Source organism: Streptomyces neyagawaensis, from assembly GCF_023516595.1.
GTDB classification, from domain to species: domain Bacteria; phylum Actinomycetota; class Actinomycetes; order Streptomycetales; family Streptomycetaceae; genus Streptomyces; species Streptomyces neyagawaensis.
Map to the genome: position 1 here is coordinate 1 of NZ_JAMGBG010000125.1, position 57,671 is coordinate 57,671.

General features: G+C 71.2%; 37 protein-coding genes, 1 tRNA gene and 2 pseudogenes (1 of these 40 running past the window's edge). 16 read left to right on the plus strand and 24 right to left on the minus strand.

The annotated features are described in order from the left end of the window. Positions 1-658: sensor histidine kinase (locus M8J73_RS36020; protein ID WP_249829554.1), on the plus strand; the 658-nt coding region annotated here is incomplete at its 5' end. 17 nt (positions 659-675) lie between these two features. On the opposite strand, the pseudogene M8J73_RS36025 reads toward M8J73_RS36020, so the two are convergent. Next, positions 676-945: pseudogene (locus M8J73_RS36025) on the minus strand (MMPL family transporter); the annotation flags it as partial. A 138-nt stretch (positions 946-1,083) separates the two neighbouring features. Between M8J73_RS36025 and M8J73_RS36030 the strand changes: the two are divergent. Then, complete coding sequence (locus M8J73_RS36030; RefSeq protein WP_055541978.1) at positions 1,084-1,662, plus strand: GNAT family N-acetyltransferase; 579 nt, start codon at positions 1,084-1,086, stop codon at positions 1,660-1,662. Here M8J73_RS36030 and M8J73_RS36035 read toward each other — a convergent pair. After that, positions 1,640-2,977 (minus strand): cytochrome P450, encoded by a 1,338-nt coding sequence (locus M8J73_RS36035; protein WP_249829555.1) that lies wholly within the window; start codon positions 2,975-2,977, stop codon positions 1,640-1,642. The two genes, M8J73_RS36030 and M8J73_RS36035, sit on opposite strands and share 23 nt — an antisense overlap. A gap of 232 nt (positions 2,978-3,209) precedes the next feature. Here M8J73_RS36035 and M8J73_RS36040 point away from each other — a divergent pair, with 232 nt between their 5' ends. The 4 genes and pseudogenes from M8J73_RS36040 to M8J73_RS45335 form a co-directional block, all read left to right on the plus strand. Continuing rightward, positions 3,210-3,857, plus strand: a complete 648-nt coding sequence (locus M8J73_RS36040; protein ID WP_055541980.1) for a nucleotidyltransferase family protein — start codon at positions 3,210-3,212, stop codon at positions 3,855-3,857. Further along, complete coding sequence (locus tag M8J73_RS36045) at positions 3,841-4,185, plus strand: hypothetical protein (protein ID WP_240501673.1); 345 nt, start codon at positions 3,841-3,843, stop codon at positions 4,183-4,185. Before M8J73_RS36040 ends, M8J73_RS36045 begins: the two co-directional genes overlap by 17 nt. After that, a complete protein-coding gene (locus M8J73_RS36050; RefSeq protein ID WP_055541981.1) occupies positions 4,182-4,937 on the plus strand; it encodes a metallophosphoesterase family protein in 756 nt (251 codons plus the stop codon). The genes M8J73_RS36045 and M8J73_RS36050 overlap by 4 nt, the downstream gene beginning before the upstream one ends. A gap of 378 nt (positions 4,938-5,315) precedes the next feature. After that, positions 5,316-5,471 (plus strand): annotated as a pseudogene (locus M8J73_RS45335) (DUF6766 family protein); the annotation flags it as partial. Positions 5,472-5,514: 43 nt separating this feature from the next. Here the strand turns inward: M8J73_RS45335 and M8J73_RS36060 are convergent. Continuing rightward, positions 5,515-7,392: an ABC transporter ATP-binding protein gene (locus tag M8J73_RS36060; protein ID WP_107424109.1), complete on the minus strand. Its 1,878-nt coding sequence runs from the start codon at positions 7,390-7,392 to the stop codon at positions 5,515-5,517. A 177-nt stretch (positions 7,393-7,569) separates the two neighbouring features. On the opposite strand from M8J73_RS36060, the gene M8J73_RS36065 reads away from it, so the two are divergent. From M8J73_RS36065 to M8J73_RS36075, 3 genes are all read left to right on the plus strand, one after another. Next, a complete protein-coding gene (locus tag M8J73_RS36065; RefSeq protein WP_055541984.1) occupies positions 7,570-8,550 on the plus strand; it encodes a lysylphosphatidylglycerol synthase transmembrane domain-containing protein in 981 nt (326 codons plus the stop codon). Between the two features lie 363 nt (positions 8,551-8,913). Continuing rightward, a complete protein-coding gene (locus tag M8J73_RS36070; protein WP_055541985.1) occupies positions 8,914-10,011 on the plus strand; it encodes a mechanosensitive ion channel family protein in 1,098 nt (365 codons plus the stop codon). A gap of 278 nt (positions 10,012-10,289) precedes the next feature. Continuing rightward, positions 10,290-12,509: an NADP-dependent isocitrate dehydrogenase gene (locus tag M8J73_RS36075; RefSeq protein ID WP_055543132.1), complete on the plus strand. Its 2,220-nt coding sequence runs from the start codon at positions 10,290-10,292 to the stop codon at positions 12,507-12,509. A gap of 254 nt (positions 12,510-12,763) precedes the next feature. On the opposite strand, the gene M8J73_RS36080 is transcribed toward M8J73_RS36075, so the two are convergent. Then, positions 12,764-13,732 carry an alpha/beta hydrolase gene (locus M8J73_RS36080; protein ID WP_055543133.1) on the minus strand — a complete coding sequence of 323 codons (969 nt, stop codon included), beginning with the start codon at positions 13,730-13,732 and terminating at the stop codon, positions 12,764-12,766. A 244-nt stretch (positions 13,733-13,976) separates the two neighbouring features. On the opposite strand from M8J73_RS36080, the gene M8J73_RS36085 reads away from it, so the two are divergent. Continuing rightward, positions 13,977-14,456: a MarR family winged helix-turn-helix transcriptional regulator gene (locus M8J73_RS36085; protein WP_274757699.1), complete on the plus strand. Its 480-nt coding sequence runs from the start codon at positions 13,977-13,979 to the stop codon at positions 14,454-14,456. Positions 14,457-14,540: 84 nt separating this feature from the next. On the opposite strand, the gene M8J73_RS36090 is transcribed toward M8J73_RS36085, so the two are convergent. After that, complete coding sequence (locus tag M8J73_RS36090) at positions 14,541-15,524, minus strand: aldo/keto reductase (protein ID WP_249829556.1); 984 nt, start codon at positions 15,522-15,524, stop codon at positions 14,541-14,543. A gap of 232 nt (positions 15,525-15,756) precedes the next feature. Then, the gene (locus tag M8J73_RS36095) at positions 15,757-16,884 is read right to left on the minus strand and encodes a hypothetical protein (RefSeq protein ID WP_249829557.1); all 1,128 of its coding nucleotides are present in this window, start codon (positions 16,882-16,884) and stop codon (positions 15,757-15,759) included. A 165-nt stretch (positions 16,885-17,049) separates the two neighbouring features. Between M8J73_RS36095 and M8J73_RS36100 the strand changes: the two genes are divergently transcribed. From M8J73_RS36100 to M8J73_RS36120, 5 genes are all read left to right on the plus strand, one after another. Continuing rightward, positions 17,050-17,952 (plus strand): sterol desaturase family protein, encoded by a 903-nt coding sequence (locus M8J73_RS36100; RefSeq protein WP_055542897.1) that lies wholly within the window; start codon positions 17,050-17,052, stop codon positions 17,950-17,952. Between the two features lie 256 nt (positions 17,953-18,208). Beyond that, positions 18,209-28,084, plus strand: coding sequence for a non-ribosomal peptide synthetase/type I polyketide synthase (locus M8J73_RS36105; protein ID WP_249829558.1), 9,876 nt, complete (start codon positions 18,209-18,211; stop codon positions 28,082-28,084). 109 nt (positions 28,085-28,193) lie between these two features. Continuing rightward, entirely contained in the window at positions 28,194-29,384 is a 1,191-nt protein-coding gene (locus tag M8J73_RS36110) for a cytochrome P450 (protein ID WP_249829559.1), read from the plus strand. 29 nt (positions 29,385-29,413) lie between these two features. Beyond that, a complete protein-coding gene (locus M8J73_RS36115; protein ID WP_055540555.1) occupies positions 29,414-31,129 on the plus strand; it encodes a phytoene desaturase family protein in 1,716 nt (571 codons plus the stop codon). Further along, positions 31,126-32,184 carry an MDR family NADP-dependent oxidoreductase gene (locus tag M8J73_RS36120; RefSeq protein ID WP_055540554.1) on the plus strand — a complete coding sequence of 353 codons (1,059 nt, stop codon included), beginning with the start codon at positions 31,126-31,128 and terminating at the stop codon, positions 32,182-32,184. The genes M8J73_RS36115 and M8J73_RS36120 overlap by 4 nt, the downstream gene beginning before the upstream one ends. A 100-nt stretch (positions 32,185-32,284) precedes the next feature. Here M8J73_RS36120 and M8J73_RS36125 read toward each other — a convergent pair whose 3' ends face one another. The 14 genes from M8J73_RS36125 to M8J73_RS36190 form a co-directional block, all read right to left on the minus strand. Beyond that, positions 32,285-33,472 carry an ABC transporter ATP-binding protein gene (locus M8J73_RS36125; protein WP_055540553.1) on the minus strand — a complete coding sequence of 396 codons (1,188 nt, stop codon included), beginning with the start codon at positions 33,470-33,472 and terminating at the stop codon, positions 32,285-32,287. 54 nt (positions 33,473-33,526) lie between these two features. Further along, positions 33,527-34,360: a carbohydrate ABC transporter permease gene (locus M8J73_RS36130; protein WP_055540552.1), complete on the minus strand. Its 834-nt coding sequence runs from the start codon at positions 34,358-34,360 to the stop codon at positions 33,527-33,529. After that, on the minus strand, positions 34,360-35,319 hold the full coding sequence (locus tag M8J73_RS36135; protein ID WP_055540551.1) for a carbohydrate ABC transporter permease: 960 nt from the start codon (positions 35,317-35,319) through the stop codon (positions 34,360-34,362). The genes M8J73_RS36130 and M8J73_RS36135 overlap by 1 nt, the downstream gene beginning before the upstream one ends. A 70-nt stretch (positions 35,320-35,389) precedes the next feature. After that, entirely contained in the window at positions 35,390-36,652 is a 1,263-nt protein-coding gene (locus M8J73_RS36140) for an ABC transporter substrate-binding protein (protein ID WP_055540557.1), read from the minus strand. Between the two features lie 220 nt (positions 36,653-36,872). Then, positions 36,873-36,946, minus strand: a tRNA-Pro gene (locus M8J73_RS36145). A 190-nt stretch (positions 36,947-37,136) separates the two neighbouring features. Beyond that, positions 37,137-41,162 (minus strand): FxSxx-COOH system tetratricopeptide repeat protein, encoded by a 4,026-nt coding sequence (gene fxsT / locus M8J73_RS36150; protein ID WP_249829560.1) that lies wholly within the window; start codon positions 41,160-41,162, stop codon positions 37,137-37,139. After that, the gene (locus M8J73_RS36155; protein ID WP_372504080.1) at positions 41,159-42,724 is read right to left on the minus strand and encodes a TIR-like protein FxsC; all 1,566 of its coding nucleotides are present in this window, start codon (positions 42,722-42,724) and stop codon (positions 41,159-41,161) included. The genes fxsT and M8J73_RS36155 overlap by 4 nt, the downstream gene beginning before the upstream one ends. A 94-nt stretch (positions 42,725-42,818) precedes the next feature. Continuing rightward, positions 42,819-44,066: an FxsB family cyclophane-forming radical SAM/SPASM peptide maturase gene (locus M8J73_RS36160; protein WP_274757700.1), complete on the minus strand. Its 1,248-nt coding sequence runs from the start codon at positions 44,064-44,066 to the stop codon at positions 42,819-42,821. Further along, positions 44,063-44,245: a hypothetical protein gene (locus tag M8J73_RS36165; RefSeq protein WP_055541864.1), complete on the minus strand. Its 183-nt coding sequence runs from the start codon at positions 44,243-44,245 to the stop codon at positions 44,063-44,065. Before M8J73_RS36165 ends, M8J73_RS36160 begins: the two co-directional genes overlap by 4 nt. A gap of 341 nt (positions 44,246-44,586) precedes the next feature. After that, the gene (locus tag M8J73_RS36170; RefSeq protein ID WP_240501655.1) at positions 44,587-44,955 is read right to left on the minus strand and encodes a hypothetical protein; all 369 of its coding nucleotides are present in this window, start codon (positions 44,953-44,955) and stop codon (positions 44,587-44,589) included. A 60-nt stretch (positions 44,956-45,015) separates the two neighbouring features. After that, a complete protein-coding gene (locus M8J73_RS36175) occupies positions 45,016-45,927 on the minus strand; it encodes a YceI family protein (RefSeq protein WP_055541865.1) in 912 nt (303 codons plus the stop codon). 39 nt (positions 45,928-45,966) lie between these two features. Beyond that, positions 45,967-47,004 carry a maleylacetate reductase gene (locus M8J73_RS36180; RefSeq protein ID WP_055541868.1) on the minus strand — a complete coding sequence of 346 codons (1,038 nt, stop codon included), beginning with the start codon at positions 47,002-47,004 and terminating at the stop codon, positions 45,967-45,969. A 26-nt stretch (positions 47,005-47,030) separates the two neighbouring features. Then, positions 47,031-47,969, minus strand: a complete 939-nt coding sequence (locus M8J73_RS36185) for a dioxygenase family protein (protein ID WP_055541869.1) — start codon at positions 47,967-47,969, stop codon at positions 47,031-47,033. 90 nt (positions 47,970-48,059) lie between these two features. After that, the gene (locus tag M8J73_RS36190) at positions 48,060-49,817 is read right to left on the minus strand and encodes an FAD-dependent monooxygenase (RefSeq protein WP_055541866.1); all 1,758 of its coding nucleotides are present in this window, start codon (positions 49,815-49,817) and stop codon (positions 48,060-48,062) included. Positions 49,818-50,015: 198 nt separating this feature from the next. Between M8J73_RS36190 and M8J73_RS36195 the strand changes: the two genes are divergently transcribed. Beyond that, on the plus strand, positions 50,016-51,890 hold the full coding sequence (locus M8J73_RS36195; protein ID WP_249829561.1) for a helix-turn-helix domain-containing protein: 1,875 nt from the start codon (positions 50,016-50,018) through the stop codon (positions 51,888-51,890). On the opposite strand, the gene M8J73_RS36200 is transcribed toward M8J73_RS36195, so the two are convergent. From M8J73_RS36200 to M8J73_RS36215, 4 genes are all read right to left on the minus strand, one after another. Next, positions 51,878-53,839 carry an ABC transporter ATP-binding protein gene (locus tag M8J73_RS36200; RefSeq protein ID WP_372504081.1) on the minus strand — a complete coding sequence of 654 codons (1,962 nt, stop codon included), beginning with the start codon at positions 53,837-53,839 and terminating at the stop codon, positions 51,878-51,880. The genes M8J73_RS36195 and M8J73_RS36200 overlap by 13 nt on opposite strands. Before the next feature lie 251 nt (positions 53,840-54,090). Then, entirely contained in the window at positions 54,091-55,803 is a 1,713-nt protein-coding gene (locus M8J73_RS36205) for a glycerol-3-phosphate dehydrogenase/oxidase (RefSeq protein WP_055542707.1), read from the minus strand. A gap of 82 nt (positions 55,804-55,885) precedes the next feature. Continuing rightward, positions 55,886-57,403, minus strand: a complete 1,518-nt coding sequence (glpK, locus tag M8J73_RS36210; RefSeq protein ID WP_055542706.1) for a glycerol kinase GlpK — start codon at positions 57,401-57,403, stop codon at positions 55,886-55,888. 74 nt (positions 57,404-57,477) lie between these two features. Next, positions 57,478-57,671 carry the final stretch of an MIP/aquaporin family protein gene (locus M8J73_RS36215; RefSeq protein ID WP_055542705.1) on the minus strand. The gene runs 655 nt beyond the window's last position, so only the last 194 of its 849 coding nucleotides appear in the window; the start codon falls outside the window, past its right edge — the gene reads right to left on this strand; it ends in the stop codon at positions 57,478-57,480.

Here is a 57,671-nt window from a genome sequence, read left to right on the forward strand (position 1 = left end):
CTTCAAGCTGGACCACCTGGCCACCCGTATGCGCCGCAACGGCGAGAACCTCCTGGTCCTCGCCGGCGAGGAACCCGGCCGCCGCTGGGACCAGCCCGTCCCCCTCATCGACGTGCTGCGCGCCGCCTCCTCCGAGGTGGAGCAGTACGAGCGCATCGAGTTGTCCGGTGTCCCCGAGGCCGAGATCCACGGCCGCGCCGTCACCGACCTCGTACGCCTGCTGGCGGAACTCCTGGAGAACGCCACCACGTTCTCCTCGCCCCGGACCAAGGTCCGTGTCACCGCGACCCGTCTGCCCGACGGCCGCGTGATGATCGAGATCCACGACCAGGGAATCGGCCTCACCGCCGAGGACTTCGCCGACGTGAACCACAGGCTGGCCGAGCCGCCTACCGTGGACGCCGCGATCTCCCAGCGCATGGGCCTGTTCGTGGTCGGCCGCCTCTCCGACCGCCACGGCATCCGCGTCCAGCTCCGCCCCTCCGGCGAGCAGGCCGGCACGACCTCCCTGGTGATGCTCCCGAGCGACCTCACCGACGGAGAAGACACACCCGAGCCCCCGGACGCCCTCACTCCCACCCCGACCGGCCCCGCCGCCCCTGAACCGCCCTTCCCCGGCGAGGACTTCACCTCCCCGTACGCCGGGTGGCGGGGCTGAGCCACCCGGTCCTCGTTCTTTGTCGCGTGACGGAGCACGTGGCGCTGGATGCGCCGGCCGAAGAAGGCCGGCAGTGCGGGCAGCAGGACCAGCGAGGCGCCCATGGTGGTCAGCACGGTCAGGGCCAGGGCGAGGGCCACGCCCCGGAGTGAGCCGAGGCCGAGCGCGACCAGCCCCAGCAGGGCGATGATCACGGTGCAGCCGGCGAAGAAGACCGTGCGCCCGGCAGCGTCCAGGGCCTTGCGGCCGGCCTCGCCGGGTTCCGCGCCCGCGGTGAGTTCCTGCCGGGGCCAACGAAGCATCGGCACGGACACCTCGGGGACCCCGCCAACGGACTTGCGCGAAGGAGGACATGGCCCCGTCTTCCGCGATCGCCCACGGGAAGACGGACACCCCGTCGAGCCGGACCCCATACGGTCGGAGCCATGGAGACAAGGGCAGATGACACAACCGCGGCCGGCACGACGGGCACCGTCGTCTACCGACCGGCCCGGCCGGAGGACGACGAGGCCTTGGCCGGGCTGGACGGGTCGTTCACCACGGACTCGGTGTTCGAAGTGACCGTGACGGACGAAGGCTTCACCATCCGGGAGACACCGCTGGACTCTCCTCTCCGCAAGGTCTTCCCCGCCGAGGACGACGACGTCGACGACGCCGAGTCCGGGCCGTGCCGGACGGTGGTCGCCCACGACGGGGACGAGTTGTGCGGGTTCGTGGAGGCGTCCTACGAGGGCTGGAACGGTCGGCTGACCATCCGCGACATCGAGGTCGCACCCGCCTGGCGCGGCAAGGGCATCGGTCGAACCTTGATGCGCCACGCCCTCGACTTCGCCGGGGAGTGCGGGGCAGGGCACGTATGGCTGGAGGTCAGCAACATCAACGCTCCCGCCATTCGCGCCTATCTCCGGCTGGGCTTCGTCTTCTGCGGCCTGGACACCTCTCTCTACGACGGCACCGAGTCGGCCGGCGAGCAGGCGCTCTTCATGGTCCGGTGGTTGCGTTGAGCGAAGCCGGGGTGGGCCCGTCGGGGCGGATCGTGATGCCGTACGCCGTTCTCGTGGGGGTGGAGGAGAACGTCAACGTGTGGGCGGGCAGGAGGTGTTCGAGGAGGACGGTGGACTCCCGGAGGGCGAATTGGAGGCCGAGGCAGGCTCGGGGGCCGACACCGAAGGGGTAGTAGGCGCCGGGATGGGTGGGGCGGCCGTCCGGGGCGGTGAAGCGGCGGGGGTCGAACTCCTCCGGGTCGCGCCAGAGTTCGGGATCGCGGTGGGTGAGGTACGGGCAGACCAGGATGTCGGTGCCCGCCTCGACTGTGTGGCCTGCCAGGGTGTCGGCCTCGGCGGCGTGGCGGGGCAGGATCCACGCGGACGGATAGAGCCGGAGCGTCTCGTGCACCAGGGCCTGGAGGGCCTGGCGACGCTGCGGTGAGCCGTCGCCGCCGGCGGCGAGCGCCTGTTCACGGGCACCGGGACAGCGGTCGAGGAGCAGGTACAGCCAGGTCAGGGTCGTGGCGGTGGTCTCGTGCCCGGCGGCGAGCAGGGTCACCAGCTCGTCACGGATCAACTGGTCGGTGTATTCCGGGCGTTCGCGGGCCGCGTCGAGCAAGAAGTGCAGTACTCCGGGACCGTCGGGACCGGCCTCTCCCTTCCGGGCGGCCTCGATGGCATGCCGGGCGACCGCGTCGATCCGGGCCAGATCGGCGGCGACGGCGTCCCGAGCGGCGGCGACATCGGTGGGCAGCGTGGGAAGGGCGGCCCCGATGCCGGCGACAGCGGCCAGTTCCCGCTCGGTCTCGTCGTCGAGGGGGTGTCCGGTGAGCGTGCGCCAGATGGCGTCCAGGGCGTAGCGGCGCATCTCACGCCCGACGTCCAGGGTCCGGCCGTCACGGGCGTACGCGTCCCAGCGTGCGGCGGTGGTCCGCGCGGCGGCGGTGATCCGGTGCTCGTGTCGGCGCATGCCGGTGCCGGTGAACTGGGACTGCAGCAGACGGCGCTGGCTCTTCCAGGCCGCGCCGGTGGCGGCGAGGACACCGTCCCCGACCAGCAGACGTGCGCGGTGAGAGCGTTTGACGTACCGCTCGGGGTGCAGGGCGAGAACGTGCTGGACCGCCTGCGGGTCGGTGACGAGGACGGTGGGCGACGGTCCGAGACGGAAGGCCGCGACACCGCCGAGCCGTGCGCGCACCTCGGTCAACAGCTCGACGAGCCCGCCTCCCTCGGACCGCCACCGCTCGACGACCTCGGGCTCGACTTCGGGAACGGGGCGAACGCCCGCTCCGGGGGCGTACGGCAGTGGGTCCGAACCGGTTGCGGTGTCCATGTCTCCTCCCCTGGCCGACCGCCGGACACGGCCGCCACACGGAACAGCACGGACTGTACGGGAGTGGCGACGTGCCGTGACAGTCCGCCGGGGGCGGGCGGCCGGCGGGCCCTCCGCAGTCGCCCTTCGTCCGCCTCGCCATCGGCCCGACCCGCACTATGGTGGAAGGCATGGAGAACCCGTACGTGCTCCAGCGGTGCGCCGTACTCTTCGTGGCGCCCGGAGGGCGCACGTGAAGACGCGGGACGACGGTATCCGGTCGGCGGGCCATCTCGCCGACCCGAACGACGACGGGCTCCCACCGGACCGCACCCAGGCGATTCTCGAAGCGGCCAAGGAGGTCGCTTCACTGCTCAAGGCGGGCGGGCACCCCTTCGCGTTGACGGGCGGTGTCGCCGTGTACGCCCACGGCGGACCGGGCACCCTCCAGCACGACGTGGACTTCTGTGTCCTGCCCGAGGACATCGACGCCGTCACCGTCACCCTGGAATCGGCGGGCCTCGCCGTGGTCCAGCCCCCCGAGGACTGGCTGCTGAAGACCCGGAGTCACGGCCAGGAGGTCGATCTGATCTTCCGGCCGGCCCGGGTGCCGGTGAGCCGTGAGCTGCTGGACCGGGCGGAGGTGCTGTCGGTCCAGTCCGTGTGGATGCCGGTGCTGTCGGCGACGGACCTGCTCATCGGGCGGCTGATGTCGTTCTCGGAGCACTACTGCGACTTCGGTTCCGCGCTGCCGATCGCCCGGACCCTGCGGGAGAAGATCGACTGGGCCCGGGTCCGGCAGGAGTGCGGTGCCGTACCGATGCCCGCGGCCTTCCTGTATCTGCTGGAGCGCCTCCATGTGATCGAGCCGGAGGAGACCGGCCATGGCGACACAACCTGACGACGGCACGGACCCCGACACCACCCCCGCGCAGTCCGGGCAGTCCGGGCAGTCCAGGCAGTCCAGGCAGTCCAGGCACCCCACCACGAACACCGAGTACCTCATCGCCCACCTGGGCGAACGGCTCGCCGGCGGTGATCTCGCCGAGCTGGGGATGCGGATCGAGTCGCGGGGCGACTCCGTGCACATCACCGGCACCGCGTCCACCGCCCATGACCGCGAGGCGATCCTGCGTCTGGCGGCGGAGGAACTGCCCGGTATCGCCGTCCGGGCCGACATCGCGCTGGCCGACGTGACCGCGCCCGACCATCCGGAGGACCTGTCGTGATCCGGGTCGCCGCCGTCGGGGACATCCATCTGGGGCCCGACAGCCGGGGTCTGCTCCGGCCCGCGTTCGAGACGCTCCACCGGCAGGCCGACCTGCTGCTGCTGGCCGGTGACCTCACCCGGCACGGCACTCCCGAGGAGGCCCGGGTCGTCGCCGACGAGGTGGCGGGCCTGCCGGTGCCCGTGATCGCCGTCCTCGGCAATCACGACCATCACGCCGAGCGGCCCGACGACGTCACGGACGTCCTCCGTTCGGCGGGCGTGACGGTGCTGGAGGGCGAGGGGACCGTCGTCGAGGTCGACGGGGTCCGGGTGGGCGTCGCCGGGACGAAGGGGTTCGGCGGTGGCTTCGCCGGGCGCAGCGGCAGCGAGTTCGGCGAACCCGAGATGAAGGCCTTCGTCCGGCACACCCGGGGGCTCGCGGACGGTCTGCGCGGGGCCCTCGACGGCCTGGCGGCGGACGGCTGCGCGGTGCGTATCGCGCTCACCCACTTCTCGCCCGTGCCGGACACGCTGGTCGGTGAGCCGCTGGAGATCTATCCGTTCCTCGGCAGCTACCTGCTGGCGGAGGCGGTGGACGAGTCGGGCGCCGACCTCGCCGTCCACGGCCACGCCCATCTGGGCACCGAGCACGGCATCACCAGCGGCGGGGTACGGGTACGCAATGTCGCCCAGCCGGTCATCCGGCGCGCCTTCGCCGTGTACGGGCTGCCGGTGGACGGCTCCCCCACCACGGCGACCAGCGCGGCGTAGCGTCGGCTTGCCCCAGCCGGGGGACGACGGGCCCGTGCCCGTCACGCGGCGCCCGTGTCGGACGGCGGGGCGGGGTTGTTTTCCCTCGACACGTCCCTGGACGGTCGAACGGGAGGCGGCAATGCCCTGGCGGCGGTGGCGGACGGTCGTGGTGACGGGGCCGTGCTGGTGCCCCTCGCGGTGGCCACCGGCTGCGGCTCGGTGGACGAGCGGCGTACGGCCGCCCTGGACGCGGCCCTCGACTTCGAACGCGCCGTGAGCGCGCGTGACGGCGCGGCCGTGTGCGGGGTGCTGGCGCCGGCTGTCCGCGAGGAGGTCGAGCAGTCCGCCGGTACGGCGTGCGAGGAGGGCGTCCTGGAGGAGGACGTGCCGTCCGTCGCGGCCGACTTCTGGAACCGTACGCTGCAGAACTGGCAGTCGGAGTTCCTCGCCATCGCCTCGATGGCGATCCTCTCGATCTATCTGCGCCAGCGCGGTTCCCCGGAGTCGAAGCCGGTCGGTTCCGCCCACACCTCGACCGGCGTGGAGGGCTGAACCCGGACCGGTCGGGAGACCGGCCCGGGGGTCCACGGGGCCCTCAGGCGACCGTCACCGGCGGCTTGTCCTTCGTGAACTGCGTGCGGTACAGCTGCGCGTACCGGCCGCCCGCCGCGAGGAGTTCCTCGTGGGTGCCGCGTTCCACGATCCGGCCGGCCTCGACGACGAGGATCTGGTCGGCGGCCCGTACGGTCGACAGGCGGTGGGCGATGACCACGGCGGTGCGGCCCTCCAATGCCTCCGTGAGGGCCTCCTGGACGGCGGCCTCGGAGGTGTTGTCCAGGTGGGCGGTGGCCTCGTCGAGGATGACGACGCGCTGGCGGGCCAGCAGCAGCCGGGCGATGGTCATGCGCTGGCGTTCGCCGCCGGAGAGCCGGTAGCCGCGTTCGCCGACCACGGTGTCGAGGCCGTCGGGCAGCGACCGTACGAGGTCGTCGAGGCGGGAGCGGCGCAGGACCTCCCAGAGGTCGTCGTCGGTGGCGCCGGGGCGGGCGAGCAGCAGGTTGGCGCGGACGGTGTCGTGGAAGAGGTGCCCGTCCTGGGTGACCATGCCGACCGTGCCGCGCAGCGACTCGGCGCTCAGGTCCCGTACGTCGACGCCGCCGATGCGGACGCTGCCGGCGTCGGTGTCGTAGAGGCGGGGCAGGAGCTGGGCGACGGTCGACTTGCCGGCGCCGGAGGAGCCGACGAGGGCGATCGTGCGGCCGGGTTCGGCGCGGAAGGAGATCCCGTGCAGGACCTCGCTGCCGCCCCGGGTGTCGAGCGCGGCCACCTCCTCCAGGGAGGCGAGGGAGACCTTGTCGGCGGACGGGTAGCCGAAGCGGACGTCCTCGAACTCCACGGACACGGGGCCGTCGGGCACCTCGCGGGCATCCGGTTTCTCGTCGATCAGCGGTTTCAGGTCGAGCACCTCGAAGACCCGCTCGAAGCTGACGAGAGCGCTCATGATCTCGACGCGGGCGCCGGCGAGGGCGGTCAGCGGGGCGTAGAGGCGGGTCAGCAGGAGGGCCAGGGAGACGATCGCGCCCGCTTCGAGGGTGCCGCGCAGCGCGAACCAGCCGCCGAGGCCGTAGACCAGGGCGAGCGCCAGGGCGGAGACGAGGGTGAGGGCGGTGATGAACACCGACTGCGCCATCGCCGTGCGCACGCCGATGTCGCGCACCCTGCGGGCCCGTTCGGCGAACTCCGCGGACTCGTCCGCCGGGCGTCCGAAGAGTTTGACGAGGGTGGCGCCGGGCGCCGAGAAGCGTTCGGTCATCCGTGTGCCCATGGCCGCGTTGAGGTCGGCGGCCTCCCGCTGGAGCCGGGCCATCCGGGTGCCCGTCCGGCGGGCGGGGATCACGAACACGGGCAGCAGGACCAGCGACAGCAGGGTGATCTGCCAGGACAGAGTGAGCATCACGGTGAGGGTGAGGACCAGGGTGACCAGGTTGCCGACCACTCCGGACAGGGTGTTGCTGAACGCCCGTTGGGCGCCGATGACGTCGTTGTTGAGACGACTGACGAGCGCTCCCGTACGAGTACGTGTGAAGAACGCGACCGGCATGCGCTGCACATGATCGAAGACGGCGGTCCGCAGATCGAGGATGAGTCCCTCGCCGAGCTTCGCCGACAGCCATCGGCCCAGCAGCCCGAGGGCCGCCTCGGCGACCGCGATGAGGGCGATGAGCACGGCAAGGCGGACGACGAGCGCCTCGTCCCCGTCCGACACGATCACGTCTACGACGTTCCCCGCGAGCACCGGCGTCGCGACGGCGAGAAGGGCGGTCACCACACTGACCGCGACGAACCACGCGATACGGCGACGATGTGGACGGGCGAAGGCCCCAACGCGCCGTAGCGTCGTCCGGGCGAAGGGGCGGCTCGGCCGCCGGGCGTTCGACATGCCCTGCAGCTGGCTCCAGGCGGTCATCTCCATACTCATGGGAAGGACGCTAGAACCTCAACCAATCTTGAGGTCAACTGGTTTTCCGGAGTACCCCGCGTAACGGTGAAGTCCCGCGCCGGTCACCGTGCAGTGAAGTCCCGCGCCGGTCACCGCCCGTCCGCGCGTCCGCAACCCGCCGTTGGGGCGTGGCGGAAAACCTCTCCCGGTGTGACAGCGATACGGCTCCCCGAGGGGCTCCCCAGGCGCGTCCCGGTCCGCCGGCTCCTCCCGGTCCGCCGGATCCTGTGCCTGCTCCCCCTCGCCCTGGTCCTCGCCCTCGCCGTACGCCATCGTTCCGTCCTCGTCGAGGGGTTCGGGCAGTTGGCGACCGCGCGGTGGCCCTGGCTGGCGGCGGCGGTCTGCGCGACCTGCCTGACCTGGGTGGCGGCGGCCGTGACCCGGCAGGGCGCCCTCGTCGAACGGCTGCCCGCCCGGCGGTTGCTGGCCACCCAGTTCGCGGCCGGCGCGGCGAACCATCTGCTGCCCAGCGGCCTCGGGGCGAGCGCGGTGAACCTGCGGTTCATGACGGTGTGCGGGGTGCCGCCGGCCCGTTCGTCGGCGGCGCTCGCCCTGTATCTGCTCGCCGAGTCCGTCGCCCGGCTGGGTCTGCTGCTGGCCCTGCTGCTGGCGTTCCCCGGCGCGCTGCGCCTCGGCCCGCTCCTCCCGGACGGGTCGACCGCTCCCCTGTTGGCCGCCGTCGCCGGGGTGGTCTGCGCGGCCGCGCTCGCCCTGCTGCTCGTACGGCGGCTGCGCACAGCCGTGTCCGGTTTCGTGCGCACCGCGTTGAGCGAGGCCCGGTCGGTGCACACACGGCCGGTCCGGGTGCTCGCCCTGTGGGGCGGTTCGCTGGCCTTCCCCGCGCTCCAGGCGGCCGGACTGGCCGCCGTCGGGCTGGCGTTGGGCCTGCGGATACCCGTGCTCCACATGGCGGTCGCGTACCTCGCGGCCACCGTCGCGGTCGCCCTGGTCCCGACACCGGGCGGCCTCGGGTCCGTGGACGCGGCGCTCGTGGTCGCCCTGATCGCGGCGGGCGCCCCGGCCACCGTGGCCACAGCGGTGGTGCTGGCGTACCGGGTCATCACGCTCTGGCTGCCGCTGCTGCCGGGGGCATTGACGCTGGGGGCGCTGGTGCGGCTGAAGGTGCTCTGAGCGAGCGGCCGCCGCAGTTGACTCTGCCGCACTGTGACTCTGCGGCCCTGAGGCCCTGCGGCCCTGCGGCCCTGTGGCCCTGTGGCCCTGTGGCTCTGCGGCGCTGTGACTCTGTGGCGCGTATCAGACATTCCGTCACGTTCGACGGGTCGTCAATGGCCGATCCACGCAGGTCCGGTGCCGATCAGCAGGTCGCGTGCGGCAGGATGAGCGGTCGCGCCCGACGTCGTACACGCGTCCGGGCAAGCGTGATCGTGCATTCCGGATTCGAGCAGGTGGCAAGGTGACGACACATCACATACGGTCTGCGGGACATGACATACGGCCCGTCGACCGCTCCCCCCGCCCCTCGGGAGGCGACCGATGACCCGGGCCCTCACCGTCGACGACTGCCTCGTGGCCGGAATCATCCTGGTCGCGGGCCTGGCCGCCGCGTTCCTGCTGCGCCTGCTGCTGCGCTGGCTCGGCGGACACGCGACGAAGACCCGCTGGAGCGGTGACGACGTCATCGTCGACGCGCTGCGCTCCCTCGTCCCCTGGGGCGCGTTCGTCGGCGGCGCGGCGGCCGCGGCGGCGGCGCTGCCGCTCACGAGGACGGTCCACCACAATGTGAACCAGTCGCTGACCGTGCTGCTGATCCTGGTCGCGACGATCACCGCGGCCCGGGTGATCGCCGGTCTGGTCCGTACAGTGACCCAGTCGCGGGCCGGGGTCGCCGGCTCGGTGACCATCTTCGTGAACATCACCCGGGTCGCGGTCCTCGCGCTCGGCTGCCTGGTGATCCTGCAGACCCTGGGCATCCCGGTCGCGCCGCTGGTCACCGCCCTCGGTGTCGGCGGTCTCGCGGTGGCGCTGGCCCTCCAGGACACGCTCGCCAACCTCTTCGCGGGCATCCACATCCTCGCGTCGAAGACGGTCCAGCCGGGCGACTACATCCGGCTGAGCAGCGGCGAGGAGGGCTATGTCGTCGACATCAACTGGCGGCAGACGACGATCAAGTCGCTCTCCAACAACCTGGTGATCATCCCGAACGGGCAGCTCGCCGGCACGAACATGACCAACTTCAACCAGCCCGAGCAGGACATGACCCTGCTCGTGCAGGTGGGCGTCGGTTACGACAGCGACCTGGAGCACGTTGAGCGGGTCACCAACGAGGTCATCGCCGAGACCATGAAGGACGTCGAGGGCGCCAAACCGGACCATGAGCCCGCCGTGCGCTTCCACACGTTCGGCGACTCGCGGATCGGCATGACCGTGATCCTCGGGGTCGGGGAGTTCAGCGACCAGTACCGGATCAAGCACGAGTTCATCAAGCGCCTGCACCGGCGCTACCGGACCGAGGGCATCCACATCCCGGCCCCCCGCCGGACGGTCACGCTCCAGCCGGGTGCGGGTGCGAGTGCGGGTCTCGAGATCCCGCACCAGCGCGAGACGTCGATCGACTCCGTCGAGGCGCGGTAGGGATTGCCGCGGGGTGCGTACGTGCGGGTGAGTGGGGGTTTCTCGCGCGGTTCCCCGCGCCCGCCCGGGGCTGCGCCCCGTGCTTTTCATGAAGGGGCGGGCCGCAGGCCCGCTCCCTTCAGGGGCGCGGGGAACTGCGCGAACAACCACAACGAACCCGCACCCGCCGACGTAGGCGCACCCCCGAGTCACTGGGCGCCCGGCCCCATGCGTCGCCGCGTCCCGGCACGAGATATCTTGATGTCGAGCAATGTTGCAGACGTGGAGCGGAGCACCCGGTGACTGACTCGACCATCATCTACACACACACTGACGAGGCCCCGGCCCTGGCGACGTATTCGTTCCTGCCGGTGGTCAAGGCGTACGCCTCGCAGGCCGGTGTCTCCGTCGAGACCCGTGACATCTCGCTGGCCGGGCGCATCATCGCCGTCTTCCCGGAGTACCTCCAGGAGGGTCAGCGCATCCCGGACGCCCTCTCCGAGCTGGGCGAGCTGGCCAAGACCCCCGCGGCGAACATCATCAAGCTGCCGAACATCTCGGCGTCGATCCCGCAGCTGAAGGCCGCCGTCGCCGAGCTGCAGAGCCAGGGCTACGCGCTTCCGGACTACCCGGACGACCCGAAGACCGACGAGGAGCGCGAGATCCGCGCCCGCTACGACAAGATCAAGGGTTCCGCCGTGAACCCGGTCCTGCGTGAGGGCAACTCCGACCGCCGCGCCCCCGCCTCCGTCAAGAACTACGCCAAGACCCACCCGCACCGCATGGGCGCCTGGACCTCCGAGTCCAAGACCAACGTGGCGACGATGGGCGAGAACGACTTCCGCTCCACCGAGAAGTCCGTGGTGATCGCCGAGGACGGCGCGCTGAGGATCGAGCTGGTCGGCGACGACGGCACCACCACCGTGCTGCGCGAGTCCGTACCGGTCCTCGCGGGCGAGGTCGTCGACGCCTCCGTGATGCGGGTCGCCGCGCTGCGCGAGTTCCTCACCGCCCAGGTCGCCAAGGCCAAGGCGGAGGGCGTGCTGTTCTCCGTGCACCTCAAGGCCACGATGATGAAGGTCTCCGACCCGATCGTCTTCGGTCACGTGGTGCGTGCCTTCTTCCCGAAGACGTTCGCGCGGTACGGTGCGACGCTGGCCGCCGCCGGTCTGTCCCCGAACGACGGTCTGGGCGGCATCTACAAGGGCCTGGAGGCCCTGCCGGAGGGCGCCGAGATCAAGGCGTCCTTCGACGCCGAGCTCGCCGAGGGCCCGGAGCTGGCGATGGTCGACTCCGACAAGGGCATCACCAACCTGCACGTGCCGTCCGACGTCATCGTCGACGCCTCGATGCCGGCCATGATCCGCACCTCCGGCCACATGTGGGGCCCGGACGGCCAGGAGGCCGACACCCTCGCGGTGCTCCCGGACTCCTCGTACGCCGGTGTCTACCAGGCCGTGATCGACGACTGCCGCGCGCATGGCGCCTACGACCCGTCGACGATGGGCTCCGTCCCGAACGTCGGTCTGATGGCGCAGAAGGCCGAGGAGTACGGCTCCCACGACAAGACCTTCGAGATCGCGACCACGGGCACGGTCCGTCTGGTCGACGGCAACGGCGTCGCCGTCATCGAGCAGACCGTCTCCGCCGGTGACATCTTCCGCGCCTGCCAGACCAAGGACGCCCCGATCAAGGACTGGGTGAAGCTGGCCGTCACCCGCGCCCGTGCCACCGGTGACCCGGCGGTGTTCTGGCTGGACGAGACCCGCGCCCACGACGCCAACCTGATCGCCAAGGTCAACACGTACCTGGCGGACCACGACACCGAGGGCCTGGACATCCGGATCCTCGCCCCGGTCGAGGCGACGAAGCTGTCCGTGGAGCGCATCCGCCGCGGCGAGAACACCATCTCCGTCACCGGCAACGTCCTGCGTGACTACCTCACCGACCTGTTCCCGATCCTGGAGCTGGGCACCAGCGCCAAGATGCTGTCGGTCGTCCCGCTGATGGCGGGCGGCGGCCTGTTCGAGACGGGCGCCGGCGGCTCCGCCCCGAAGCACGTCCAGCAGCTGGTCAAGGAGAACTACCTGCGCTGGGACTCCCTCGGCGAGTTCTTCGCCCTGGTCCCGTCGCTGGAGCAGTACGCCGAGGCCACCGGCAACACCCGCGCCAAGGTGCTGGCCGACACCCTGGACCGCGCGACGGCGACCTTCCTCAACGAGGACAAGTCCCCCTCGCGTCGTCTCGGCGGCATCGACAACCGCGGCAGCCACTTCTTCCTGTCCCTGTACTGGGCGCAGGAGCTGGCCGCGCAGACCGACGACGCCGACCTGGCTAAGGCGTTCGCCCCGCTCGCCGAGACGCTCTCCGCGAACGAGCAGAAGATCGTCGACGAGCTGATCGCCGTCCAGGGCCGGCCTGCCGAGATCGGCGGCTACTACCAGCCCGACCCGGCCAAGGCCGCCGCGGTCATGCGCCCCTCGGCCACGTGGAACGAGGCGCTGGCGAACTTCGCCTGACGCTCCGCTCGGTCCGGCCCACCTGACGGCACCGCGGCTCGCCCGCGGTCCCCAGGTCGGCCAACCCCGTGAGGCCACACACCGCCGCCCCGGCCGGGTTCCTTCCCGGCCGGGGCGGCGTGCTGTCGGGGGCCTCGCGGGGCAGGTACTGCCGGTGCCGCGTCCCGTCGGTGCCGCGTGCCGGTCAGCGCTGCGCGGTCGTGAGGGCGGCTGGGTCGGCGCTGCCTGGTGATGCCGAGAGCGACCGGTGCGGGTCAGGCGGTGCCGAGGGCCGTGCGCAGGGTGACGATCGCCTGGGTGATCGCGGCCTCGGCGGCCCGCGTCTCCCGCAGGGCGTTCAGCATCACGAAGTCATGGATGACTCCCTGGTAGCGCACGGCGGTCACCGGGACACCGGCCTCGCGCAGCTTGTTCGCGTACGCCTCGCCCTCGTCGCGCAGCACATCGGCCTCGGCGGTGATCACGAGCGCCGGCGGCAGACCCGCCAGCTGGTCGGCGGAGGCGCGCAGCGGTGACGCCGTGATCTGCGCGCGCTCCCGCTCGCTCGTCGTGTACTGGTCCCAGAACCACCGCATCGCGTCGCGCCGCAGGAAGTAGCCCTCGGCGAACTGCCGATAGGAGCCGGTGTCGAACGCGGCGTCGGTGACCGGGTAGAAGAGGACCTGGTGGACCAGCGGGACGTCGCCGCGTTCCTTCGCCATCAGGGTCAGCGCGGCGCTCATGTTGCCGCCGACGGAGTCGCCGGCCACCGCGATACGGGCCCCGTCGAGGCCGTGCCGGGCGCCCTCCGCGACGATCCAGCGGGCCACCGCGTAGTTCTGCTCGACGGCGACCGGGTAGCGGGCCTCGGGCGACAGGTCGTACTCGGGGAACACGACCGCGGCCCCCGCACCCACCGCCAGCTCCCGCACCAGCCGGTCGTGGGTGTGGGCGTTGCCGAAGACCCACCCGGCGCCGTGGATGTAGAGGATCACCGGCAGCACCCCCTCGGCCCCGGCGGGCCGGACGATCCTGGCCCTCACCTCGCCGGTGGGGCCGCCCGGCACAGTCACCCACTCGTCGTCGACGTCCGGCTTCGCGATGTCGCCCGACTGCACCTCGTCGACGACCTTGCGCCCCTCGACCGGGCCGAGGTCGAAGAGGTACGGCGGGTTCGCGGTGGCCTCGGCGAAGGCCGCGGCGGCGGGTTCGAGGACGGGGCGGAGGGCGGTGCTCTCGGACATCGTGATCTCCTCGGGTGGGGTGCCGCGGGCAGGGTCCGCCCGCATGGTTCGCCGGGGGCGGCGGCACACCAGAAAGATAGCGTGCGATTAAATCGCACACAACTAATTCGTAGGCGATTTCTTGCCCTGCGATTCCTTACCCCACGATCCCTTACCTCACGATTCCTTAGGGCTCGATGCGCCCGTGTGACTGCCGGTAGGGTGGGAGATCGTCAGGGAGAGCACGGGACGGAGGAGCGACACCGTGAGCACAGTCGGCGAACTCGTGGGCACCGCCGGAGCGGAACCGGCGCAGGGGCACACCCTGCTCCTGGACGACCAGCTCTGTTTCGCGCTGTACGCCGCCTCGCGCGCCGTCACGGCCCGCTACCGGCCCCTGCTGGAGGAGCTGGGCCTGACCTATCCGCAGTACCTGGTCATGCTGGTCCTCTGGGAGCAGGACTCGATATCCGTCCGCGATCTGGGAGCCGCGCTCCAGTTGGAGTCCAGCACGCTCTCCCCGCTCCTGAAGCGCCTGGAGGCCGGCGGCCTGCTCCGCCGCGAACGTCGCCCGGACGACGAGCGTTCCGTCGCCATCCGCCTCACCGAGGCCGGGGCCCGGCTGAAGGAGCGGGCCCGGACCGTACCGGTGGACATCGGCGCCGCGATGGGCCTGACCCCCGAGCAGCACACGCTCACCCAGCAACTGCTGCGCCTGCTCACCGCGAACGTCAGCCAGGGCTGAGCGGGGCCCGGCCCCGGGGTCCCGGCGCGCCCGGTCAACGTGCGTCCCGGTGCGTCGGTTCCGTGCGCGACCCGGCGCGCCGGTTCAGTGCGCCGCGTCGAGCCGGTGCCGCTGTTCGGCGGTCAGCTCCAGGTCCACGGCGGCGAGGTTCTCCTCCAGCTGCGCCACCGAGGAGACCCCCGCGAGCGGCACGATCGGGAGCGGGCCGCCCAACTGCCAGGCCAGCACGACCTGGTTGACGGTCGCCCCGGTCTCCCGTGCCACCTCCCGCAGCACCTTCATCCGGGCCGGCGTGCCCGGGTGGTCGTACTCGCGCTGAAGCTTCTCGGGGCGTACGTAGCCGCCGGTGAGCAGCGGCGAGTAGGCGACGAGGGTGAGGTCCGGCTCGGCCTCCAGGTAGCCCAGCAGTTCGGCGGTGGCCGCGCCGAGCGTGCCGTGCGCCCAGAGGGCGTTGGGCACGTCGGTCCGCGGCCGCAGATAGCTGTGGTGGTATTGGAGCACCTCATAGCCGGGCAGTCCCGCCGCGGCGGCGAGGGCGCGGGCCCGCTCCACGCGCCACATGGCGTGGTTGCTCACGCCGAGCAGCCCGACCGTGCCCCCGGTGACGAGTTCCCCGAACGCCTCGACCGTCTCCCCCGGCGGGACCGTACGGTCCTCGATGTGCGCGTAGAGCAGGTCGAGCCGCTCCACGCCGAGGCGCTCCCTGCTGCGTTCCGCCGACTCCCTGATCACCTTCGCAGACAGGCCCTCGGCGTTGTCGACGTAACTGGTGCCGGGGGCGAGGGGCCGGGCGCCGAGCTTGGTGGCGATGACGATCTCGGTGCCTGTCCCCCGGCTGCGGCGCCACCGTCCGAGCAGTTCCTCGCTCTGGCCGCCCTGGCTGCCGTCGATCCAGAAGGCGTAGTTGTCGGACGTGTCGATGAAGTTGCCACCGGCTTCGACGTAGCGGTCGAGCACGGCGAACGACGTCTTCTCGTCCGTCCGTGAACCGAACAGCATCGCGCCGAGCGACAGCACGCTCACCTCACGACGGGTCTTCGGGTCGCTGCCGATCGTGCGGTATTTCATAACTATGCCTCCCGTTCAGCCCGTTCGGCCCGTTCGGCGGGCCTCGGCAGGGAGTCTTCAGGTTGGAGCGCGCGCGAAGTCAAGCGTGCGCGAAGCCGAGAGTTCGGGCGGGGGCGGGCCGGAAGCGGGGCGGGGGGAAGCGGAGCACTCCGCTGGGGTCGGGGCCGCGCTGAGGGGCGCGGCCGACCGGGACTTGCCCGGCCGATCCTGTCGGCCGGACACGGGGCACGTCCTAATCGCCGTGCGAGCGGCTCAGGCGGTGGACGGCTCGGGCGGCGTCGCGGGCCTCCCGCTCGGCCTCGGTCAGGGCGGCGGTGGCCGTCCGTCGCCTCTCCTCGGCCTGTCGCTGTTCCTGTTCGGCACGGTCGAGGTCCTCTTCGGCATGGCCCGCCTGCCCCTCGGCGCGACCGACCTGCCCCTCGGCGCGGCTGACCTGCTCCTGAGCGCGTTCGAGGGCTTCCCGCGCCTTGCGGAGCTGCTGCTCGGCGGCGGATACCTGGCGCCGTGCCCGGTCACGGTGGTCGCGGGTCCGCCGCAGCGACGCGTCGGCGTCCTCCGCTTCCGCGCGCCGGTCGTCGAGCCGCCGTTCTGCGGCCTCGGCCGCCTCCCGAGCCTGCGTGAGCCGCTGTTCCCGCTCCAGCCGCAGTTGCCGTTCACGGCGGCGCTCGGCGAGTTCGTCCTTCCCCTCACGGCCGCGCGTCGATGCCGCCGGCGCCTCTGCGGGGCCGGACCGCTTGCCCTTCGCGGGGGCCGATGGCTTCGCCGTCGCACGGGTGGGCCGCTTCGCCGTCGCGGGGGCCACGGCGGACGCTTCGGTGTCGGAGGAGAAGGTCGACGGCGGGGCAAGGGCTGTTTCCAGCCGACCTCCGGACCATCGCCGGGCGGCGTCCGCGTCGGCCAGCACGGCACGCAGCGTGGACTCGACCTCCTGCAGCACCGGGCCGGACAGCGGCTGCCCGGCCGTCCGGGCGAGCCCCGCGGCCTCCCGGGACAGGGCGGCGACGACACGGCGCCGCTGGTCGGACAGCTCCTTGAGGCCTCCGGGGTCCAGCGTGCGGTACGCCTCGCGCAGCGACTCCCCCAGCTGGAGGAACTGCCGGCTCTCCTCCGGGCGGGAGCGCAGCAGCAGATTGGCCGCCCATGCCGCCAGGGTGGGGCGACGCGCACCCCGGATGGCGCGCGCGTCGTCGCCGCGGCCGGACGTCCTGGCGGCGGCCGCCCACACCTCCCGACGGCCGACGAAGTCGGACGGCGGGGTCACGTACAGCTCGTCGAGCACCGTCTCGACGTCGGGTCCGTCCGGCCGGTCGGGCCCGTCCGACCCTTCGGTCTCCCGGCGTCTCACCCGCTTGCCTGGCATGATCCCCAGCCTGCACCGGACCGTACAACCTCGCACATCGCCGCATGATTATCGGATAACACCACCCTTTCCGATTCTCGTCGGAAGCCCCTCGCGCCGAGTGTTGACCACCCTTAGTATCGGAACGAACACTGTCGGTGATTATCCGCGGGCCAGGGGGGCTACATGCGCGGGCATTTCCGCACACTGCTGCGCCATGTCGCGTACCCGGCCCTGTTGGCCGCCCTGGTGGCCACGGCGATCACCGCACTGCACCTGCGCTGGGACCTCGGCCGGGTGAGCCAGCTCTTCCTCGTCGGCACCATCGCCTACTTCACCCTGCTCGAACGGTTGATCCCGTACGAGCGGGAATGGGCGCCGAGCGCCCGCGAATGGGGCTGGTACGGCGTCTACTTCGTCCTCACGACGACCGGCGGGGCCCTGGCACAGCTACCGGTGGCGGCCATCGTCGCCTGGGCCGCGCCACGGCATCCGGCCCTGCCGCTCTGGGCGGAGATCCCGCTGGCGCTGCTCCTCGGCTCACTGGTCAACTACCTGATCCACCGGTGGTGCCACACCAGCCCCCGGCTCTGGCGGCTGCACGGTGTGCACCATGTGCCCGACAAGGTGACCGTCGGGAACAACGGGGTCAACCACCTGCTGGACGTCGTGCTCACGCAGGGTGTGGTGCAGTGCTCACTCGCCCTGACCGGATTCTCGACCGCGACGGTCTTCGTGATCGGCCTGTTCGTGGTCACCCAGGGCTACTTCGTGCACGCCAACATCGACGTCCGGATCGGCCCGCTCAATCACGTCCTCGCGGGGCCCGAGCAGCACCGGCTGCATCACAGCGTCGACCTGTCGGAAGCCGGTCACTACGGCTCCGAACTCTCGGTCTGGGACCACGCGTTCGGCAGTTTCACCTGGCGCCCCGGCCGACGGCCGGTCGCCGTGGGCCTGCGGAACCCGGCGGACTTCCCCCGGACCGGTGAGGTGGTCGCGAGCCACCTCCAGGCTTGGCGCCGGCCCACGCGCCCCGACCGCTCCGCCACCGGCCCGGCCGCCGGGCTGCGCCGACCAGCCCCGTAGCACCTCGACCAGCATCGCACCACCTCGACCAGCCCCGTAGCACCCCGGCCCGTTCGGCGCACCTGCCCGGCGCGCCCGGCCGGACCACCAGCTCGTCGTCCGACTGTCCGCTCGACCTCCACCTCCGCGCTCCGCCCCTACGGCTGCCCCTGCCTCCGGCCGGTGCGGCTCGGCGGCGCGGTCACTGTCCCCTGCGCGTGCGAACGCTCCCTGATCGCGGCGCCCGCGCGAACGAAGCTGTCCGAAGGACTCGCCCATGACGGATTCATGCCTCGTCCCCTCCCCGGACCCCACCCCCACTTCCACCACTGCGGCTCCCGACGCCGAGCGCGAGAAGATCGCGATCATCGGGATCGGATGCCGGCTGCCCGGCGGTGCCAACGACCACCGCGCGTACTGGCGGAACCTCGTCGACGGCAAGGACTGCATCACCCCGACCCCGCGCAACCGGTACGACGTCACCACCCTGGGCAGCCGCGACAAGGCCAAGCCGGGCCGACTGGTCGGCGGTCGGGGCGGATACATCGACGGCTTCGACGAGTTCGACCCCTCCTTCTTCGGCATCAGCGGCCGCGAGGCCGACCACATGGACCCGCAGCAGCGGAAGCTGCTGGAAGTGGCCTGGGAGGCCCTGGAGGACGGCGGCCAGAAACCGGCCGAGCTCGCCGGCCGTGACGTGGGCGTCTACGTCGGCGCGTTCACCCTGGACTACAAGATCGTCCAGTTCTCCGACCTCTCCTTCGACACGCTCGCCGCGCACACCGCCACCGGCACGATGATGACGATGGTGTCGAACCGCATCTCGCACTGCTTCGACTTCCGCGGCCCCAGCGTCTCCCTCGACACCGCCTGCTCCTCCTCCCTGGTCGCCGTCCACCTGGCCGGCCAGAGCCTGCTTCGCGGCGAGACCGACCTCGCGCTGGCCGGCGGCACCCTGCTCCACATCGCGCCGCAGTACACCATCGCCGAGACCAAGGGCGGATTCCTCTCCCCACACGGCCGTTCCCGCACCTTCGACGCCGCCGCCGATGGCTATGTCCGCGCCGAGGGAGTCGCGATCGTCGCCCTCAAGCGGCTCTCCGACGCGGTCCGCGACGGCGACCCCGTGCACGCCGTCATCATCGGCAGCGGCGTCAACCAGGACGGCCGTACCAACGGCATCACCGTGCCCAACCCGGACGCCCAGGTCGCCCTCATCGAACGGGTCTGCGCCGAGGCCGGGATCGTCCCCGGCAGCCTCCAGTACGTCGAGGCGCACGGCACGTCCACCCCCGTCGGCGACCCGATCGAGGCGACAGCACTGGCCCGTGCACTGGCGGTGGGCCGCCGGCCCGGTGACCGCTGCTACGTCGGCTCGGTGAAGACCAACATCGGACACACCGAGTCGGCGGCCGGCCTCGCCGGGCTGATCAAGTCGGCGCTGGCGCTGAAGCACCGACTGATCCCCCCGCACATCAACCTGGAGCGGCTCAACCCCGCGATCGACCCGGCCGCCCTCCCGTACGAGATCCCCACCGAGCCCACCCCGTGGCCCGCGCACCGGGGACCGGCCAGAGCCGGTGTCAACTCCTTCGGCTTCGGCGGCACCAACGCACACGTCCTGCTGGAGGCCGCGCCCGAGCCGGAACCGGAGCTGGAGCCGAAGCCAGAGCGGGAGCCGGGGCTGGAGTCGGTCGGTGCCGGGACCGCGGAAGGTGCCGCAGCTCCACGAACTGCCGGGACCGAAGCGGGCGTCGAGGCCGACGAGGCTGTCGGAGGTGGGGACGGCAGCGAGGCTCAGGCGCCTGTGCCGGAAGGGCCGGGGGACGGTGTCGTCGAGGTCGGCGCGGCTGCCGGGCCGCCTGTCTGGACGGTTCTGCCGCTGAGCGCACGGGAGACCGCCGCTCTGCCCGAGGTGGCCGCCGGGATCCAGGGCGAGTTGGCCGGTGTGCGGGGCGGTGCCCCGGCCCGTCCGGCCGACGTCGGTCACACCCTGGCCCATCGACGCCAACACCACGACACCCGGCTCTCGGTCGTGTACGACTCCCGCGATGCCGCCGCCCGCGCCTCGCTGGACGAGGCGCTCTCCGCCTATCTCCGCGGCGAACCGCACCCCCGGGTGCTCACCGACCACTGCCGCGAACCCCGGCACCGGCGGCTGGCCTGGGTCTTCACCGGCATGGGCCCCCAATGGTGGGCGATGGGCCGCCAACTCTTCGCCACCGAGCCGGTGTACCGGGAGGCCGTCGAGCGCTGCGGCGAGCACATCGCCGAGCTGACCGGCTGGTCGCTGACCGAGGAGCTCGCCGCCGACGAGGCGGACTCCCGGATGGCCGAGACCTGGCTCGCCCAGCCCGCCAACTTCGCCGTGCAGGTGGGACTGGCCGCCCTCTGGCGCAGCCGAGGGGTCCACCCCGACACCGTCGTCGGCCACTCCACCGGCGAGGTCGCCGCCTTCCACGAGGCCGGCGTCTACGACCTGGCCGACGCGGTCAAGGTCGTGGTGCACCGCAGCCGACTCCAGCAGCGGCTGGCCGGCACCGGCGGCATGCTCGCCGTCGCCCTCGGCGAAGCGGAGGCCGTTCGTCGGCTCCGCCCGTACGGTGACGCGATCTCGGTGGCCGCCGTCAACAGCCCGACATCGCTCACCCTCGCCGGGGACGAGACCGCACTGGCCGAACTGGCCACCGCGCTCACCGCCGAGCAGGTCTTCGTCCGCCCGCTGGCCGTCGAAGTGCCGTACCACAGCGCCCGCATGGAGCTGATCAAGGACGAGCTGCTGGAGTCGCTCGCCGACATCAAGCCGCGTCCGGCGAGGGTTCCGCTCCACCTCACCGGGCGCGAGGGCACCGCACGCGGCACCGAACTGGACGCCGCCTACTGGTGGCACAACGTCCGTGACCGCGTCCGCTTCCGGCAGGCGATCGAGCGGCTGACCGACGACGGGTACCAGCTGTTCCTGGAAGTGGGGCCCCACCCGGTGCTCGGCCGGTCGATCGCCGAGACGGTCGCGCACCGGACGGCCGGCGGGAGCGGTGAGGGTCGTTCCCCCGCAGCCGATGCCTCCGCAGCCGATGCCCCCGACGTACGCACGCTGCCGTCGATCCGCCGCCAGGAGGACGAACAGGTCACGTTCACCGCGTCGTTGGCCGCCCTGCACAACGTCGGTGTCGAGGTCGACTGGTCCGTGCTCCAGCCCGCCGGGCGGACGGTCCCGCTGCCGCGCTACCCGTTCCGGCGGGACCGGCACTGGGTCGAGCCCCGGCCGGTCGCCGTGGTACGGCAGGGCCGGGTGGACCACCCCCTGCTCGGCCGTCGGCTGCCGGGCGCCGAACCGGCCTGGGAGGCCCGGCTGGACACCGAGGCGCTGCCGTACCTGGAGGACCACCGCATCCAGGGCAGCGTGCTCTTTCCCGCCGCCGGATACCTGGAGATGGCGGTCCAGGCGGTGCGCGCCCTGACCGGGGGCGCCGACGCCGCCCTGGCCGGCATCGAGCTGCGCAAGGCACTCTTCCTGCCCGACGCGGAGAGCCGCGCCGTCCAGCTCACCCTCTCGACCGAGCACGGCGGCTTCACCGTCGCCACCCCCGCCGGCCAGGGAACCGAGCGCACCGTGCACGCCGTCGGCACCGTCCGGCCCGGCCAAAGCCGCCGCCCGGACCGGCCGTTGGACGTGACGGCGCTGCGCGAGCGGGCCGTCCGCCATCTGACCGGACCGGAGTGCTACGCGGAGCTGGCCGCGCTCGGCTACCACTACGGGCCGGCGTTCCAGGGCATCGAGGAGGTCTGGATCGGCCCCGGTGAGGCGCTGGCCAGGATCCGGCCGACGCCGGCGGTCGTCGGGCAGGGAGTGGATCATCAGGTGCATCCGGTGGTGATGGACGCGCTGTTCCAGACCCTGCTGACCCCGCAGCTGTCGACGGCCGGCCCCACAGGCGCCGAAATCCGGCTGCCGGTCGCCATCGACGAGGTACGGCTCGACGCGGTGGGCGATCGCACCCTGTGGGCGCACGCCACCGTCACCGACGAGACCGGCTCCGAACTGGTCGGCGACATCGCGGTCCACGACGAGCAGGGCGTACCGCTCGGCGGGATCACCGGGTTCCGGGCCGCCGATGTCGAGCGGGCCGCGACGGCGGTCGGGCCGGCGACCATCGACGGCTGGCTCGCGGAACCGGTCTGGACCCCACTGCCGGACGCCCCCGACCTGTCGGACGCCTCCGACCTGCCGCTGGGCCACGCCGACGACTGGCTGGTGTTCGCGGACCGGCAGGGCGTCGCCGAAGCGCTGGCCCAGCGGATCACCGCACGCGGCGGCCGTTGCCTGCTCGTCCGGCCCGGCGCCGGGTACCGGCCCGCCGAGGGCGACGATCCGGCCGTCGTCGATCCCGGCTCCGCCGCCGACCTGTCCCGTCTGCTGGCCGACCACCGGGCCTCCGGCGCACCGGACCCGGCCGCCGTCGTCCACCTCTGGAACCTCGACCGACCGGAACCGTCCACCCCGGCCGACCCCACCGCCACCGCCACCGCCACCGGCGACCCCACCGCCACCGCCGCCCCCACCTCCCCGGTCGCTCACGCCACCACGGTCGCCCTCACCCCCGCCGCCGACTCCGCCGACACACCCGACCCTGTCGCCGCCACCACCTCCGACTCCCCCGCCCCTGTCACCGCCCCCACCTCCGTCACCCTCGTCACGCCCGCCACCCCCACCTCCACCGCCCCCGTCGCACCCCCCACTCCCCACGACCCCTCCCCCGGCGCCTACAGCCTGGTCGTCCTCGCCGCGCTGGTGTCGGCCGAACTGCCGGGCAGCCGACTGCACATCGTCACCCGGTGCGCGCAGGCCACCGTCGCCGGTGAGCCGGTCGAACCGCTGGGGGCGCCCGCCTGGGGAATCGGCCGGGTGCTGCGCCATCAGGAGCTGCCCGGCCACCCGGGCAAGCTGGTCGACCTCGGCCCGGACGGGGACCGCGACGGCGAGGCCGCCGCGTTGCTGCGTGAGTTCACGCTGGGCGACGAGGACGAGGTCGCGCTGCGGGACGGCCGTCGGCTCACCTGTCGGCTGAGGCGCGCCGAGGGGCTGAGCCGGCCGCTGCCGCCGCGGCTCCGGCCCGACGCCGCATACCTGGTCACGGGCGCCTTCGGCGCGCTCGGTCGGCTGCTGTGCCGCACGCTGGTCCGGCGCGGTGCCCGTCGGCTGATCCTGGTCGGCCGTGGCCCGCTGCCGCCGCGCGAGGAGTGGCGGGACGTCGACCCGACCGGCCAGGAGGGCCTGCGCGTCGCCTTCCTGCGGGAGCTGGAGGCCCTGGGCGCGGAGCCGGTCCCGGCGCGGCTGGACATCACCGACGAGTCGGCGCTGGCCGCCTGGTTGGCCGAGTACCGGCGGCTGGACCGGCCACCGATCCGGGGCGTCTTCCATCTGGCGGGGCAGGTCCGGGACACCCTGGTCGGCGAACTGGACCGGGAGACGTTCGACGCGGCGTACGGCCCGAAGGTGCTCGGCGCGCTCGCCCTGCACCGGCAGCTGGCCGGCGAACCGCTGGACCACTTCGTGCTGTTCGCCTCGATCGCCTCGCTGCTGACCACGGCCGGGCAGACCAACTACGCCGCGGGCAACGCCTTCCTGGACGCGCTGGCCCACCACCGCCGGGCGCTCGGTCTGCCCGCGCTGAGCCTCGACTGGGGCCCCTGGGCGACCGGGATGATCGAGGAACTGGGTCTGATCGACCACTACCGCGTAAGCCGGGGCATGAGTTCGCTCGCCCCCGAGACCGGCATGGCCGTACTGGAACGGGTGCTCGGTCAGGACCGGGCCCAGTTGCTGATCGCCACCGTGGTGGACTGGCCGGTCTTCCTCTCCTGGTACCCCGCTCCGCCGCCGCTGGTGGCCGACCTGGCCGCGGCCGCCCGGGAGTCCGGCCCGGCGACGGAGCCGACCGGCCCACTGGAGACGCTGCGGGCGGCCGGGGAGGCCGAGCGGCTGTCCCTGCTCACCTCCTGGTTCGGCGGGCTGGTCGCCTCCGTGCTCCGCGTGCCGGCCGACCAGATCGAACCGGGCGCCGGACTCGGGGCCCTCGGCCTGGACTCCCTGCTCGCGATGGAACTGCGGGCCCGCCTCACCACCGAACTCGGCACCACCCTCCCGCTGGTGGCGCTGCTGAGCAACGCGCCGGTCGCCGAGCTGGTCGCCCAGCTGTACGAGTCGCTGGCCGAGCTGCTCCACGAGGAGCGGCCCGACCGGTGCGGGACCAGTGTGGAGCGGTACGAGGACGAGTCGGCGTACCCGCTGACGCAGAACCAGAAGGCCCTGTGGTTCCTCAAGCAGCTCGACCCGGACGGGTTCGCCTACAACATCGGCGGCGCGGTCGAGGTCCGGGTGGAGCTGGAACCCGACCTGATGGCCCTCGCCTTCCGGACCATGGTCGAGCGGCATCCCGGTCTGCGGGCCAACTTCGTGCTCGACGACGGCGGTCCGGTACAGCGGATCTCCGCGGCGCTGGAGCCGGACTTCGGGGTCGTCGACGTCGAGCACCTGGACTGGGACGAGATCCACGCGGTGATCGTCCGGGAGTACCGCAGGCCGTACGACCTGGAGCATGACCCGCTGGTGCGGTTCCGTCTGTTCCGGCGCGGCCCGGCCCGGTGGGTGATCATGAAGGCCGTCCACCACATCGTCTCGGACGCGATCTCCACGTTCACCTTCATCGAGGAGCTGCTCGCGGTCTACGAGGGGCTGCGGCGCGGCGAGGCGCCCCAACTGCCCTCGGTGTCCGCGCGCTACCTGGACTTCCTCAACCGGCAGAACGAGTTCCTGGCCGGGCGTGAGGCGTCAAGGATGCTCGACTACTGGCGTTCGCGGCTGCCCACCGAGGTGCCGACCCTCGAACTGCCGACCGACCGGCCCCGCCCCGCGGTGCAGACCCACAACGGCGCCTCTGAGTTCTTCGTCCTGGACGAGGAGCTGAGCGCCCGGGTGCACACACTGGCCCGCGAGCACAACGTCACCGTGTTCATGGTGCTGCTCAGCGCCTACTACCTGCTGCTGCACGCGTACTCGGGTCAGGACGACCTCATCGTCGGCAGCCCGGTGACCGGTCGCACCGACGAGGAGTTCGCCGGCGTCTACGGCTACTTCGTCAACCCGCTGCCGCTGTATGTCTCGCTGGCCGGGGAGCCGACCGTGGCCGAGCTGCTGGACCGGGTGCGCACCACCGTGCTGGGCGGCCTCGACCACCAGGAGTACCCGTTCGTGCTGCTGGTGGAGAAACTCGGGCTCCAGCACGACCCCAGCCGCTCGGCGGTCTTCCAGGCGATGTTCATCCTGCTCCACCACAAGGTCGCCACCGAGAAGTACGGCTACCGCCTGGAGTACATCGAACTGCCGGAGGAGGAGGGCCAGTTCGACCTCACCCTCTCCGCCTACGAGGACGAGTCGGAGCACCGCTTCCACTGCGTGCTCAAGTACAACACCGACCTCTTCCTGCCGGAGACGGTGTCCCGGCTGGCCGGGCACTACGTCAACCTGCTCACGGCACTGACCACGGCGGGCCCGGAGCGCGCGGCGACCGGCCTGGAACTGCTCGGCCCCGACGAGCGGGCCCTGGTGCTCGGGCAGTGGAGCGGAGCGGACCGGCAGGTCGCGTACGACGAACCGGTGCACGAGCTGATCCTGCGTGCGGCGGCGGCCGAGCCGACGGCCCCGGCGGTGGTGATGCCGGCCGGTTCCGGCCCGGCCGTCCGCCTCACCTACGGCGAGCTGGCCGAACGCTCGGCGCGGGCCGCCGCCCGGCTGCGCGCGCTGGGTGCCGGGCCCGGCTCGGTGGTGGCCCTCTGCCTGGAGAAGTCCCCGGAGCTGATCGTCGCCCTGCTCGCGGTGCTGCGCACCGGCGCCGCGTATCTGCCGCTCGCCCCCGGCGACCCCGCCGACCGGCTGGCCTACATGGTCGAGCACGCGGGAGCGGACCTGCTGATCGCCGAGGACCACCGACTCGACCAGCTCGACCGACTCGACGGGCTCCCGGCCCGGCTGATCACCACGGACGAACTGAGCACGGTGGAGGCCGAGTTCGCGGACGAACCAGTGGGTCTGGAGGCGCCCGCGTACGTCATCCACACCTCCGGGTCCTCCGGTCGCCCCAAGGCCGTCCGGGTGTCGCACGGCAATCTGGCCTCGGCGTACCAGGCGTGGCGTGCCGAGTACCGGCTGGACACCGACGTCCGGGTGCACCTCCAGATGGCGGCCCCCTCCTTCGACGTCTTCACCGGGGACGTGGTCCGCGCGCTCTGCTCGGGCGGGACCCTGGTGCTGGTTCGGCGGGAGCTGCTGTTCGACACGGCCCGGCTCCACGAGGTGATGCGCGCCGAGCGGGTGGACGCCGCCGAGTTCGTCCCGGCGGTGGCCCGCGTCCTCGCCGATCACTGCGAACGGGAGGGGCTGCGGCTGGATTTCATGCGGCTGCTGGTGGTCGGTTCGGACGTGTGGAAGGTCGAGGAGTACGAGCGGCTGCGCGCCCTGTGCGGGCCGGCGACCAGGCTCGTCAACTCCTACGGCGTCACCGAGGCCACCATCGACAGCACGTACTTCGAGGGGCTGCTGGACGGGCTGGCGCCCAGCCGGATGGTGCCCATCGGGCGGCCCTTCCCGAACAGCACCCTCTATCTGCTGGACCGGCACGGACGCCCGGTCCCGCCCGGGGTCACCGGCGAGCTGTGGATCGGCGGCTCCGGCGTGGCGCTCGGCTACGCGGGCGACGAGGAACGGACCGGCCGGCGGTTCACCACCCTCCCGCTGGGCGGCGCCGACGGCACCGAGCCGGTCCGGGTCTACCGCACGGGTGACCTCGCGTGCTGGGACGCGGACGGCGGGGTGCGTCTGCTCGGCCGGGCCGACGCGCAGATCAAGGTACGGGGGCACCGGATCGAGCCGGGGGAGGTCGAGAGCCGGCTCGGGGAGTGGCCCGAGCTGGACCGGGCGGTGGTCACCGTCCGTGCCGACGGGCGGGGCGAGAACATGCTCTGCGCCTACTGCGTGCCGGCCCCCGGCAGGACCCTCGACCGGCGTGAGCTGCGCCGTCATCTGGCCGGCCTCCTGCCGACCTTCATGATCCCGGCGCACTTCACCGAGGTGCCCGCGCTGCCGCTCACCGCCAACGGCAAGGTGGATCTCGCCGCGCTGCCCGCCCCCGGGACGGACGGCGTGGAACGGACGGCCGAACCGCCCGCGACCCTGTACGAGGTCAGGATGGCCGAGCACTGGCAGGCCCTGCTCGGCATCGAGAAGCCGGGGCTCCAGCACGACTTCTTCGAGTGCGGCGGCTCCTCGATCAGGCTGATCGAGCTGATCCATGGCCTCCAGGCCGAGTTCAACATCAGCGTCCCGGTGAGCAGGCTGTTCGAGGTCACCACCCTGCACGGCATGGCCCGCACGGTCGAGCACATCATCACCGGCCGGATCGAGGGCGGCCGACCGTACCTGTGGTTCAACCGGGAGCAGCGGCAGACCCTGTTCTGCTTCCCGCCGGCCGGCGGCCACGGCCTGGTGTACCGGCGGTTCGCGGAGCACCTGCCCGAGTACCGGCTGGTCGCCTTCAACTACGTGTCCGGCGACGGCAAGGTCGACGCGTACGCGGACCTGGTCGGCTCGCTCCAGCCGGAGGGGCCGTGCGCGTTGCTCGGCTACTCACTCGGCGGCAACCTCGCCTTCGAGGTGGCCAAGGAACTGGAGCGGCGCGGCCGCACGGTCTCCCATGTGGTGATCGTGGACTCGCACCGGATCGCGGAGCCCTTCGACCTCGCCGACGAGCATGTCGCTGCCTTCGAGCGTGAGCTGGAAGACCATCTGTGGCGGCACACCGGTTCGACGGCGGTCGCCGACGAGACCCGCGCGCAGGCCCGCGACTATCTGCGGTTCTGCAGCCGGACGCCCAACGTCGGTGTGGTCACCGCCGAGATCGGCGTCATCTCCGACGCCGAGCAGGCCGCGCTCCACGAGGCCGGGTACCACGGCGCGTGGCACGGCAGCTCGGCCACCCGGACGACGGTCCTCACGGGCCACGGCACCCACGCCGAAATGCTCGACCACGAGTACAGCGCCCACAACGCCCGGCTCACCCGCTCGATCCTCACCGGAACCCCACCCCACACGTCGTGACCCCGGCACGGCCCCGCCACCGGGACCGACCTCGCGGGCCGGCACCGACCACACCGGCCCGCCCCACACCGACCCCCACCACCGCCCCCGTAAAGGAACGGATCCCCCCATGCCTGATCAACACCCCCCACTCCCCTACCCCTTCGCCCCACGTGGCCTCGACCTCGACCCCGGGTACGCGGAGTTGCGCGAACGCGCACCGGCCCGTATCCGCATGCCGTACGGCGACGACGCCTGGCTGGTCACCCGGTACGAGGACGTGCGGACGGTCCTGGCCGACCCGCGGTTCAGCCTGGCCGCCTCGATGGACCGGGACCAGCCGCGGATGCGCCCGGTGACCCGTACCGGCGCCGGTCTGTTCTCCACGGAGCCGCCCGAGCACACCCGGCTCCGCTCGCTGGTGGCACGGCAGTTCAGCGCCCGCCGGGTCGAGCCGCTGCGCGCACGGGCCGGGGAACTGGCCGACGAGCTGATCGACGGGATGGTGGCCGCGGGCCAACCGGCGGACCTGGTCGAGGACTTCGCCATCCCCATGCCGACCACCATCATCTGCGAGGTGCTCGGCATCCCCGCCAAGGACCACCGGATGCTCTGGCACTGGGCGGAGACGGTGCTCTCCGCCATCACCCCCCAGGAAGCGCTCGCCACCGAGGGCCGGGACTTCATGGAGTACATGGTCGGCGTGCTGGAGCTACGCGACCGCGAGCCGGGCGACGACCTGCTCACCACCCTGGTCCGGGCCTGCCGCGAGGAGGGCCTGATCAGCGAGGAGGAGCTGCTGTCGATCGCCTGCGACCTGCTGATCGCCGGCTTCGTCTCCACCACCAACCAGATCGGCAACTTCTTCCACCAACTCCTGGTACACCCACAGGAGTTGGTGCGGCTACGGGAGCACCCCGAGTGGATCCCGAAGGCCGTCGAGGAGCTGATGCGCTACGTGCCGCTGCTCACCGGCTTCAATCTGGCACGGTACGTGACCGCCGATGTCGAGCTGGGCGGCATCACGATCCGGGCCGGCGAGGCGGTGATGATCGCCACCGCCGCCGCCAACCGCGACCCGGAGGTGTTCCGGGAGCCGGAGCGCCTCGTCATGGACCGCGGGGCCAACCCGCACATCGGCTTCGGCCACGGCGTGCACTACTGCGTCGGCGCCCATCTCGCCCGGCTGGAGCTCCAGGTGGCGATCGAGCGGGTGCTGCACCGGCTGCCCGGCCTGCGGCTGGCCGTCCCCGAGAGCGAACTGATCTGGAAGCAGGACGCGATGGTCAACGGTCTCCAAGCGCTCCCGGTCGCCTGGTGACCGGGCACAGCGGCCGTCGCCGTGAGTCGATGATCATCATCGGCGGTGGTCTGGGCGGTCTCTCCACCGGCTGCTACGCCCGGATGAACGGCTACCGGACCCGGATCTTCGAGATGCACGAGATCCCCGGCGGCTCGTGCACCGGCTGGGACCGCAGCGACTTCACCTTCGACTGGTGCGTCAGCTGGCTCCTCGGGAACGGTCCGGGCAACGAGATGTACCAGATCTGGCTCGAACTGGGCGCGCTCCAGGGCAAGGAGATGCGGCACTTCGACGTGTTCAACATCGTCCGGGGCCGGGACGGCCGGGCGGTCCGCTTCTACTCCGACCCGGACCGGCTCCAGGCGCACCTGCTCACCGTCTCCCCGGCCGACGCGGCGCCCATCCGGGAGTTCTGCGCGGGCATCCGCACGTTCCGCAAGGCGCTGGCGGTCTACCCGTTCCTCAAGCCGGTCGGGTTGATGGGCCGGTGGGAGCGGTGGCGGATGATGGCCTCCTTCGTCCCGTACCTCACCACCATCCGCAAGTCGATCACCGTGCTGATGACGGACTACGCGCAGCGGTTCCGCGACCCGCTGCTGCGAGAGGCGTTCAACTTCATCCTCTACGAGAAGCATCCGGCGTTCCCGGTGCTGCCGTTCTACTTCCAGCTGGCCTCGCACGCCAATCACGCGGCGGGCGTGCCGGAGGGCGGTTCGCTGGGGCTCGCCCGGTCGGTCGAGGAGCGGTACCGCAAGCTGGGCGGTGAGATCACCTACAACGCCAGGGTCGAGGAGATCCTGGTCGAACGGGACCGCGCGGTGGGGGTGCGACTGAGCGACGGCCGGGAGTACCGCTCCGACATCGTGGTCTCGGCGGCCGACGGCCACACCACGGTGATGAAACTGCTGGGCGGCAGGTACCTCAACGACACCTACCGCAAGCTCTACACCTCGCTGATCGACCAGCCCGGACAGCTGTCCCCCGGTTACGTCTCCCTCTTCCTGGGGCTGCGCAAGCCCTTCCCGGAGGGCGACCCGTGCACCACCTATCTGCTGACGGAACAGCAGGCGAGCGCGCTCACCGGGATCCGCTGCCCGTCGATGAACGTGCAGTTCCGCACCCGGCACTACCCGGAGCTGGCGCCGCGCGAGTCCACCGTGGTGTTCGCGACGTACTTCTCGGACATCGGCCCCTGGCGGGAGCTGCACCAGGGGCCGGAACGGTCCTCGCGGGTCCGGCGCGGTCAGGAGCTGCACACCCTGCCGGTCCGGCACGGCAGGGACTATGTGACCGCCAAGCGGGAGGTCCGCAACGGCATCGTCTCCTTCCTGGACGAGCGGTTCCCTGGTTTCAAGGACGCGGTGGCCGTCGCCGACGTCTCCACCCCGCTGACCCAGGTCCGCTACACGGGCGTCTACGACGGCACGTTCCCCGGCTGGAACCCGTTCGTGGAGGGCGCGGAGACGGTGGAGGAGGAGATCAAGCGCAGCGGCCCGGTCCTGCCCGGGCTGTCGGACTTCTACCTCTCCGGGGTCTGGGCGACCATCGGCGGCCTGATCCGGGCGGCCGCCGCGGGCCGGCACGTCATGCAGTTCATCTGCCGGGACGACGGTGTGGAGTTCACCGCCGACATCGACCGGAGCGCCCCGCCCCCGACGCATGTGGTCATCCCGGTCGGCGGTCCGCCCCGGCAAACGCGGGCCGCCGACGGGGGCGGTACGACGAGCGATCCCTCGAACACCGAGACAGGAGCCCTGACATGAGGATCGAGAAGTGGGTCGTCCGTGAGCACCTCGGCGGGGTCCCGGACGTGGACCGGATCTACGAGAAGGTGGTGGAGGACGTCGAGATCGCCCTCCGCCCCGACGAGATGCTGTTCCGCACGCGGTACGTGTCGGTCGACCCGTATCAGAACGGGCTGGCGCTGGAGACGCCGATCGGGCACCCCATGGGCGCGGACTCGATCATGGAGGTGCTGGAGGCGGGGCCGGAGGCGGCGTTCGAGGTCGGTGACCTGGTGCAGGGCTTCGGCGGTTGGCGCAGCCATGTGGTCCACAACGGCGCCGAGGAGGTGTGGCGGACGGGCACCTTCCCGATGGTGTTCCCGGCCTACCGCCGACTCGACCCGGAGTGGTACGACGAGCGGCTGCCGCTGTCCACCGCGCTCGGCGTCATGGGCGCGCCCGGGATGACCGCGTGGGGCACCCTCACCCGGTTCATGACCGTACGGCCCGGTGACACGGTGGTGGTCAGCGCCGCATCCGGCTCGGTCGGCACGCTGGTGGGCCAGTTGGCCCGGCGGGCGGGTGCCGCCCGGGTGGTGGGCACCACCGCCTCACCGGGCAAGGTCGAGTATCTGCGCGGGCTCGGCTTCGACGAGGTGGTGCTCTACGCACAGGCCGACGACGCGGAGAAGGTACGGCAGGAGCTGCTGCTCGCCGCGCCCGACGGGGTCGACCGGTACTTCGACAACCTGGGCGGAACCATCACCGACGCGGTGTTCACCATGCTCAACGTGGACAGCCAGGTGGCCGTCTGCTGGCAGTGGGCCACCACCGTGAACGGCGAACTGACCGGGCCACGGCTGCTGCCGTACATCATGTTCCCGCGCACCACGATCCGCGGCATCTTCGCCCAGGAGTGGTTCCACGAGCCGCTGTTGACGCGGATGCACCAGGAGCTCGGAGGTCTCGTCCGCGACGGTGAGATCCAGTACCACCAGACCGTGCACCAGGGCTTCGACGCGATCCCGCACGCGTACCGCAGCCTCTATGTGAACCGGGAGGGGAACCGGGGCAAGGTGCTGGTCCAGGTCTGACCGAGCCCGCGGGAGCGACGGAACAGAGCACGGGCGGCGGGGAGGCCGTTCTCCCACCGAGGGGACAACGGCCTCCGACCGGGCTGCGACACCGGCGCCGTCAGTCCACCCGTTCCGGATGCGTGAGGTTCGCTCCGCTCGCCGGGTCGAACACATGGGCCTTGGCCATGTCGACCCGCAACTCCGTGGGCTGACCCTCACGCGCACGTGTGGCGGCGTCCAGACGGGCCACGATCTGACGGGTGTCGGCGCCGGTGTCGCGCAGACCCGAGTCCTTGGCGAGCTCCTCCAACTCGGCGGTCGTCGCGGGCCCGCCCTCCGCGGTGAAGTAGACGTACACATCCGAGCCCAGCGACTCCAGTACCTCCACGGTGGCGGTGAAGACCGGGCTCGTGCGGTCCCGTTCGTGGGACAGGGCCGCGTCCTCGAACGCCTCCGGCCGCAGCCCGATGATGACCTCGCGAGGCGCGTTCTGCTCCTCCAGCGCCCGTCTCGTACGGTCGTCGAGGGGCAGGTCGCCCACGGGTGAGCGCAGGGCACCGCCCTCGAAGGTGGCGTTCAGGAAGTTCATGGCCGGGGAACCGATGAAGCCCGCGACGAAGATGTTGCGCGGCAGGTCGTACAACTCGGCAGGTGTCCCGATCTGCTGGACCAGGCCCTGTCGCATGACCACGACCCGGTCGCCGAGGGTCATCGCCTCGGTCTGGTCGTGGGTGACGTACACGGTGGTCGTACCGAGGCGCCGCTGCAGCCGGGAGATCTGGGTGCGCATCTGCACCCGGAGTTTGGCATCGAGGTTGGACAGCGGCTCGTCCATCAGGAACGCCTTGGGATCACGGACGATCGCCCGTCCCATGGCCACCCGCTGACGCTGACCGCCCGAGAGGTTGGCGGGCTTGCGGTCCAGGTGCTCGGTCAGATCGAGGATCTGCGCGGCTTCCGTGACCTTGGCGTCGATGGTCGCCTTGTCCACCTTGGCCAGGCGCAACGGGAAGCCCATGTTCTCCCGGACGCTCATGTGCGGGTAGAGGGCGTAGCTCTGGAAGACCATGGCGACGTCGCGTTCCTTGGGAGCGAGGTCGTTGACGACGCGGTCTCCGATGCGGAGGGTGCCCTCGGTGATGTCCTCCAGGCCGGCGATCATGTTCAGTGTGGTGGACTTGCCGCATCCCGACGGACCGACCAGGATCACGAACTCGCCGTCGGCGATCTCGAGGTCCACGTCCTTGACGGCGAGGGACCCGTCGGGAAAGCGCTTGGTGACTCCCTCGAGGATGATCTCGGCCATGGGTGGTGCCTCCTTGCCTTCATACCTTGGTCGGGGCATACGCGGTCGGGGAGGTCACCCCTTGACCGCCCCTGAGGTCAGCCCGGCGACAATCCGCCGCTGGAAGAGCAGGACGAAGACGATGATCGGGATGGTGATGACCACGGCGGCCGCGGCGATCGACCCCGTGGGCTGCTGGAACTGGGAGCTCCCGGTGAAGAACGCGATCGCGGCGGGCACGGTGCGCGCGGACTCGGTGGAGGTCAGCGAGATCGCGAACAGGAAGTCGTTCCAGCAGAAGATGAACACGAGGATGGCCGTGGTGAACACGCCCGGCGCGGCCAGCGGCACGATGACCATGCGGAAGGCCTGCGCGGGCGTCGCCCCGTCCACCTTGGCTGCCTTCTCCAGATCCCAGGGGATCTCCCGGAAGAAGGCGGACAGGGTGTAGATCGCGAGCGGCAGGGAGAACGTCATGTACGGGATGATCAGCCCGATCCAGGTGTCGAAGATCCCGATGATCCGCTCGATGTTGAACAGCGGCGACACCAGGGAGATCGGCGGGAACATGGCGATCAGCAACGACATGCCGATGAGGACCCGCTTGCCGGGGAAGCGCAGCCGGGCCACCGCGTAGGCGGCCATGGTGCCCAGCGCCACCGCGATCACCGTGGCGATCAGGGCGATACCGATCGAGTTGATCAGCGCCCGGGTGAACTCGGAGGTCTCGAAGATGCCCCGGTAGTTCTCCCAGGTCCAGTCCGTGGGGATGTAGTTGCCGTCCGTCAGGGTGCTGGGGTCCTTGAACGACAGTGCGGCGATCCACCCCACCGGGAACAGGGCGTACAGCACGACCAGTACGTTCAGGACCCCCCACCGGGCGGCATGTGTCTTTCCCACAGCGGCCATCAGCGCTTCACCTCCGCGCCGGGTGCGGCAGCGCCGAACAGTTTGACGAAGGTGAAGGCGATGATCCCGACGCAGATGAAGATCAGGACCGAGATCGCCGAGCCGATGCCCAGGTTCAGCGCGGTGAACAGGTTGTCGTACCCGAGGATCGACACCGAGCCGGTTCCCTGGGCTCCCGCGGTCAGGATGTAGATGTTGTCGAAGATCCGGAACGCGTCGAGGGTGCGGAAGAGCAGTGCCACCAGGATGGCCGGTTTCATCAGCGGCAGCATGATCCTGGTGAAGCGCTGCCAGGCGGTGGCACCGTCCACCATGGCCGCTCTCAGGGTCTCCTCGGGGACCAGCGCGAGGCCCGCGAGCAGCAGCAGGGCCATGAACGGCGTCGTCTTCCACACCTCGGCGAGGATGATCAGCCAGAGGGCGGGCCACTGTTCGGTCAGGGGAGCGTCCCCCTGGGGCAGCAGCTCGGCCAGATATCCGAGGTCGGGGGTCCACGCGTACTGCCAGGAGAAGGCGGCCACCACGGTGACGATCCCGTACGGGATGAGGACCGACGTGCGGACGACGCCTCGCCAGAAGATCGTGCGGTGCATCACGAGGGCGAGCCCCATTCCGAGGACCAGTTCGATCGCCACGGACACGGCGGTGATGAACAACGTGACCCAGAAGGCGTCCCACCAGAACGGAGAGGTCAGCACCGCCCCGTAGTTGCTCAGCCCCACGAACTCCGCCCGTCCGGGAAAGCGCAGGTCATAGCGCTGGAGGGACAGGTACATGGCGTATCCGACGGGGTAGGCGGTCACGGCGATCATGACGACGACAGCGGGCGCGCAGAGCAGCCAGCCGAGCCGGCGCTCCTGTCTGGCGCCCGCCGAGAGCGCTGACCGCTCCGGCTCCGCCCGGCCCGTCTCCGTCCCTGGAGGTGGCGGGGCTCCTGTCGGTTGCTCCCGCGTGCTCATCGCGGGCCGTCCGAGGACGCGACCCGCGCACGGGAGAGCCGACCGGCACAGGGGGGCGGGAGGAGGTGGTTCACGGGATCACACCCTCGGATCGCAGGGCATCGTCGATCTGTTCCTTGATGGTGTCGACCGAGCTCACGGGGTCGATCCCGGAGGGCGGGGACAGGGTGTGGGAGACCGCGATCGACACGTTCTGGTAGACCGGGGTGATCGGGCGGACGCTTCCCGCTTCCAGGGCGGCCAGCACGTCCCGGGAGAAGGGGTACTCCTTCATGAACGCGGGCTCGTCGTACAGGGCGCGCAGGGTGGGGGGTAGACCGCCCTCGAGCGCCGCGGCGAGTTGGTTCTCCCGGTTGCGCAGGCACAGTGCCGCCTCGAAGGCCAGGTCGGGGTGGCGTGAGTAGGCGCTCACCGCCAGATCGATGCCTCCGATGGTGGGCCGTGCGGGGCGGTCCGCGTCGACCCTGGGGTACGGCGCCCAGCGGAAGTTCTTGAACAGCTCGGGGTTGTTCGTCTTCATCGACGGATAGACGAACGGGTAGTTGAGCTCGAACGCCGCCGTCCCCGCCTCCATGGCGAGCCGGTTCTGGTCCTCCATCTGGTTGGGGAGGGAGGGGTCCGCGGCGGAGGAGTCCGCGAGATCACGCATGACCTGCGCGGCCCGGACGGCAGGAGGGCCGAGGGAGGGCTCGGTCGCACTCGCGTTGAGGATGGTGCCGCCCGCACTGTTGATCAGTGTGTTGAACCAGACGGTCAGGCCCTCGTACTGGGCGCCCTGGATCTCCACGAAGTGCGGTTTGCCCTGTCGCGCGAGGGCCTCGGCCATGTCGAGCATCTCGGCCCAGGTCCTGGGCGGCCTGGGCACGAGGTCCTTGCGGTACCACAGGAGCTGGGTGTTGGCGTTGTACGGGACGGCGTACAGCTTGCCCTTCCAGGTCGAGGTCTGCAGCGGTACGCGCAGGGTGCCCTCGGTGGCCTGCCGCTTCGCCGCGCCCGTCCATTCCCGGATCCAGCGCGCCTCGGCGAACTCCGCCGCCCAGGTGACGTCCAGGCCCAGGATGTCGAGGGAGTCGTCCTCGGCGGCGAGCCGGCGGACGAGCTGCTGGCGCTGGCCGTCCGCGGCACGCGGGAGTTTGTTGTAGCTGATCCGGTAACGCCCGCCCGACGCCCGACTGCACCCGTCGGCGGCCTTCTGGAGGGCGCCGGAGTCGTCGGGGAAGTTGTACCAGTTGAGGGTGGGCGTACCGGAACCCTCGTCGTCGCCGCATGCGGTGAGCACCGACGCCAGCAACGGCAGCACGGCGAACGCCCGGAGCCAGCGCCTCGTGTGCATGCGCTCCACACCTCGCTTCCGGACGGTGACAGGGGACTCGGACCTCGCGGTGTTGCCCCTGCGCACACTAAAGACCGCAAACAAGTAGATCAAGCACATATCGCCACACATCACCCGGCGATTCGTCAGGTCACCCCTTCGACGAACCCGCGGGCGGGGAGAAATGAGAAGGCCGGTTTCGGAAACCTCCGAAACCGGCCCTACCTACGACTCTTTCGAGTCGGGACGACAGGATTTGAACCTGCGACCCCTTGACCCCCAGTCAAGTGCGCTACCAAGCTGCGCCACGTCCCGTCGCGATCCCCACGGTGCCCGTACTGCCGACTCGTGCTCCGTGTGAACGCGCAGGTAAACCCTACCCTACATAGCTCGCAGCAGACGGCGAGGTTGTGCAGGGCCGCACCGAGGACGGCCCGAAACGGGAGGCCCTGCGGACGACGTCGTCCGCAGGGCCTTCCGTTGGTGCGTGTGATGTGCGGTGGTGTCAGGTCACCGGCGGCTCGATGTCCGCGTCGATGGGCTGCCAGCGGGTGACCGCTCGGGTCAGGGGGTGGTCGCCGCCGAGTTCCGGGCTGTCGGTGGCGCGGCGTTCCGCTTCCGCATGGAGCCCGGTGGCTTCCTCGTGCCGTGCCTCGGCGTCGTCGGAATCGTCACGGCGCAGTTCGACCGCGAGGTTCGAGGCGCCGGCGATGGCGAGGTAGTGGTCGGGGCCGAGCACCTCCGTGAGCCCCTCGTACGCCTCGCGGCCCACGGCGAGGGCCCGTTCGTGGTCCCCGCTCTCGGAGAGGTCCGTCGCGTGGTTGAGCATGCAGGTGAGGGTGTAAGGGTGGCGGGGGCCCAGCAGGCGGCGGAAGCGGTCGAACGTACGGGTCGACAGTTCCCGTGCGGCGTCCCGCTCTCCGGTGAGCCTGAGCAGGACGGACAGGTTGTTGGCGCAGGCCAGGGTGAAGACATGGTCCGGGCCGAACTTGCGCTCGTACCGGTCGAGCGTTTCCTTGGCGAGTTCACGGCCCCGTACCGACTCGCCGCGGTCGTAGAGGTCGGCGGCGAGATTGCTGGCGATGGCCAGCGTGTCGGGGTGGTCCGGGCCCAGCTCTTTCAGGGCCTGCTCATAGGTGTCGTTCGTCAGTTTGTGGGCCGCTTCGTAGGCGCCCAGCCGGCGGTAGATGATGGCCGCGCCGAGGGAGGCCCGGAAGGTGACCAGGTGTTCGGGGCCGAGCGCCCGCCGGCTGCGCTTCAGCGTGTCCTCGATGAGTTTCCGGGCTTCCTGGAAACGTCCGGCGGCCCGCAGGTCGCGGTTGAAGTTGTTGGCGGAGTTGAGCGTGGAACGCTCGTCGGGCCCGGAGATCTCCCGGCGCTGCTTGAGGATGTCCCGGTTGGTGTCGCGGGCCGCCTGCCGGTCGCCGGACAGGAACTCGGACACCGCGAGGTTGTTGGCCGCCGCCAACGTGCGGGGGTGGCCGTCGCCGAAGACCCTGCGGGTGCGCCGCAGCGTGGCCCGGTCGCTCTCCATCGCGTCGGCGTACCTGCCGACACCGCGCAGGTCGGCGCCGAGACTCATGGCCGCGCCGAGCGTGTAGGGGTGGTCGTCGCCGAGGATCCGGCTGCCCCGCTCGTACACGTCGCGTGTCACCTCGTACGCCTCGGGCAGGCGGCCCTGGTCGCGCAAGGCGTTGCCCAGTTCGGTGCGCAGGCGCAGCACGAGCGCGTCGTCCTCTCCGAAGCGGGGCTGCCAGCTGGTGAGGACCCGTTCGGCGGTGCGGTTGGCGGTGTCGGCGTCGCCGCTGCGCCACAGGTAGCGCACGGTGTCGCAGATCCACTGCCGTACGGGCAGGGCGTCGCTCTCCTCGGCCCGGGTCGGCCACAGGTGCGGCAGCAGCGCGCTGTAGCGGCGCCAGCTCTCGGACTCGTCCGGGCTCTTGGGGTTGGCCTGACCGAGGACGGCGTGGGCCCGTTCCCGCATGGCGCTCTGGTCCTCCGGACTGAGCTGGTCGCGCAGGACCCGTTGGATCAGGCGGTGCAGGGTGAGGGTGTCGGTCCGCTGGTCCACTTGGGCGAGTCCGTTGCGGACGATCTCCCCGTAGAGCCTGCTCATCATCAGCGGGTCGGACAGGCTCGGGTCGTGGCGTTCGAGCAGTTCGAGGGCGGGACGGCTGCTGAGCATGTCCCGAGGGATCGGGTCCGGGCCGAAGAACGCGCAGAGCTGGAGGAGGACGGCGGCGGCCGGTGTACGCGACTTCAGCCGATCGAGTGACCAGCTGGCCGCTGCCGATGTCGGGTAATCGGGGGCTGACTGGTTGCGCAGGATGTCGGTCATCTGAGTACGGAGCATCTCCACATAGGTGGCCACGGGCATCGCCGACTCCTGCAATGAGGCGGCGGCCAGGCTCACGGCCAGTGGGAAGTCCCCGAGTTCCTCGGCCACCCGAGCCGCCTCGGCCGGCTCCAGGGCCTGGTTGTAGCGGCGCAGCAGCGCGACGCTCTCCTCACGGGTGAAGAGGTCGACCTCGATGCGTGCCGCGCGTTCGGCCCATGCCGGATTCCGCGAGGTGATGAGGATGTGGTGACCGGGCCCACTGACCGGAACCAGACCGTCCAGGTCGGCCGGTTTCTCGGCGTTGTCGTAGACGAGCAGCCAGCGCGCGTGGGGGGTGCCGCGGCGCAGCTTGTCCAGCACCTCGTTGCATATGGCCGCCAAATCCTTGCCACCGAGGGGCACACCGAGATGCCCGGCCAAAGAGTTCAGGTCCTGGCGGATCTGCGTCGGTTCCGCTGCGTTGATCCACCACACCAGATCGTAATCGGATTCGAAGCGGTACGCGTACTCGAGTGCCACCTGTGTCTTGCCCACGCCTCCGAGTCCGTAGAGGGCCTGGGGCAGTACAGCGGTGGTGCCGGCGAGCAGGCTGTCGCGCAGGCGTTCGATGAGTGTCCGGCGGCCCGTGAAGGCGACGTTCCGTTGGGGGCGTCCTCCTATGACCTGGGGCGGGGTGCCGGGGAGCCGGGTGGCGGCGGCCAGGCTCACGGCGGTGGCGCGGGGTCCCGGTTCGGTCGGGCTGCCGCGGTCGACGACGGTCAGCAGGCGGACCACCGCCTCCTCGGCGGAGACCCCGGCGAGGCTGACCGTCGCGGAGGGCGCGAACTCCGGCGGGGGCGGGGAGTCGTCGACCCGCAGGGGGACGACCATGCCGATCTGGCCCGACGGGTCCCGGCGCCGGATCTGGTGCCATATCTCCCGCGCCTGCGGCAGGGCGGTGTACTGCGGGGAGAGCAGCACGATCATGCGTCCCTCGCCCGCCAGGGTGCGGTCCAGTCCGGCCGGTGTCGCGGGGGCGGCGGTCGGGTCGTCCCCCTCGATGGGGGCGAGGGTGGCCTCGTATCCGGCGGCCCGCAGGACGCTGACGGTCCAGTCCGCCCAGAGTCGGTCGGTGGCGGCGTAGTTGACGTAGAAGTCCTTGCGCAGCGTCGGCGCCGTGCGTTCGTACTCGGCGCGCAGTGTCCGGCGGTACGGCTCGGGCATGTTGTTCAGCCGGGTCACCCGGTTGTCGGTGAGCCGGGCGGTGAGACGTTCGAAGGCGGCGAGGAGGGTGCCGTCCTGGCGCCGCTCCCCCACCGTGGCGGGGATCTCCTCGTAGGCGTAGCTGGGCTTGTACGGGATCTCGACGCTGCTCCAGTACTGGTCCTGCTCGTCGGCCGGTACCCAGTCCAGGAAGGGCGCGAACAGGTTGCGGGCCTGGTGGCGGCCGGCCTCCAGGCGGTCGCGGCCGGCGTCCTCGACGCGCATGGGGACGGGGACGATGCGGATGTCGCGCTGGGCGTGGGAGTTGCGGCGGACGGAACGCGCCACGTGTGCCGCGCCGTTGACACCCTGGCGGCTCAGGGTGAAGCAGTCGACGACGATGTCGGGCATGACGACCGTGCAGATGCTCGCGGTGTCGCTGAGGCCGGTGCGGCTGTCGATGAGGACGTAGTCGTACCGTGCGGCCATGTCGTCGCGCAGCGCGGTGAGGAAGTCGGCGCCGCCCATGCGGTAGAACGTGCCCCAGTCGAAGGTGCTGACGGTGACGGCGTAGGTGTCGGGGTCCTGGACGCCGGCGGGGAGCAGATCGAGTTTGCCGCCGGGGGGCAGCCTCAGTTCGGTGCCGACGGCGTAGCGGTCGACTCGGGCCAGTTCGCGGGGGTCGGGGCCGTGGCCGCCGCCCCGGGGGGGTGGTCCGGCGGCTCCGGCGTTCTCCGCGCCGGAGGCGACCCGTTGGGCCACGGAGCGGCGGGCGAAGTCGCTGACCATCTCGATGACGCCGGCGCTCTCGGTGAGGTCGGGGTCGGCCAGCAGGGGTTGGAGATAGGTGTGCAGTCCGGGGGCTTCGAGGTCCCAGTCCACGACGAGGACGCGCAGACCGTTGCTCGCGAGGATCCAGGCGGTGTTGACCAGAGCCATGGTGCGCCCCGTGCCGCCCTTGAAGGAGTAGAAGGTGATGATGGTGCCACGGCCGCGGTCGTCATGGGTCATCTGTCCTGCTCCTGCTCTAAGGGAAGGGGATCGGAGGAGGGGCGGGCAGGCTGCGGGCGCGCGGGTCCGTTCGGCTCGGGCCGGGCCACGGTGCTCAGGACGGGGAGCGACGTGGAGGTGATCCGTGCTCTCTCCAGGGAGTCGAGCTGGATCGTCTCCAGGAACGAGAACAGATGGTTCTGCACCTTGGCCACGACGGCGTGGAGCGCCCCGTCGAATTCGTCCGAGCCGATTCCGGATTGGAGCAGCGGCAGGGGATCCCCTGCTCCTTTCGCCCAGTTCAGCGGTAGGACGCTGCGGACCGCCTCCCAGTAGGGCTTGCTCTGGGGTCCGTCACCCGCCTCGTCGGGACCGCAGGGAACGATGGCCGCGCTGCCCGGATGGTTGCTCCGGTCGTAGGCGCGCAGGGCGCTTCCGTACGGTTCGTCCGCGGCGGCCCGCGCCTCCACCAGGAGGACCGCGACCTGCCCCTGCCCACGGGCCTCGTCCAGGGTGGCGCCGAGGACGTCCGAGACGACGTCGGTGCGCACCGTGAAGCCCCGCTCCTCCAGGAGTTGGCTCGCTCTCCTGGCCAGGGGCTCCGGGGATTCGGTGTGGTAGGGGTTCCAGTCGGTCGGGCTCTCCCCGTGGCACCCCGGGTCCGTGGACCTCTGATGGTGGGCGGTCCCGGAGGTGCGGGCGGCGACGAGCAGCAGGGCGTGGCTGCCCGGCTCCGCGCGCTGGGTGGCGGACGGGAAGGGGCCGGCGGATTCCGGTGCGGTGATGTCCAGACCCTCGGCCGCCGGTATGCGGAAGTGTTCGGCGGCCACGAGGATCTGCCGCGCGAGGAGGTTCACGATGCGGCGGTACTCCTCGCCGCCCGGGTCGGCCACCAGGATGCGGCGCAGTCCCCACTGCGCGTAGTTCTCGCCGAATTCGAGGTTGTCGTACTGGATGTGGGCGGCACCTGCCGGAATGCTCTGTACGGGCTCCCACAGGACGGGGATGAGAGCCTTGGCATCCACTCCGGCCAGTTCCCTGTGGCTGCGCTGCCGGTCCTCGAAGGCCTTCCATTCGCGGCCACAGAAGTCGCTTCTGAAGTAGTCCGGGGTGTAAAGCGCCAGCATGGTGCGGCAGTGGCCCAGGGCGTCGCCGAGTGCCGCGTTCCAGTCCTGGCCGATTTGAATGGACTGGACGTCCAGAAAAGGACGGTCGAAGGGCACGGGCTTGCCCTTGCGTAATCGCCGCAGTTCTTGGCGCAATTCTGCGCACAGGTCGTCGTAAAACCGCTTGACGAGGACCCGCGGTCCGCGCCTGCGCGCATAGCTCAGGAAGAAGTACGGTTCCAACGAGCCCCCGACGTGCCGCGATCGCGGGGTCCCTACCGTGGGGTGGATGGATTCTCGCGCCTCGGAAGGTGACCGACACCGGCGGAAGTGCGCGCGGTTCGGTTGCCTCCCACACCTCCTCACCCCCCAACCGGTACCCCTCAGCCATTGCCTTGGTTGAGTCGTGCCGAGACAGTGAACTGTACCCCTGTCCGGCCTGACGGGCCCCTTTTCGGCGGGACCCGATGCATGCATTCCCCTGATCTCCGCCTCCAACGCCCCTTCTCTGTGTGCTTGTTATCGGGAGGCCGCGCAGGGGTCTCGCGTGCGCCCTGGTCGCGCTCCGGGCTCAGGGAAGGGCTGACGACTGTTCCGGTGGGGTCTCGGCGACGTGCGCCAGTTCCGTATGAATACGGGAGTTGACGTGAGTGATGAATGCGGCGAGGTCGTGGCAGTAGACCGAAGGGTTCTGGAAGTCGGTGGCGGGGTGGTGGCGATGGGTGTAAAGGCCTCCGCCGCAGACCTGGACCAGGGCGCAGTCCCGGCAGACCGGGGCGAGGCCGTGGAGGCCTGACTGTCTGCGGCGTACCGTCTCCGTCGCCAGCGCCTCGGTGAAGGAGTGGCGGAAGACGTCGAGGCCGGTCTCGGGTGCGCCCGGCGCGACGACCTTCAGCGAGTCGGAGTGTTCCATGGTCCCGTCGGTCTCGACGACCACGAGGTCGACCGGGGTGAGTCCGAACGCCTCGGTGTTGACCGCTCCGCCGAGCACCCCGGACATCACCTCCTCGAACATGCGGACCCGGGTCTCCATGCGCGGCGCGTCGAACCACCGGTCGAACGCCGCGCCGAGCCAGCGCGCGTACGGGGTCGGCTCGTCCGGTGGCGACACACCGGCCGGGGGGCGCTCCGGGGGGATCGTCCTGTGCTCCAGGCCGGGCGGAGGGTGCCGCCAAGTGCCGTGCGGCAGCAGGAAGTCGACGCGAGGCGGGGCGAAGTCCAGCAGGGCCTCGTAGGTCTCGACGGGGTCGTTGGCGAGGTCCAGTGTGCAGAGCAGCCCCACGAAGAGGTCTCTGTGGCGGGGGTCGTTGAGCAGGCGCAGCCCTTCGGCGACCCGGGCGTGGCTGGGGCGGCCGCCCGCGAACCGGCGGTGCCGGTCGTGTGCCGCCGGGGCCCCGTCCAGGCTGACGGCCACGCCCACGCGGTGGCGGTGCAGCAGGGTGAGGAACTCCTCGTCGAGGAGGATGCCGTTCGACTGCATCGAGCAGTGGACCTCGACCCCGGAGGAGGCGAGGCGTTCGGCGAGGACGGTGAGGAGTTCGCCCAGGTGGGCTTTGCCGACCAGGAGGGGTTCGCCGCCGTGGAGGATGACACGGACCGCGGGGAGCCGGTGTTCACAGGCATGCTCGGCGATCCGGTCGGCGGCCTGCCGGACGATGTCGAGGGACATCGCTCCGGGCCGTCTGCGCCAGCTCTGGTCGGCGGCGAAATACACGTAGCAGTAGTCACACGACAAGTTGCATAAACTATGCACTTTCAGCAGGAACTGCCGGAAGGGAACCACGGGTGCGTCCCCCGAACCGGCCTCCGTCGTCGTCACAGCGCACTGTCGAAGACGACGTCGATCGTCCTCGCCGAGCCGTCTCGCTCCTGGAGGTGGCGTCGCACGGCGTGACCCCACGCCGTGTTCTTCCGGGCCACCACCTTCAGCCGACAGGTCGGCACGGTGGAGATGTCGACCAGTCGTGTGCTGTCGTGGCTGTTCTGAGGCGCGTCCATGCCTTGCTGCCTCCCTGAGAGCCGCTTGGGTGCGGAGAAGGTGCCCCGCCCGGATACATTCCCTGTCCATGCTCTGTCAGTGCTGTTCGCACGTCCACAAGACAGTTGACGTCAACCGGGCCGGGGAGGTGCGAGGACAGGGGCGCCACTACCCCTCCCATATCTGCCATGGTGGCCGAATTCGCTTAGCCGGTGGCGGCCGCACCGGCTGACTTCTGAGAATTCTCTGGTCCCCGACTCCTTGCAGCGCCTTGCGTTCCAAGCCATGGGAAAAATGGCCCAGCCACCTGCTCGGCCGCCGCTGCGACTACAGCACTCCGGGACTTCGCCGGATCTTGTATCTACCTGGGATCATCACTGTCCCACGGATAGACGAAGGAGTGGGGCCGGACGCCCCATCCGGTAAGCACCGTCAGCAGGTCGGACTCGTCCAACGCGTCAGCGGACCTCACGAAGGCCGCGTCGATGTCGTAGTCGAAGCCGTCGAGGCGCTCTCGGTCGTACTCCCAGTGCTCAAGGTGGAAGCTGCGGCCGGCGTCGCTGCGAGCCCATCCTTCGGCCTCCGCCTGGGCGTCAGGCGTGCTCCGCGCGGGGCGGATGTCCACGAACGCGCGGCGATCCAGGCCGGATGTCGGCACCTCCGCCACCAGCCTCCTGCCGAGGCGGAGCGCCGCCAGCTTGTCCGCCGGCCAGTCCGATCCCTCATTCATGAGGTCTCATTCTGGCCCGTGGCCCCCTCGTCGTGCTTCGGTGGACCGCTGGTCAGGGGTTTACTCCGGGGGCGTGGGCGTGTCGTGGGTGCGGTACATCGCTTGGACGTCGAGTTCGAGTTGGACCGTGGGGCCGACGACGGCTATGCCTCGGGCGAGCATCGTGCGCCAGTTGAGGGTGTAGTCCTCGCGGTGGAGTTCGGCCTTGGCCAGGGCGGCGCAGCGGAGTTCCTCGCCGTAGCCGCCGTTGACGGTGCCCAGGTAGGTCGTGTCGAGGGCGACGGAACGGCTGACGCCGTGCATCGTGAGGGTGCCCTGGAGCGTCCACTTGCTGCCGCCCCGGTAGGCGAAGCGGTGGCTGGTGAAGTCGATGTGGGGGAAGCGTTCCACGTCGAGGAAGTCGGCCGAACGCAGGTGCGTGTCCCGCGTGGTGTTGCCGGTGTTGATGCTGGACGCGTCGATGCGGACGTGGACGCGGGAGGCGGTGACGTCCTGGGCGACCTGCAGTCCGCCCTCGAAGCGTTCGAAGCGGCCGTGGACATGGGCCATGCCGACGTGCTTGGCGATGAAGCGGATCGCGGTGTGCGGCGGGTCGAAGAGCCAGGTGCCGGGGACGGGGAGCTCCAGTTGGCGGGCCGAGCGCAGCCAGACGCGTTCCGGGGTCGGGCCGGCGTCCGGGACGATCTCCACGGATTCCCGGTGGGGTTCGAGCCCCTCGGCCACGATCAGCAGGCTGTACGCGCCCGGCGGCAGGACTGCCATGAAGTAGCCGTACGGGTCCGTGGTGCCGCGGGCCGCGACCCGGTGGCTGCGGAGTTCCGTCACCGTCACCTCGGCCGCGCCCATGGGCTGGTTCACCGGGTCCAGGACCTCACGGACGAGGGCACCCGCGCCGGGCGGGACCGGAAGCGTCAGGCCCGCGGCTCCCCGGGGGGCTTGGGAGAATCGCCGCCGGAGCAGTCCGAGGGGCATGCTGTTCACCTTTCAGTTCTCGATGTGCGGTCGGTCGGGTCAGGTGGGTGACGGTCGGTCCCCCGCGAACGCCGCTCGCAGTACGTCGAGGACGCCCGCCTCGGTGACCTCGCGCGGGTTGGCGTACGCCTGCCCGGCGACCTGGGCCGCGGCCACCGCCAAGTCGGTCTCCTTCAAGCCGAGTTCGGCGAGGGAGCGCGGGGCGCCCAGGCGGCCGGACAACTCCCACAGGGCATACGGGGCGTCCTCGGTGTCCAGGGCCCGGCCGAGTGCCGCGAGGGCCTCGGGGGCCGCGGGGGCGTTGTGGGCCAGCGCGTACGGGAGGACGACCGTGTGGGTCTCGGCGTGCGGCAGGCCGAAGGTGCCGCCGAGGACGTGGCAGAGCTTGTGGTGCAGGCCCATCGTGGTCGCGCCGAGCGCGGCACCGCACAGCCAGGCGCCGTAGAGCGCGCGGCCCCGGGCGTCGAGGTCCCGCGGATCGGCCGCCAGTTCGGGCAGCGCGCGTGTCATGGCCCGGGCGCCCTCCGCCGCCGTCAGCGACACCAGCGGGGTGGCGTCCGGCGCGTAGAGGGCCTCCGCCGCGTGGGCGACCGCGTTGATCCCGCTGGTCACGGTCAGCGGAACGGGGAGGGAGAGGGTCAGTTCGGGGTCGTAGACGACGCTGCGGGGCAGGACGGACGGGTCGCGGCCGGTGCGTTTGGCGCCGTGCTCGGTCAGTCCCCAGACGGGGGTCATCTCCGAGCCCGAGTACGTCGACGGCACCGCGATCAGCGGCAGGCCGGTGCGTAGCGCGATGGCCTTGCCCAGGCCGATCGCGGAGCCGCCGCCGACGGCGACGCACCCGTCGGCCCCGGCGGCGCGCGCCACCTCGACGGCTCGTTCGGCGACCTCGACGGGCACATGCATACGGGCCTCGGTGTGCAGCCCGGCGCAGGCGTCGCCGAGGGAGTCCGCGACTGCCCGGGCCGTCTCCGCGCCCCGCGGGCCGGACACCACCAACAGCCTCCGCAACCCCAGGCGTTCGGCCTCGCCCGGCACGGCGGTCGCCGAGGCGCCGGCGCGGAGGACGACCCGCATGGGCGGGGACTCGTGGACGAACTCCCTCACGCCTCCTCCCGGTCGAACGTGTCGAGCGTGTCGAGCACGAGGTCGAAGCGGGCGTGCCGGAACGGGTTCGGGATGCCGAACTCCCGCGCGAGCTCAGGGTCGTCGGTCTCGGCGAAGTCCTGGACGAGGCTCTCCTTGACGGCGAACACCGCGTCCGAGTCGAGGTGATCGCTGCCCGCCACGAAGATGTGCGTGGTGACCGTCCGATGCCCCTCGGCCGAGCCGATGAAGTGGATGTGGGCCGGGCGGTAGGGGTGGCGGGCCGTGGCCCGCAGGAGCGCGCCGACCGGGCCGTCCGTCGGGATCGGGTACGGGCTCGGCACGCAGGTCCGGAACCAGAAGCGGCCCTCGTCGTCCGTCGTGAACAGTCCGCGCCCGTTGCCGGGGGGCTGCACGTCCGGCTGCTGCACGTCGTAGAAGCCCTCGGCGTTCGCCTGCCAGACGTCGAGGACCGCGCCGGGCAGCGGGGTGCCGTCGCGGGACAGCACACGCCCGCTGATCACGCACGGTTCGCCGCCGCCGACGAGGTCGATGTCGGCGCCGAGCGCACGGGCCGGGGACTCGGTCATGTGGAAGGGGCCGAGGACCGTCGACTCGGTCACGGCACCGGCCTCGGCGCTTCGGTCGCGACTGGCGTCCGTGCCGTCCCGGTCCCCCGTGCCCCGCTCACTGTTGATCGTCTCCACGAGCATGGACACGCCGAGCACGTCCGAGAGCAGCACGAGCTCCTGCCGGGTGGCGGTGCAGGCCTGTCCGGTCGCCGTGAGGAAGGCGATGGCCCGCTCCCACTCGGTCATCGTCGGCTCGGTCTCGCGAACGAAGGCGTGCAGGTGGCGGGTGAGGGCGGCGAGCAGTTCGCGCAGCCGGGGGTCGGGGGTTCCGTCCATGCTGTCGACGACCGCTTCGGTGATCCGGGTCGTGAACGCGTCGCTCATACCGGTGCTCCTGTCGGTGCTCATGCCGGTACCCGTGTCAATGCTCGCGTCGGTGCTCGTGTCGGTGCTCATGTCCGGGCATCCTTCCCGTCAGGCATGTCCGAGGATCCGTCGCAACGCCGCTGTCAGCAAACGCTCCGCGTCCTCGGCCGACGCGGCGGCCGTGGCGTGCCGGAAGGCGATGTACCCGTCGGGGCGGACGAGCAGGGCTCCTCCGTCGGCCATCTCGCTCAGCCGGGCCCAGTCGCCGTACGGGTCCTCGTACTGTCGGCCGGGGCCGATGACGACGGTGGTGATCGCCGGGTCCTGGGCCTCGGCCGCCCGGGTCCAGTGGTCGCCGCCGATGCCGGTGATCAGGGTGAAGCGGCCCTGCCCGACGGTGTCGAGCGTGGAGAGGGTGCGGGTGCCGGAGGTGAGCCAGGCGTGCGGGAGCCTGGCGCCGGGCCGGGTGCTGGGCTGGTGGTACAGCTCGGGGTCGCGGTCGAAGCCGGGGTCGGGGGTGCCGTCGGGGACGATCGCCTCCGAGGCGTAGCGCTGGTTGAGGTCGACGCCGTGCGCGTTGAACTCGTACACCTTGAACGCGATGGCCTCGCGCAGCCGCGCCCGCTGCTTCTCGGCGGCGTCGGTGGCGTCCTTGCGGGCGGCGATGTTGGCCCACAGCTGCTCGGGGGTCTGCGGGGAGAGCCCGTCGAGCGCCTCGAAGACGGGCGCGGTCTCGCCGATGGACTTGTTGGCGCGGGTGACGATCTGCCGGCCGATCGGGGCGCGCTCGGCGGTGTAGGTGTCCAGCAGTCGCGGGGAGGCCGTGCCGTCGAGGACGAGCTTGAGCTTCCAGGCCAGGTTGTAGGAGTCCTGGATGGAGGTGTTGGAGCCGAGGCCGTTGGACGGCGGGTGGCGGTGCGTGGCGTCGCCGGCGCAGAAGACCCGGCCGTGGGAGTACGTCTCCGCGTACATCTCGTTGACCGTCCACGCCGAGGACGACTTCACGGTCACCGGGATCTCGTCGTCGCCGATCAGCTTGCGGACGATGCTCTCGGCGTATTCGGTGGTGAGGTCGGGGGCGCCCGCGGTGACGTCGTACCCCCACACGATCAGCCACTCGTTCCAGGGGCGGACGCAGCGCACGAGGCCCGCGCCGATGCCGCCGACGGTGGCGCCCGGGGCGAGCACCCAGTACAGGGTGGACGGCCGGTGCGCGGTGTACTTCGTGAGGTCCGCGTCGAAGACGATGTTGATGCTGCCGGCCACGCCCATCTGGCCGCCCATGGGCAGCCCCGCGTCCTCGGCGACCTGGGAGCGGCCGCCGTCGGCGCCGATCAGGTACTTCGCGCGGATCGTGTACTCGTCGCCGCGCAGCCGGTCCTCGACGGTGACGGTGACGCCGTCGGCGTCCTGGACGAAGGACTTGTAGACGGTGCTGAACCGCAGGTTGGTGCCGCGGGCGACCGCCGCGTCGATCAGGACGGGCTCCATGAGGTGCTGCGGCATGTCGCACATACGGGTGGGGCTGGCGAGTTCGTGCGCGGCCTGCACGAGCGGGTCATTGCCCCAGGAGCGGACCCGGCCCAGCTCCTCGCCGGCGAGGCTGGTGCAGAAGGTCGTGTCGCCCATCAGGTGCTGCGGAGTGGCCTTCGCGACGACCTCGTCCTCGACCCCGAGGTCACGCAGAACCTCCATGGTGCGCTGGTTGGTGATGTGCGCGCGGGGGGTGTCGGCGAGGCGGGCGTAGCGGGTGACGACGATGTTCGGCACGCCGTACGTGCTCAGCGCGAGCGCGGCGGAGGCGCCGGCGGGGCCACTGCCCACGATCAGTACGTCGGTCACGACATGGGGCTCGACGGTGTGCACGGGAACGCTCCAGGGACATGAGAACAGGCACCGACCGTCGAAGATCATGGACGGGTGCGCGGGAGCGTGGGTGTCTCAATACGAGACAGTTCGGCACACGGGTCAAGGGGGCGCCCGTTTCGGGCTGCCCACGGCACGGAGTACGGAAACGGGGCGCTTGTTGCTCATTCAACCTGTGCCGGTACGGTGAGTGGTGTCGTGACCACCACAGAGCAGCCCTCCGTCTCCGTCCGCCCCACCCTCACCTCGCTGCGCAGGGCCCGGGAGTTGTTCCTGCTGGGGCGGCAAGTGCCGGACGACGTACCGGAAGAGGTCGTCGCCGCGTGGAAGCGCGCCCGGTTCTTCGGCGTACGACACGACACGCGGGACCCGGTCCCCGCCCCGGCACCGCCTCCCGTACGACCGGAGGGGTCGGCCCTGCTGGCGGCGGCCCGGCCCGTCCTCGAACGGATCGCCCCCACCCTCGGCGCGGAACAGGCAGCTCTCCTCCTCACCGACGAGCGGCTGCGGGTGCTGTGGGCGACCGGCGGCGGACGGGACGACCTCTACCGCTTCGACCTCTCCGAGCAGACGGTCGGCGTCAACAGCGCGGCCCGCGCCCTCAGCACGCGCCGGCGGGCCGAGGTGCACGGGCCCGAACACTTCCTCGACCTCTGGCAGGACGTCTCCGCGGTCAGCGTGCCGGTGCTCGCCCCCGACACGGGGCGCCCCCTGGGCACGGTGACCGTGGCCTCCACGCTCTGCGCGGAGGGCGGCCCCCATCCGGGAGCCGCCCTCGCCGAGGCCGCCGCCGACGCCGTCGAGGCGGAACTCCTCGCGCGGTCCCAGGGGGCGGAACGGGTGCTGCTGGACGCGTACTTGGCGGCGGTGCGGGGAGCGGGGCGTCACGCCCGGGACGGTGACGGTGAGGCGGGGCGGGAGCGCGGTGGGCGCGGGCGCCCGGAGGCGGAGCGGGCGGTCGTCGCCCTGGACGGACGCAGCCGGCTGGTCAGCGAGGCCGCGGGGCGGCTGCTGTCACCGGAGGGGCTGGAGGCGCTGGAGCGCGGTGCGCTCGCCGCGGTGGGAGGGGCGCCCCTCACGGCCGTGCCGTTGCCGGAGGGGGCGAGGTGTCGGGCGACCCTCGCCCCGGTGACGCATCTGGGCTCCGTGATCGGTGTGGTCGCCGTGTTGGAGCCGGTGGGGCGGACGGCCGCGGGGGTGGACTCGTGGGGCGGTGCGGCGGCGATCGCGCACAGTGGCGGCGGTGGCGGTGTCGACGTGGGGGTGGCCGGGCGTTCGGTGGCCTGGCGGCACGCGGTCGACCGGGCGACGGAGCTGGCGCGATCGTCGTCGGAGCCGCTGCTGCTCGTCGGGGAACGCGGCACCGGGAAGGCGTCCCTGGCCCGGGAACTGGCCACGGAACTTGCCGGGGAACTGCCCGGGAGAGTGGGCGGGGAGCCGCTGCTGACGGCGGACGCGGCGGAGGGGGAGGTCCACGCGGCGCTGGACGCGTGGGCGGGTGGTCGGGCGGTCCTCGTCCGGCACGCCGAGCGTCTGACCCAGCGCGATGTGGCAGCCCTCAACTCGCTCCTCGAAGCGCCTCCCGTCGCGCCCCTGCTGGTGACGTACACCCCGGGTCCCCCTCCCGGCGCCTGCCTCGAACGGCTGCTGGACAGCCTGGCCGCGCGCTCGGTCACCCTGCCCGCGCTGCGCGAACGCCCCGAGGACATCAAGGACTTGCTCGACTCCCTCACCCCCAGGCCGGCACCGGGGGACCCGCCGCTCACCTGGTCGCTGGACGCGCTGCGCGCTCTGGAGCAGCACCCGTGGCCCGGCAACGTCACCGAACTGGTGCACCTGGTGCGGGCGTTGACGGAGCAGCGCCGGGCGACGGGACCCGTCCGGCGGGCCGAGCTGCCGGACCCGGTGCGGGAGGGCCCCGCCGCCCGGCAGCTCAGCCCGATGGAGCAGGCCGAGCGCGCCGCCATCCTGGACGCCCTGCACCGCCACGGCGGCAACAAGGCCCGTACGGCGGTGGCCCTGGGCATCGCCCGCGCCACTCTGTACCGGAAGCTACGGGGCTACCGGGGCTGAACGCCCAGCGGATCGGTGGGCCGGCCGTGGGCGGAGGTCTCGTCGGCGGACGGTTGATCAGGGCTGTTGATGTCGGTGGGGTCGATGTCGGTGGGGTCGATGTAGATGTCCGTGGGCTTGGTGTCGGTCGAACTGTCGTCCGTGAGGGTGTCCGTGGCGCCGTCGTCCGTGGCGGCGTCCGTGGGGCCGTCGTCGAGGAAGCCGCCCGACTGGTGCTGCCACAGCTTGGCGTAGGCGCCGTCGCGGGTGAGCAGTTCCTGGTGGGTGCCCTGCTCGATGATCCGGCCGTGGTCGAGGACGACGAGTTGGTCCATGCCGGCGACCGTGCTCAGCCGGTGGGCGACCACGAGCGCCGTACGGCCCTCCATCAGCCGCCACAGCGCCTCCTGCACGAGGAGTTCGCTCTCGGAGTCGAGGGCGCTGGTCGCCTCGTCGAGCAGCAGGATCGGGGCGTCCCGGAGGATCGCCCTGGCGAGCGCGACGCGCTGGCGCTGTCCGCCGGACAGTTTGATGCCGCGCTCCCCCACCAGCGTGTCGAAGCCGTCCGGCAGGACGTCGGCGAACTCCGTGACGTGGGCCGCCTCCGCCGCCCGCCGGATCTCGGCGTCGGTGGCGTCCGGCCGGGCGAACGCGATGTTGTCCCGCAGGGTGCGGTGGAACATCGCCGGGTCCTGCGGCACGTACGCGATGAGGCTGCGCAGGTCGGCCTGGCGTAACCGGCTGATGTCCTGGCCGCCGATGAGGATGCGCCCGGCATCGATGTCATTCATGCGCAGCAGGAGCCGGGAGAGCGTCGTCTTGCCGCCGCCGGACCGGCCCACGAGACCGACCTTGGTCCCGCTGGGCACCGTCAGGTCGAGGCCCCGGAAGAGTGGTGCGGCGCCCGCGTGGGCGAAGGTCACCTTCTCGAAGCGCACATCGGCGGGGCCGGGCCGCAGAGGCTCCGGCTCCGCCGGGTCGAGCACGGTCGGCGGGTTCCGCAGCAGGTCGGTGAATTGCGCGGCCTCCGTCATCGCGCTCTCCATACGACGGTAGATCTGGTTGAACTCGAACATGATCCGCGTCGCGTTGGTGTAGTAGGTGAAGGCGACGACGACCGCCTCGACGCCGTTACCGCTCGCGCCGAGGGCGATGGCGAGCACCAGGCCCAGCACATTGGTCAGCACGGACAGCGGGGCGACCAGGGTGTCGATGCGGAGGTTGCCGTAGTCCCACGACCGCAGGGAGAGCCGGCGGGACTCGGCGACCCGGGACCGGTGCTCCGCGGCCTCCCGCTCCTCGGCGGCGAAGGCGCGGACCGTGTCCATGTTCGTCAGGCTGTCGGCGACATGGCCGGACACCCGGGCGATGGCCTCTTCGCGCAGGCCGACGAGTGCCTGGCGGCGGCGGATGAGGGGCACCACGCAGACCGCGGTCAGCGCGATCATCGCCAGGAGCCCGACGACGAGCAGAGGTTCGTACCGCCAGAGGACCACCGCCCCGAACAGCAGCGGAACGAAGTTGCCGAGGACCGAGAAGGTCAGGGTGTCGACGAACTGCTCGAAGCGGGACGCGAAGCTCAGGACCCGCTTGGTCAGCGAACCGGCGAAGTTGTCGTGGAAGAACGTGGCGTCCTTGGCGAACAGTTCGTCCATGCCGATGACGTACAGGCGCTCGATGCCGAGGGCGTCGAGACGGTTCTGACAGTGCAGGCCGAGGCGCCAGAGCGCCTCGGCGAACAGGAGGACACCCGCGAAGCCGAGGATGTAGGGCAGTGTCGTGCCGACGGTGACCTCGGGGTCGTCGGCGATACGGCCGACGAGTTTCGCGACGACCAGCGGTGCGACGTAGTAGATACCGATGTTGCCGATGGCCGGCAGGAGCATGCCGGGGACGGCCAGCAGCCGCAGCCGGACCAGTTCCCGTCCGTAGTAGCGAAGTGCGAGGAGGACCGGGCCCTTGCCCGGCATGGCTGTGCGTGATTCAGGTGATCCCATCCCGCCCCTGTGTGTCGTGTGGCGGTCCGCCACGAGCCTCTTGGGGGAATGCCCTGCCTGCACGGCGGCGCCATACGCGTACAAACAGGGCAGGAATTGAAGTCTCCCGTGCCGGGACGCACGAGGTCCAAGCCTTTTCCCCTGTCGGCGACAGGTCGCACGCGGGTGCGATTCAATCCGGCCATACCGTTCGCGGCGGCAAAACGAGCAGTCCCCGACTCCGCTCAGTGCACCGGAATGATGTCGGGGGCACCGAGCCGTACCGCGTCGGCGGTCTGGTCGTCCGGCTGCTGCTGGGCCTCGCGTTCGGCGGCCACCCGCTTCAGATAATGGTGGACCTCACGGTCCCGGTGTGCTTGGTCCCACCCCAGGTGAGGCGCCATCAGTTCCACGACGGTCCGCGCCGCGTCCACACCACGGTCCCAGGACTCGATGGAGATCCGGGTACGTCGGGCGAGCACGTCCTCCAGGTGACGGGCACCCTCATGGGTCACCGCGTAGACGGCCTCGACCCGCAGGTAGTCGTCGGAGCTCGGCAACGGCTCGCCGAGCGAGGAGTCGGCTGCCACCATGGCGAGCAGCTCGTGCACCAGGGAGCCGTAGCGGTTCAACAGGTGCTCGATGCGGGCGACATGCAGCCCGGAGGACTCGGCGAGGTTGTGGCGGGAGTTCCACAGGGCCGGATAGCCGTCGGCGCCGAGCAGCGGAACGCGTTGCGTGACACAGTCGGGCACTTTCTCGTCCAGGCCGCGGGCCGCCTCGTCGACCGCGTCCTTGGCCATCACCCGATAGGTCGTGTACTTGCCGCCCGCCACCACGACGAGACCGGGTACCGGGTGTGCGACCAGGTGCTCGCGTGACAGTTTGCTGGTTTCCGCGGCCTCGCCGGACAGGAGGGGACGCAGACCGGCGTAGACGCCTTCGACGTCCTCCGGAACCAGAGGTGTGACCAGGACGCTGTTGACGTGTTCCAGCAGATAGGTGATGTCCTTGGAGCTGAGGGCGGGATGAGCCTTGTCCAGCGTCCAGTCGGTGTCGGTGGTCCCGATGATCCAGTGTCGTCCCCAGGGGATGACGAACAGCACGCTCTTCTCGGTGCGGAGGATCAGCCCGGTGCGGGAGTTGATCCGGTCACGGGGGACCAGCAGGTGCACGCCCTTGGAGGCGCGGACGTGGAACTGGCCGCGCGTGCCGGCGAGGGCCTGGGTGTCATCGGTCCACACGCCGGTCGCGTTGATGACCTGCTTGGCTCGCACCTCTGTCTCGTCGCCGGTCTCCAGATCCGTGACAACGGCTCCCACCACCCGCTCGCCCTGCCGCAGGAAGCGGCTGACACGGGTACGGTTGGCGGCCAGCGCTCCGTAGGCGACGGCCGTGCGGGCGAGGAACATGGTGTGCCGGGCGTCGTCGACCTGAGCGTCCCAGTACTGGATGGCACCGACCAGGGCGTCGGAGCGCAGCGCGGGCGCCTCGCGCAGGGCTTGGCGCTTGAGCAGGTGACGGTGGTGGGGCAGACCTCTGGAGGTTCCGGCGGCCGCAGCCATGGTGTCGTACAGCAGGACGCCGGCGCCGACGTACGGACGCTCCCGGATCCGGTGCCGCAACGGGTAGAGGAACGGCACCGGACGCACCAGATGAGGGGCCAGGAGCTGAAGCAGGAGTCCGCGCTCCTTCAGGGCTTCGGCGACGAGCCGGAAGTCCAGCATCTCCAGATACCGCAGGCCGCCGTGGATGAGCTTGCTGGAGCGGCTGGACGTGCCCGAGGCCCAGTCCCGGGCTTCGACCAGGCCGACTCTCAGGCCCCGGGTGGCGGCGTCCAGAGCCGATCCGGCGCCGACGACACCGCCCCCGACGACGAGGACGTCGAGCTCACCCTCTCCCAGTCGGACGAGGGCCTCCGCGCGTGCCCCGGGCGAGAGAGCCACCGGGTTCGCCATGGTCTCCTCCTCGTGCAGCGGGTGCGGGTGTGGTCGGCGCACGCGGCTCGGGCCGGCCCGTCCGGTCGCTCCCGGCCGGAACCTATTCGACCTTGGCCCAGTCGAGCGTGCGCTCGACCGCCTTCTTCCAGCCCGCGTATCCTTCCTCGCGCTGTTCCTCGGACCACTGGGGTTCCCAGCGCTTGGACTCCTGCCAGTGGGTGCGCAGTTCGTCCGTGTCCCGCCAGAAACCGACGGCCAGACCGGCGGCGTAGGCGGCGCCCAGCGCGGTGGTCTCGGCGACGACCGGGCGGCTGACCGGGACGCCGAGGACGTCGGCCTGGATCTGCATGCACAGGTCGTTGGCCGTCACGCCGCCGTCGACCTTGAGGACGTCGAGGTGGACGCCGGAGTCCTGCTCCATGGCTTCCACCACGTCGCGGCTCTGGTAGCAGATGGCTTCCAGGGTGGCCCGCGCCAGGTGGCCGTTGTCGTTGTACCGGGCGAGGCCGACGATCGCGCCACGGGCGTCGGAACGCCAGTACGGGGCGAACAGGCCGGAGAAGGCGGGGACGAAGTAGATCCCGCCGTTGTCCTCGACGGTAAGCGCCAGGCGTTCGCTCTCGGCGGCATCGTTGATGATCTTCAGCTGGTCGCGCAGCCATTGCACCGCGGAGCCGGTGACGGCGATGGAGCCTTCGAGTGCGTAGATCGCCGGGCTGTCGCCGAACTGGTAGGCCACGGTGGTCAGGAGGCCGTGCTGGGACCGCACCAGTTCCGTGCCGGTGTTGAGCACCAGGAAGTTGCCGGTGCCGTAGGTGTTCTTGGCTTCGCCGGGCGCGTAGCAGACCTGCCCGACGGTGGCTGCCTGCTGGTCGCCGAGCACACCGGTGATGGGGATGGCTGCCCGCAGCGGCCGGGACGTACGGGCCCGTCCGAACGCCTCCGCGTGGGAGGACGGGTTGATGGTGGGCAGCATCGCCCGGGGAATGCCGAAGAAGCTCAGCAGTTCGTCGTCCCAGTCGAGGGTCTCCAGGTCCATCAGCATGGTGCGGCTGGCATTGGTCACGTCGGTGGCGTGGACGCCGCCGTCGGGGCCGCCGGTGAGGTTCCACAGCACCCAGCAGTCGGTGTTGCCGAAGAGGGCATGGCCCTGCTCGGCCGCCTCGCGCACCCCGTCGACGTTCTCCAGGATCCACTGGATCTTGCCGCCGGAGAAGTACGTGGCCGGCGGCAGCCCTGCCTTGCGGCGGATGACGTCGCCCTGGCCCGATCGGTCCAGCGCTGCCGCGATGGAGTCGGTACGTGTGTCCTGCCAGACGATGGCGTTGTAGTAAGGGCGGCCGTTGCGCGGGTCCCAGACGACGGTCGTCTCCCGTTGGTTGGTGATACCGATGGCCGCCAGGTCCTCCGGCGAGAGGTTTCCGTGCCGGAGCGCGTTCTGCATCACCGAGTTGGTGCGCTCCCAGATCTCCACCGGGTCGTGTTCGACCCACCCCGAGCGCGGGAGGATCTGTGAGTGCTCCAGCTGGTGCCTCGCCACCTCGTTGCCGGCTTGGTCGAAGATCATGAAACGGGTGCTGGTGGTCCCTTGGTCCACCGCGCCGACGAAGTCCGCCATGGGATGCCGCCTCTCCTTGGGCTCTCCCGGGGCAGCCGGAACACGGCAGCCCCGGGAGACGGTCAGCTCTCGTGTCAGCTTTCGTCCGGGGCCGGCACCCGTCCGGGGGGCTCCGGCTCGGCGGTCGGCAGGAACCGGCCGATGAAGAACTTGTACAGGCCCGCTCCCAGCAGACCTCCGATCAGCGGACCGGCGATCGGCACCCAGAAGTAGAGGTGCCCGTACTGATCTCGCCACGCTCCTCCGTACCCGGTGAAGAAGCTGGCCA

Coding starts and splice junctions, on each gene's coding strand:
- M8J73_RS36175 (WP_055541865.1), bottom strand. CDS start 45,927: ATGCCCCTCGGACTGCTCCGGCGGCGATTCTCCCAAGCCCCCCGGGGA.
- M8J73_RS36120 (WP_055540554.1), top strand. CDS start 31,126: ATGAGGATCGAGAAGTGGGTCGTCCGTGAGCACCTCGGCGGGGTCCCG.
- M8J73_RS36185 (WP_055541869.1), bottom strand. CDS start 47,969: ATGAGCGACGCGTTCACGACCCGGATCACCGAAGCGGTCGTCGACAGC.
- M8J73_RS36080 (WP_055543133.1), bottom strand. CDS start 13,732: ATGTCCGAGAGCACCGCCCTCCGCCCCGTCCTCGAACCCGCCGCCGCG.
- M8J73_RS36180 (WP_055541868.1), bottom strand. CDS start 47,004: ATGCGGGTCGTCCTCCGCGCCGGCGCCTCGGCGACCGCCGTGCCGGGC.
- M8J73_RS36045 (WP_240501673.1), top strand. CDS start 3,841: ATGGCGACACAACCTGACGACGGCACGGACCCCGACACCACCCCCGCG.
- M8J73_RS36100 (WP_055542897.1), top strand. CDS start 17,050: ATGCGCGGGCATTTCCGCACACTGCTGCGCCATGTCGCGTACCCGGCC.
- M8J73_RS36110 (WP_249829559.1), top strand. CDS start 28,194: ATGCCTGATCAACACCCCCCACTCCCCTACCCCTTCGCCCCACGTGGC.
- M8J73_RS36130 (WP_055540552.1), bottom strand. CDS start 34,360: ATGGCCGCTGTGGGAAAGACACATGCCGCCCGGTGGGGGGTCCTGAAC.
- M8J73_RS36170 (WP_240501655.1), bottom strand. CDS start 44,955: ATGAATGAGGGATCGGACTGGCCGGCGGACAAGCTGGCGGCGCTCCGC.
- M8J73_RS36135 (WP_055540551.1), bottom strand. CDS start 35,319: ATGAGCACGCGGGAGCAACCGACAGGAGCCCCGCCACCTCCAGGGACG.
- fxsT (WP_249829560.1), bottom strand. CDS start 41,162: ATGACCCATGACGACCGCGGCCGTGGCACCATCATCACCTTCTACTCC.
- M8J73_RS36165 (WP_055541864.1), bottom strand. CDS start 44,245: ATGGACGCGCCTCAGAACAGCCACGACAGCACACGACTGGTCGACATC.
- M8J73_RS36095 (WP_249829557.1), bottom strand. CDS start 16,884: ATGCCAGGCAAGCGGGTGAGACGCCGGGAGACCGAAGGGTCGGACGGG.
- M8J73_RS36205 (WP_055542707.1), bottom strand. CDS start 55,803: ATGGCGAACCCGGTGGCTCTCTCGCCCGGGGCACGCGCGGAGGCCCTC.
- M8J73_RS36115 (WP_055540555.1), top strand. CDS start 29,414: ATGATCATCATCGGCGGTGGTCTGGGCGGTCTCTCCACCGGCTGCTAC.
- M8J73_RS36090 (WP_249829556.1), bottom strand. CDS start 15,524: ATGAAATACCGCACGATCGGCAGCGACCCGAAGACCCGTCGTGAGGTG.
- M8J73_RS36105 (WP_249829558.1), top strand. CDS start 18,209: ATGACGGATTCATGCCTCGTCCCCTCCCCGGACCCCACCCCCACTTCC.
- M8J73_RS36060 (WP_107424109.1), bottom strand. CDS start 7,392: ATGGAGATGACCGCCTGGAGCCAGCTGCAGGGCATGTCGAACGCCCGG.
- glpK (WP_055542706.1), bottom strand. CDS start 57,403: ATGGCGGACTTCGTCGGCGCGGTGGACCAAGGGACCACCAGCACCCGT.
- M8J73_RS36140 (WP_055540557.1), bottom strand. CDS start 36,652: ATGCACACGAGGCGCTGGCTCCGGGCGTTCGCCGTGCTGCCGTTGCTG.
- M8J73_RS36155 (WP_372504080.1), bottom strand. CDS start 42,724: ATGCATGCATCGGGTCCCGCCGAAAAGGGGCCCGTCAGGCCGGACAGG.
- M8J73_RS36030 (WP_055541978.1), top strand. CDS start 1,084: ATGGAGACAAGGGCAGATGACACAACCGCGGCCGGCACGACGGGCACC.
- M8J73_RS36070 (WP_055541985.1), top strand. CDS start 8,914: ATGACCCGGGCCCTCACCGTCGACGACTGCCTCGTGGCCGGAATCATC.
- M8J73_RS36200 (WP_372504081.1), bottom strand. CDS start 53,839: ATGCCGGGCAAGGGCCCGGTCCTCCTCGCACTTCGCTACTACGGACGG.
- M8J73_RS36035 (WP_249829555.1), bottom strand. CDS start 2,977: ATGGACACCGCAACCGGTTCGGACCCACTGCCGTACGCCCCCGGAGCG.
- M8J73_RS36125 (WP_055540553.1), bottom strand. CDS start 33,472: ATGGCCGAGATCATCCTCGAGGGAGTCACCAAGCGCTTTCCCGACGGG.